45 protein-coding genes, 1 pseudogene and 1 riboswitch are annotated in these 57,671 nt (G+C 72.7%); of the genes and pseudogenes, 29 read left to right on the forward strand and 17 right to left on the reverse strand.

Going from position 1 to position 57,671, the window contains the following annotated elements; translation table 11 throughout:
* Nucleotides 1-101 precede the first annotated feature (101 nt).
* The 3 genes from ABZZ20_RS07205 to ABZZ20_RS07215 all read left to right on the forward strand — a co-directional run bounded on the left by ABZZ20_RS07205 (nt 102) and on the right by ABZZ20_RS07215 (nt 4,225).
* The gene (locus ABZZ20_RS07205) at nt 102-1,253 is read left to right on the forward strand and encodes an XdhC/CoxI family protein (RefSeq protein ID WP_356867662.1); all 1,152 of its coding nucleotides are present in this window, start codon (nt 102-104) and stop codon (nt 1,251-1,253) included.
* A gap of 172 nt (nt 1,254-1,425) precedes the next feature.
* On the forward strand, nt 1,426-2,736 hold the full coding sequence (locus tag ABZZ20_RS07210) for a YncE family protein (RefSeq protein WP_356867664.1): 1,311 nt from the start codon (nt 1,426-1,428) through the stop codon (nt 2,734-2,736).
* A 256-nt stretch (nt 2,737-2,992) separates the two neighbouring features.
* The gene (locus tag ABZZ20_RS07215; protein WP_356867666.1) at nt 2,993-4,225 is read left to right on the forward strand and encodes a GNAT family N-acetyltransferase; all 1,233 of its coding nucleotides are present in this window, start codon (nt 2,993-2,995) and stop codon (nt 4,223-4,225) included.
* Between the two features lie 66 nt (nt 4,226-4,291).
* On the opposite strand, the gene ABZZ20_RS07220 is transcribed toward ABZZ20_RS07215, so the two are convergent.
* The gene (locus tag ABZZ20_RS07220) at nt 4,292-6,508 is read right to left on the reverse strand and encodes a germacradienol/geosmin synthase (RefSeq protein WP_356867668.1); all 2,217 of its coding nucleotides are present in this window, start codon (nt 6,506-6,508) and stop codon (nt 4,292-4,294) included.
* A 259-nt stretch (nt 6,509-6,767) separates the two neighbouring features.
* On the opposite strand from ABZZ20_RS07220, the gene ABZZ20_RS07225 reads away from it, so the two are divergent.
* A complete protein-coding gene (locus ABZZ20_RS07225; protein WP_356867670.1) occupies nt 6,768-7,307 on the forward strand; it encodes a hypothetical protein in 540 nt (179 codons plus the stop codon).
* Nucleotides 7,308-7,342: 35 nt separating this feature from the next.
* Here ABZZ20_RS07225 and cobN read toward each other — a convergent pair whose 3' ends face one another.
* On the reverse strand, nt 7,343-10,954 hold the full coding sequence (cobN, locus tag ABZZ20_RS07230) for a cobaltochelatase subunit CobN (RefSeq protein WP_356867672.1): 3,612 nt from the start codon (nt 10,952-10,954) through the stop codon (nt 7,343-7,345).
* A 46-nt stretch (nt 10,955-11,000) separates the two neighbouring features.
* Nucleotides 11,001-11,119: riboswitch (cobalamin riboswitch) on the reverse strand.
* Nucleotides 11,120-11,574: 455 nt separating this feature from the next.
* Here cobN and cobG point away from each other — a divergent pair.
* The 3 genes from cobG to ABZZ20_RS07245 are packed head-to-tail and all read left to right on the forward strand — an operon-like array spanning nt 11,575 to nt 15,022.
* Entirely contained in the window at nt 11,575-12,879 is a 1,305-nt protein-coding gene (cobG, locus tag ABZZ20_RS07235) for a precorrin-3B synthase (RefSeq protein ID WP_356867674.1), read from the forward strand.
* On the forward strand, nt 12,876-13,523 hold the full coding sequence (locus ABZZ20_RS07240) for a precorrin-8X methylmutase (protein WP_356867676.1): 648 nt from the start codon (nt 12,876-12,878) through the stop codon (nt 13,521-13,523). Before cobG ends, ABZZ20_RS07240 begins: the two co-directional genes overlap by 4 nt.
* Nucleotides 13,520-15,022, forward strand: a complete 1,503-nt coding sequence (locus tag ABZZ20_RS07245) for a precorrin-2 C(20)-methyltransferase (protein ID WP_356867678.1) — start codon at nt 13,520-13,522, stop codon at nt 15,020-15,022. The genes ABZZ20_RS07240 and ABZZ20_RS07245 overlap by 4 nt, the downstream gene beginning before the upstream one ends.
* Before the next feature lie 235 nt (nt 15,023-15,257).
* Here ABZZ20_RS07245 and ABZZ20_RS07250 read toward each other — a convergent pair whose 3' ends face one another.
* From ABZZ20_RS07250 to cbiE, 3 genes are read right to left on the reverse strand one after another with little or no spacing between them, the layout of a single operon-like run.
* Nucleotides 15,258-16,109 carry a cobalt-precorrin-6A reductase gene (locus tag ABZZ20_RS07250; protein ID WP_356867680.1) on the reverse strand — a complete coding sequence of 284 codons (852 nt, stop codon included), beginning with the start codon at nt 16,107-16,109 and terminating at the stop codon, nt 15,258-15,260.
* Nucleotides 16,099-16,848 carry a precorrin-4 C(11)-methyltransferase gene (gene cobM / locus ABZZ20_RS07255; RefSeq protein ID WP_356867682.1) on the reverse strand — a complete coding sequence of 250 codons (750 nt, stop codon included), beginning with the start codon at nt 16,846-16,848 and terminating at the stop codon, nt 16,099-16,101. Before cobM ends, ABZZ20_RS07250 begins: the two co-directional genes overlap by 11 nt.
* Entirely contained in the window at nt 16,845-18,200 is a 1,356-nt protein-coding gene (gene cbiE, locus ABZZ20_RS07260; RefSeq protein WP_356867984.1) for a precorrin-6y C5,15-methyltransferase (decarboxylating) subunit CbiE, read from the reverse strand. Before cbiE ends, cobM begins: the two co-directional genes overlap by 4 nt.
* Nucleotides 18,201-18,354: 154 nt before the next feature.
* On the opposite strand from cbiE, the gene ABZZ20_RS07265 reads away from it, so the two are divergent.
* The 8 genes from ABZZ20_RS07265 (at nt 18,355) to ABZZ20_RS07300 (ending at nt 26,473) form a co-directional block, all read left to right on the forward strand.
* The gene (locus ABZZ20_RS07265; RefSeq protein WP_356867684.1) at nt 18,355-19,284 is read left to right on the forward strand and encodes an oxidoreductase; all 930 of its coding nucleotides are present in this window, start codon (nt 18,355-18,357) and stop codon (nt 19,282-19,284) included.
* Nucleotides 19,285-19,490: 206 nt separating this feature from the next.
* On the forward strand, nt 19,491-21,077 hold the full coding sequence (locus ABZZ20_RS07270) for an ATP-binding protein (protein WP_356867686.1): 1,587 nt from the start codon (nt 19,491-19,493) through the stop codon (nt 21,075-21,077).
* A complete protein-coding gene (locus tag ABZZ20_RS07275; protein WP_356867688.1) occupies nt 21,074-21,475 on the forward strand; it encodes a roadblock/LC7 domain-containing protein in 402 nt (133 codons plus the stop codon). The genes ABZZ20_RS07270 and ABZZ20_RS07275 overlap by 4 nt, the downstream gene beginning before the upstream one ends.
* Nucleotides 21,472-21,825 carry a DUF742 domain-containing protein gene (locus ABZZ20_RS07280; RefSeq protein WP_356867690.1) on the forward strand — a complete coding sequence of 118 codons (354 nt, stop codon included), beginning with the start codon at nt 21,472-21,474 and terminating at the stop codon, nt 21,823-21,825. Before ABZZ20_RS07275 ends, ABZZ20_RS07280 begins: the two co-directional genes overlap by 4 nt.
* Nucleotides 21,806-22,429 (forward strand): ATP/GTP-binding protein, encoded by a 624-nt coding sequence (locus ABZZ20_RS07285; RefSeq protein ID WP_356867692.1) that lies wholly within the window; start codon nt 21,806-21,808, stop codon nt 22,427-22,429. The genes ABZZ20_RS07280 and ABZZ20_RS07285 overlap by 20 nt, the downstream gene beginning before the upstream one ends.
* A complete protein-coding gene (locus ABZZ20_RS07290; RefSeq protein ID WP_356867694.1) occupies nt 22,426-23,655 on the forward strand; it encodes a cytochrome P450 in 1,230 nt (409 codons plus the stop codon). The genes ABZZ20_RS07285 and ABZZ20_RS07290 overlap by 4 nt, the downstream gene beginning before the upstream one ends.
* Nucleotides 23,652-24,887: a cytochrome P450 gene (locus ABZZ20_RS07295; RefSeq protein ID WP_356867696.1), complete on the forward strand. Its 1,236-nt coding sequence runs from the start codon at nt 23,652-23,654 to the stop codon at nt 24,885-24,887. The genes ABZZ20_RS07290 and ABZZ20_RS07295 overlap by 4 nt, the downstream gene beginning before the upstream one ends.
* A 128-nt stretch (nt 24,888-25,015) precedes the next feature.
* Nucleotides 25,016-26,473: an NAD(P)-binding protein gene (locus tag ABZZ20_RS07300; RefSeq protein ID WP_356867698.1), complete on the forward strand. Its 1,458-nt coding sequence runs from the start codon at nt 25,016-25,018 to the stop codon at nt 26,471-26,473.
* A gap of 49 nt (nt 26,474-26,522) precedes the next feature.
* Here ABZZ20_RS07300 and ABZZ20_RS07305 read toward each other — a convergent pair whose 3' ends face one another.
* Both ABZZ20_RS07305 and ABZZ20_RS07310 read right to left on the reverse strand, forming a co-directional pair.
* Entirely contained in the window at nt 26,523-26,975 is a 453-nt protein-coding gene (locus ABZZ20_RS07305; RefSeq protein ID WP_356867700.1) for a DUF1801 domain-containing protein, read from the reverse strand.
* A 190-nt stretch (nt 26,976-27,165) separates the two neighbouring features.
* A complete protein-coding gene (locus ABZZ20_RS07310) occupies nt 27,166-28,224 on the reverse strand; it encodes a trypsin-like peptidase domain-containing protein (protein WP_356867702.1) in 1,059 nt (352 codons plus the stop codon).
* Nucleotides 28,225-28,425: 201 nt separating this feature from the next.
* On the opposite strand from ABZZ20_RS07310, the gene ABZZ20_RS07315 reads away from it, so the two are divergent.
* From ABZZ20_RS07315 to ABZZ20_RS07360, 10 genes and pseudogenes are all read left to right on the forward strand, one after another.
* A complete protein-coding gene (locus ABZZ20_RS07315; RefSeq protein WP_356867704.1) occupies nt 28,426-29,463 on the forward strand; it encodes a phosphatidylinositol-specific phospholipase C domain-containing protein in 1,038 nt (345 codons plus the stop codon).
* Between the two features lie 251 nt (nt 29,464-29,714).
* A pseudogene (locus ABZZ20_RS07320) lies at nt 29,715-30,284 on the forward strand (tRNA (adenosine(37)-N6)-threonylcarbamoyltransferase complex transferase subunit TsaD); the annotation flags it as partial.
* Between the two features lie 101 nt (nt 30,285-30,385).
* Nucleotides 30,386-30,592, forward strand: coding sequence for a hypothetical protein (locus tag ABZZ20_RS07325; protein WP_356867706.1), 207 nt, complete (start codon nt 30,386-30,388; stop codon nt 30,590-30,592).
* Between the two features lie 24 nt (nt 30,593-30,616).
* Nucleotides 30,617-31,360, forward strand: a complete 744-nt coding sequence (locus tag ABZZ20_RS07330; protein WP_356867708.1) for a tyrosine-protein phosphatase — start codon at nt 30,617-30,619, stop codon at nt 31,358-31,360.
* 125 nt (nt 31,361-31,485) lie between these two features.
* Complete coding sequence (locus tag ABZZ20_RS07335; protein WP_356867710.1) at nt 31,486-32,322, forward strand: serine protease; 837 nt, start codon at nt 31,486-31,488, stop codon at nt 32,320-32,322.
* A 125-nt stretch (nt 32,323-32,447) separates the two neighbouring features.
* Entirely contained in the window at nt 32,448-33,038 is a 591-nt protein-coding gene (locus tag ABZZ20_RS07340) for a YetF domain-containing protein (protein ID WP_356867712.1), read from the forward strand.
* 67 nt (nt 33,039-33,105) lie between these two features.
* Nucleotides 33,106-33,246, forward strand: coding sequence for a hypothetical protein (locus ABZZ20_RS07345; RefSeq protein ID WP_356867714.1), 141 nt, complete (start codon nt 33,106-33,108; stop codon nt 33,244-33,246).
* Between the two features lie 338 nt (nt 33,247-33,584).
* Nucleotides 33,585-34,796, forward strand: coding sequence for a lycopene cyclase family protein (locus tag ABZZ20_RS07350; protein WP_356867715.1), 1,212 nt, complete (start codon nt 33,585-33,587; stop codon nt 34,794-34,796).
* A gap of 9 nt (nt 34,797-34,805) precedes the next feature.
* Complete coding sequence (locus tag ABZZ20_RS07355) at nt 34,806-35,516, forward strand: class I SAM-dependent methyltransferase (protein ID WP_356867717.1); 711 nt, start codon at nt 34,806-34,808, stop codon at nt 35,514-35,516.
* Nucleotides 35,513-37,066, forward strand: coding sequence for an FAD-dependent oxidoreductase (locus ABZZ20_RS07360; RefSeq protein WP_356867719.1), 1,554 nt, complete (start codon nt 35,513-35,515; stop codon nt 37,064-37,066). Before ABZZ20_RS07355 ends, ABZZ20_RS07360 begins: the two co-directional genes overlap by 4 nt.
* Nucleotides 37,067-37,135: 69 nt before the next feature.
* Here the strand turns inward: ABZZ20_RS07360 and ABZZ20_RS07365 are convergent, their stop codons facing one another.
* The 7 genes from ABZZ20_RS07365 to ABZZ20_RS07395 form a co-directional block, all read right to left on the reverse strand.
* Nucleotides 37,136-38,131 carry a DUF5914 domain-containing protein gene (locus ABZZ20_RS07365; protein WP_356867721.1) on the reverse strand — a complete coding sequence of 332 codons (996 nt, stop codon included), beginning with the start codon at nt 38,129-38,131 and terminating at the stop codon, nt 37,136-37,138.
* Nucleotides 38,128-39,093: a phytoene/squalene synthase family protein gene (locus ABZZ20_RS07370; protein ID WP_356867723.1), complete on the reverse strand. Its 966-nt coding sequence runs from the start codon at nt 39,091-39,093 to the stop codon at nt 38,128-38,130. The genes ABZZ20_RS07365 and ABZZ20_RS07370 overlap by 4 nt, the downstream gene beginning before the upstream one ends.
* Entirely contained in the window at nt 39,090-40,622 is a 1,533-nt protein-coding gene (locus tag ABZZ20_RS07375; RefSeq protein ID WP_356867725.1) for a phytoene desaturase, read from the reverse strand. The genes ABZZ20_RS07370 and ABZZ20_RS07375 overlap by 4 nt, the downstream gene beginning before the upstream one ends.
* Nucleotides 40,619-41,788 (reverse strand): polyprenyl synthetase family protein, encoded by a 1,170-nt coding sequence (locus ABZZ20_RS07380; protein ID WP_356867727.1) that lies wholly within the window; start codon nt 41,786-41,788, stop codon nt 40,619-40,621. The genes ABZZ20_RS07375 and ABZZ20_RS07380 overlap by 4 nt, the downstream gene beginning before the upstream one ends.
* Before the next feature lie 555 nt (nt 41,789-42,343).
* The gene (locus tag ABZZ20_RS07385; protein ID WP_356867986.1) at nt 42,344-42,595 is read right to left on the reverse strand and encodes a UBP-type zinc finger domain-containing protein; all 252 of its coding nucleotides are present in this window, start codon (nt 42,593-42,595) and stop codon (nt 42,344-42,346) included.
* A 534-nt stretch (nt 42,596-43,129) separates the two neighbouring features.
* Nucleotides 43,130-43,837, reverse strand: a complete 708-nt coding sequence (locus tag ABZZ20_RS07390; protein WP_356867729.1) for a response regulator transcription factor — start codon at nt 43,835-43,837, stop codon at nt 43,130-43,132.
* Complete coding sequence (locus ABZZ20_RS07395; protein WP_356867731.1) at nt 43,834-45,075, reverse strand: histidine kinase; 1,242 nt, start codon at nt 45,073-45,075, stop codon at nt 43,834-43,836. The genes ABZZ20_RS07390 and ABZZ20_RS07395 overlap by 4 nt, the downstream gene beginning before the upstream one ends.
* A gap of 139 nt (nt 45,076-45,214) precedes the next feature.
* On the opposite strand from ABZZ20_RS07395, the gene ABZZ20_RS07400 reads away from it, so the two are divergent.
* Nucleotides 45,215-46,426, forward strand: coding sequence for a serine hydrolase domain-containing protein (locus tag ABZZ20_RS07400; RefSeq protein WP_356867733.1), 1,212 nt, complete (start codon nt 45,215-45,217; stop codon nt 46,424-46,426).
* Between the two features lie 83 nt (nt 46,427-46,509).
* Nucleotides 46,510-47,715, forward strand: coding sequence for a serine hydrolase domain-containing protein (locus ABZZ20_RS07405; RefSeq protein WP_356867735.1), 1,206 nt, complete (start codon nt 46,510-46,512; stop codon nt 47,713-47,715).
* 437 nt (nt 47,716-48,152) lie between these two features.
* Here ABZZ20_RS07405 and ABZZ20_RS07410 read toward each other — a convergent pair whose 3' ends face one another.
* From ABZZ20_RS07410 to ABZZ20_RS07420, 3 genes are all read right to left on the reverse strand, one after another.
* A complete protein-coding gene (locus ABZZ20_RS07410; protein ID WP_356867737.1) occupies nt 48,153-50,591 on the reverse strand; it encodes a tetratricopeptide repeat protein in 2,439 nt (812 codons plus the stop codon).
* A 38-nt stretch (nt 50,592-50,629) separates the two neighbouring features.
* The gene (locus ABZZ20_RS07415) at nt 50,630-51,046 is read right to left on the reverse strand and encodes a hypothetical protein (protein WP_356867739.1); all 417 of its coding nucleotides are present in this window, start codon (nt 51,044-51,046) and stop codon (nt 50,630-50,632) included.
* Between the two features lie 169 nt (nt 51,047-51,215).
* Nucleotides 51,216-54,107: a BTAD domain-containing putative transcriptional regulator gene (locus tag ABZZ20_RS07420; RefSeq protein WP_356867741.1), complete on the reverse strand. Its 2,892-nt coding sequence runs from the start codon at nt 54,105-54,107 to the stop codon at nt 51,216-51,218.
* 118 nt (nt 54,108-54,225) lie between these two features.
* Between ABZZ20_RS07420 and ABZZ20_RS07425 the strand changes: the two genes are divergently transcribed.
* Together ABZZ20_RS07425 and ABZZ20_RS07430 are read left to right on the forward strand one after the other, a co-directional pair.
* Nucleotides 54,226-54,525, forward strand: coding sequence for a trypco2 family protein (locus tag ABZZ20_RS07425; RefSeq protein ID WP_356867743.1), 300 nt, complete (start codon nt 54,226-54,228; stop codon nt 54,523-54,525).
* Nucleotides 54,522-57,467 carry a trypsin-like peptidase domain-containing protein gene (locus ABZZ20_RS07430; protein WP_356867745.1) on the forward strand — a complete coding sequence of 982 codons (2,946 nt, stop codon included), beginning with the start codon at nt 54,522-54,524 and terminating at the stop codon, nt 57,465-57,467. Before ABZZ20_RS07425 ends, ABZZ20_RS07430 begins: the two co-directional genes overlap by 4 nt.
* The last annotated feature ends 204 nt before the right edge of the window (nt 57,468-57,671 follow it).

Here is a 57,671-nt window from a genome sequence, read left to right on the forward strand (position 1 = left end):
CGGCGCCTGACCCACGACGCTAGACCCACGACGCCTGACGCACGGCGCGTGACCCTCCACGCATCCGATACTGGAAACCGAACCCCTCCGAGGAGGCCGCAGTGCTGGACATCGCCGAAGAACTGAACCGGTGGGTCGAGCAGGGACGTGACTTCGCCGTCGCCACCGTGGTGGCGGTCGGCGGGAGCGCGCCCCGGCAGCCCGGAGCCGCACTCGCCGTCGACGGCGAGGGCACGGCCATCGGCTCGGTTTCCGGCGGATGCGTGGAGGGCGCGGTGTACGAGCTGTGCCGGCAGGCGCTGGAGGACGGCGAGACCGTTCGGGAGCGCTTCGGCTACAGCGACGATGACGCCTTCGCCGTCGGGCTGACCTGCGGCGGGATCATCGACGTCCTCGTCACCCCGGTCCCCGTGGGATCTCCGGCTCGGGAGGGGTTCGCAGCCGCTCTGGCCGCGGCTGCGCGCGGCGAGGCCGCGGCGGTGGCCCGGATCGCGGAGGGGCCGGCCGATCTGTTGGGCCGCGCCGTACTCGTCCGGGGCGAGGGCGCCCACGAGGGCGGGTTCGGCGGTCACCCCGAGCTGGACCGCACCGTCGCGGAGGAGGCCCGCGCCATGCTCGACGCGGGGCGGACCGGGGTGCTGGAGATCGGCGCCGACGGCAGGCTCTGCGGAGAACCGCTCAAGGTACTGGTCGAGTCCAGCGTCCCACCGCCGCGGATGATCGTCTTCGGTGCGATCGACTTCGCCTCCGCCCTGGTGCGGATCGGCAAGTTCCTCGGCTACCACGTGACCTTGTGCGACGCGCGGCCGGTGTTCGCCACGAAGGACCGTTTCCCCGAAGCGGACGAGATCGTCGTCGCATGGCCGCACCGCTACCTCGAAGCCACCGAGGTGGACGGCCGGACCGTCCTGTGCGTGCTCACCCACGACGCCAAGTTCGACGTCCCGCTCCTCGAACTGGCCCTCAGGCTCCCCGTCGCCTACGTCGGCGCCATGGGCTCCCGCCGCACCCATGAGGACCGCAACGCGCGGCTCCGTGCGGTCGGCGTGACCGAGCTGGAGCTGGCCCGCCTGCGCTCCCCGATCGGCTTGGACCTCGGCGCCCGCTCTCCGGAGGAGACCGCGCTGTCCATCGCCGCCGAGATCGTCGCCAACCGGCGCGGCGGCTCCGGTGTCGCCCTCACCGGCGCGCACATCCCGATCCACCCCGACGGCTCGCACACGGTGATCGGCAGGATCGGCTCCGTCGCTTGAAGGGACGGCACGGTGCCGGTGCGGTAGTGGGGGGTGGTGGGGCGACGGTGAGGCCCTGGTGGAGCCGTGGTGGGGCGGTATCGGAGCGCAGCTCCGTGAGGGTTGCGTCCTTTCGCCGTACCCCCTATTTTACCGGCCGGTAACAGCGCCTTCCTGCAACGGAGTTGAGCGGATGTCCCGGACCGTACGCACCGCCCGCACTGCACGCACCGCCCGCACCCCCGTACGTACGCTCCTCGCCGTGTGCGCGGTGGCCACGGCCGCGCTCGCGGCGGGCCCCGCATCGGCCTCCGCCCCGGCTGCTGCCCCTGTCTCCGCCCCCGCGCCGGCCTCCGGCACGGGCCTGCGCGAGGTGTTGTTCGTCGGGAACAACTGGGAGGGCACCGCCGACGTGCTCGCCTCCACCGGGGACCTCGGCAAGATCGGCCGGATCAACGTGATCCCCGACAAGGAGGAGCGGCTCCGGGAGATCTACCTCAACCCGATCAAGCTCGGCTTCTTCCTGGGCGTGCGCAACACCGCCGGCGAGGGCCACGACCAGTTCGTGGACGACATGTACACCACCCCGGACGGCTCTGCCGTGGTCGCCTCCCGGCCCAGCTTCGCCGACGTCGTCTCGATCGACGTGCGGACCGGGCGGATCAACTGGCGCTTCCCCGTCGCAGGCTACCGCTCTGACCACATGGCGGTCTCGCCGGACGGCACCAGGGTCGCCGTCTCCGCCTCCACGGCCAACACGGTGCACGTCCTGGACATCGCCACCGGGCGGCAGGTCGGCTCCTTCTCCACCGGCGACAAACCGCACGAGAACACCTTCACCCACGACGGCCGCTACCTCTGGAACAGTTCCATCGGTGACGTGACCTCCGCCCTCGACGCGTCCTGGCTGGACTGGACGAAGGGCGACCGGAAGATCACCGTCGTCGACGCGCAGACCTTCCGCACGGTCCGCGTGATCGACATGCGCGAACGGCTGGACGCCTTCGGCCGCTCGGACCTGTCCGACGCCGTCCGACCGATGTCCTTCAGCCCCGACGAATCCAAGCTCTACTTCCAGGTGTCCTTCTTCAACGGGGTGGTGGAGTACGACGTCGCAACCGACCGGATCACCCGGATCAAGAACCTCCCGCAGAACCCGGCCACCAACGCGGACCGCACCACCTGGGTCAACGACTCCCGTCACCACGGCATGTCCATGAGCCCGGACGGCGCCAAGCTCTGCATCGCGGGCACCATGGACGACTACGCCACCGTCCTGGACCGGTCCACCCTCGCCGAAGGCCCGCTGGTGCCCGCCGACAAGCCGTACTGGGCCACGGTCGACGGGGACGGTACGGCCTGCGTGATCTCCGAGAGCGGCGCCGACCGGGTCACCGCCATCGACTTCGCCACCGGCACCAAGCGGGTCTCCGTCCCGGTCGGTGACCACCCCCAGCGGGTCCGGCTCGGCCACGTGCCCGCCGGCTGGGCCGGCCCTCAGTAGCAGCGCGGACGGCGCGGACGGCGCGGACCGGGGCCCAACCCCCAGCGGCAGCCGGGGTTGTGCCCGCCCGGCTGCGCCGTCCGCCCGCTCGGGCAGCGGCACATGACCGGCCCGGCCCGCTGCGCGGTCGCCGGGGACACGCGCCGTTCCCGGAGGGACACGCGCCCTGCCAGGCGCAGGCGCGGGAACTGGCCAGACCGGCAGATCCAGCCATTATGGGGTGGCCGGTCCTCGATGACCGATTAGTCTCCGGATCATGGTGGACATCCGTGACGTGCCCGAAGCCCACATCGACCGAGCCCTGGAGCTCGCGTACCTGGCCTTCCACGACCGCCCGGAGAAGGAGGGGCGCGAACGGCACCACACCCTCCTGCGCCACTGCGCGCGCCTCGGCGCCTACGACGGGGACGCGTTGGTCGGGTTCATGGCCGCGCATGACTTCCGCCTCTCGGTGCCCGGAGCCGATCTGCCCTGCCCCGGGCTCACCTTCGTCTGCGTCGCCCCCACCCACCGCCGGCGCGGCGTGCTCACCGCACTGATGGGCGAGCAGTTGCGGCGCACCGCGGACGCCGGCAGCCCGATCGCCGCCCTGTGGGCGTCCGAGTCCGCCATCTACGGCCGCTTCGGCTACGGTGCGGCAACCCAGGGCACCACGATCGAGATCGACTCCAGCCGGCCGTTGGCCCTGCGCATCGACCCCGACCCGCGCCCACTGCGGCTGGTCGACCCGCAGGACGCCCTCGCCGTGATCGGGCCGTACCACGAGGCGGCCCGCGCCGTGCGCTCCGGTCGCCCGACCCGTGACGCGGACCGCTGGAGCGAGTCATGGCTCAGCGAACAGGACGACACGGACGAGGAGTTGGGGCCGCCCCGAGTCATCGTCCTGGGGAACCGGGGCGAGCGGATCGCGGGATACGTGCTGTACCGCACCAAACACGAGAACGACGGCGGGCCCGCCCGCAGTCCTGGACTGGTTCGCGTCGACGAACTGGAGGCGGACACCCCCGCGGTCGCCGCCGCCCTGTGGAACTGCATGGCCGCCCTCGACCTCACCGGCAAGGTCTCCGCCTGGGGCCGTCCGCAGGACGACCCGCTGCTCCAGTTCGCCGCGGACCGCGACCAGGTCCGGGTCACCTCCCAGTTCCCGGCGCTCTGGCTGCGCCTGGTCGACGTACGGGCGGCGCTGACCCGGCGGTCCTGGGCCGCACCGGTGGAGGTGGTGCTGGAGGTGGCCGACGTACGACTGCCGGCGAACGCCGGGCGGTTCCGACTGAAGGCGGGGCCGGGCGGGGCGACGTACGAGCGCGCCGCGGCGGCAGCGGACCTGGAGCTGGACGTGCGGGACCTCGCGGCCTGCTACCTGGGCGGAACGCGGATCGCGGAGCTCGTCGCCGCAGGGCTGGCGGCGGAGCGCACGCCCGGTGCGGCGGCGGCACTGGACGCGGCCCTGCTCACCCCGCTGCTGCCGCACACCGCGGACGAGTTCTGAACCGTACGGACGGTGGCGGCGGGGGTGGGCGAGCAGCGCACGCCCCCGCCGCCCCTGCCGAGGGCGTCAGGCGGGCAGGGAGATCTGCGCCGCCGACATACCGAAGGAGGAGCTCCACACGCCGGTGGACAGCCCGTCGGGCAGCCGGTGGAGGTCCTCCTCGCGGTAACGCCGCACCTTCTGGTGCCAGTTGAGGATGCCGGCGAGCCAGTCCTGGAGCTCGCCGACGTACGCGTCGATCCCGGCCCGGGCCTTGTCCTCCAGCTTCCAGTCGTCGTAGAGCAGCGGGAGTTGCTCGGAGACGATGTGCTCGAACTCCTCGATGCGCTGGGTCATCAGCGCATGGCAGATGTGCAGTGCCTCCGGGTAGGCGATGTCGAAGAAGTTCCGGGTGACGAGGACGTAGTTGTGCACCTCGCCCTCGACCTCGACCTCCTTCTGGTACGAGAAGATGTCGTTGATCAGGCAGGCGGCGTCGGCAGCGGCGTTCTCCAGCGACCGGATGGTTCCCGAAGCGTAGATCTCCTCGGGGATGCCCCGCCCTGCCTGGCCGAGCCGGCACAGGTACATCGTGAGGTAAGAGCCGAAGGTGCGGCGGCGCATCTCGGCGTAGTCCACCGGGTCCGGGATGCGGTTCTGGATCTGGTTCTCCACCTCCCACAGCCAGCTCTCCAGCATGTCCACCAGCGTCGCCCGGAACTCCGCGCGGATTTCCGGCGCCATGCCCTCCGACGTACGCACCCACAGATCACCGAGAGCCCGCTCCATGGCGGTCACCGGCACCCCCTGCTCGGCGTGGTCGACCGGGACCATGGAGATCAGCCGGGCCGTGGTCGCCTTGGCCGCGGGCAGGTTCTTGGCCTGCGCGAAGACGACCGGGTAGTAGTCGTCGCCGTACGTTCCCCACGTCAGCCAGCACGCGTTGAGGAGCAGTTCCTCCGGCGCGGCGTCGGGGTCGATGCCCGCCGAGCACAGGGCGAAGTCGTAGCCGCGCAGCTTGGATTCGGACCAGATCGCGGAGCCGGGGTCGCCCGGCTGCGGGTCGAGCAGACCCATCGCCTTGGCCCAGGCCACCGATCCCTCGCGCGCGTGCGCGTGGTGCGGGCTGAGTGAGAGGGGGAACGGCATGTAGAGGTCCGGGATCACGGACGGGCCGGTGCGCTCGAAGGGGGTGTGGGTGAAGGACCGGCGGCGCAGCTCCAGCGCGCGCGGCGCCAGGATCGACCGGAGGTCCAGGGCCGTGGAGCCGAGCCCGCTCGGGAGGAAGGGCAGCGAGACGGGAGCGGTGGGGCGGGCCTCCTTGTTCATGTAGCGGCTGGAGACCATGTGCCACTCGTGGCCGCCGGACTGCCAGTCCTGTAGGCCCTTGGCGTAGGCGAGGACGGCCGCGATCTCGGCCGGATTCATGGCGTGGTCGGCGAAGAGCTGGGGGAGTTCGGCGAGGGCCGTCTGCTCGAACTGCTGGAGCCGGGAGGTGAGGAGGTCGTTGGAGGCCTCGGCGGCTTCCTGGGTGGTGCAGCCGAGGAAAGTCTCCAGCACCAGGATCGCGTTGGAGAGTTCGCCCTCGTCGGCGACCTCGCGCTGGTAGGAGAAGATGTCGTTCCTGATGTGCACGGCGTCGGAGAACGCGTCGCGCAGCACGCCGAGCGGTCGCGAGTGCGCGACCCGGGCCGGGACTTCGGCGGACACGTACTCGATCAGCCCGGCCGACCAGGGGGCCCCGCCCACCTTGCGGCGCATCTCGATGTATTCGAGGGGGTTCGCGATCCGCCCGATGTTGATGTTGGCGAGCTCCCACATCGACTCGTTGAGCAGGTTCTCGGTGCTCAAGGAGAACCGTTCCCGCCAGTCCATCGACATGGCCGGGACGGTCCGCCGCCACAGGTCGGCCAGCCCGGCCTCGACGGGGTTGGTGGCCTCGGGGAAGCCGTCGGCGAGGTCCATCGGCATGAAGGCCGCGAGCCCGTCGAGGTAGGCCTTGGCCCCCGCGCGGTCCTGGGAGCGCTTGTACATCTCCAGGAAGTGGTCGTCGAAGAAGAACACCCACACGTACCAGTCGGTCACCAGGTTCAGCGCGTCACTGTCACAGTCGGGGTGGGTGTACGCGCACAGCAGCGCGTAGTCGTGCGAGTCGAGGTCCTCCTCCTCCCAGACGCCGGACCCCTCCAACATCCCGAGGTCGCGGGCCCACTGCTTCGTGTGCGTCCTCGCGGCCTCCAGGTGGGGGTTCAGTCGTGCCGGATAGGGCACGTAGAAATCCGGCAGTTGAAACGGCTGTGTCACGGCGGGCTGGACCTTTCCGTCCGAGGGCGCGGGGGCCCTGGGCTGCGGCCCCCCGCACAGATCAGCAGGGCCCTACCCCTGTTGCCGTGGGGATAAGGGGCAGTTCACCGCTTCAGGTGACGCACCCGCCGTTCCCCGGCGCCGCGCCCCGACGGGGGATAGGGGACCCCTTGGGTGGGGAGCCGGTCGGTGAGCCGCAACCCGCGGACTTCCCGTACGGCCGATGGGGGATGTCCGGCCGGTGCCGCATAATCCCGCCATGAACATGACGCGCGGGCTGGTCGGCCTGGCCTTGCTGGCGGTGCCCCTGTGCGGCTGCTCGATGTTCCCGCCGTTCGCGACCTGCGGGGGAAGGGAAGGGGCGCTGACGGCCCTGGCGGGTCTGCCCGTCCTGTCCGCCCGCCCGGACGGCGCGACCGTACCGCCCGGCTTCGAGGCGGCCGACACGGGCTGCCTCGACGACAGCGGGGAGCCCTGGCTGTACGCGGGCCGGCTCTACGTGACCGCGCAGGGCCAGGACGCGGTGGTCCGCTTCTACCGCGAGGCGGCGCAGGCGGACGCCTGGCGAGAGCAGCCGCCCCCCTCGCCGGTCCCCGCGAAGGTGGCCGGATTGTGCTTCGAGCGGACCGACGCGGGGAAGTCCCGCACCCTCGACCTCCGCTTCCTGGGCCCCGACGAGGCCCGCGAGGTGTACGGGTACACCCCGGAGCCTTCCGCCCCGCCCCGCACGGTGTACTACCTGGAAGCCGACGCCCCGGCGGACGGCTCCAGCACCGCCTGCTTCCGCGGAGAGCACTGAGGACCACAGCGCCGGCGACGGGAAACCGGCGGCTGCTATTCCGCGTCGCCCTCCAGGTTGCCTTCCGTGTCCAGGTAGACCTGGCGGAGGGATTCGAGGATCTGGGGGTCCGGCTTCTCCCACATGCCGCGGGACTCGGCCTCCAGGAGGCGTTCCGCGATGCCGTGCAGGGCCCAGGGGTTGGCCTCCTCCAGGAAGGCACGGTTCTCCGGGTCCAGGACGTACGTCTCGGTCAGCTTGTCGTACATCCAGTCCGCGACCACACCCGTCGTGGCGTCGTAACCGAAGAGGTAGTCCACCGTCGCGGCCAGCTCGAAGGCGCCCTTGTAGCCGTGGCGGCGCATCGCCTCGATCCACTTGGGGTTGACCACGCGGGCGCGGAAGACGCGCGACGTCTCCTCGACCAAGGTGCGGGTCTTGACCGTCTCCGGGCGGGTGGAGTCGCCGATGTACGCCTCCGGGGCCGTGCCGCGCAGGGCGCGGACCGTGGCCACCATGCCGCCGTGGTACTGGAAGTAGTCGTCCGAGTCGGCGATGTCGTGCTCACGGGTGTCCGTGTTCTTCGCCGCCACCGTGATGCGCTTGTACGCCGTTTCCATTTCCGTGCGCGCCGGGCGGCCCTCCAGGCCGCGGCCGTACGCGTAGCCGCCCCACACCGTGTACACCTCCGCGAGGTCGGCGTCCGTACGCCAGTCGCGCGAGTCGATCAGCTGGAGGATGCCCGCGCCGTACGTACCCGGGCGCGAGCCGAAGATACGGGTGGTGGCGCGGCGCTCGTCACCGTGTTCGGCGAGGTCCGCCTGGGCGTGGGCCCGGACGAAGTTCTGGTCCGCGGGCTCGTCCAGCGACGCCGCCAGCCGGACCGCGTCGTCCAGCAGGCCGATCACGTGCGGGAACGCGTCCCGGAAGAAGCCCGAGATGCGGAGCGTCACGTCGATCCGGGGGCGGCCCAGTTCGGTGAGCGGGATTGCTTCGAGGCCCGTCACGCGGCGCGAGGCCTCGTCCCAGACCGGACGGACGCCCAGCAGCGAGAGGGCTTCGGCCACATCGTCGCCCGAGGTGCGCATCGCGCTGGTGCCCCAGAGGGACAGCCCGACGGAGGCGGGCCACTCGCCGTTGTCCGTGCGGTAGCGGGTGAGGAGCGACTCGGCCAGCGCCTGCCCGGTCTCCCAGGCGAGGCGGGAGGGGACGGCCTTCGGGTCCACCGAGTAGAAGTTGCGGCCGGTGGGGAGCACGTTGACGAGGCCGCGCAGCGGGGAGCCGGAGGGGCCGGCCGGGACGAACGCGCCGTCGAGCGCGCTCACCACGTGGGCGATCTCGTCGGTCGTGCCGGCCAGGCGCGGGACGACCTCGCGGGCCGCGAAGTCCAGCACGGCCGCCACGTCCGGGGCGTACCCGGCGGCGACCGAAACCACCGCCTCCGGGGCCCAGTTCGCGTCCTCCATCGCCCGTACCAGCGTGCGCGCCGTCTCCTCCGTCTCGTCGGCGGTGGTCCGGGTGGCCGCCGACTCGTCCAGTCCGAGCGCCTCGCGCAGGCCCGGCAGGGCCGTCGTGCCGCCCCAGATCTGGCGGGCGCGCAGGATGGCGAGGACCAGGTTGATCCGGGCCTCCCCGGTCGGGGCGCCGCCCAGGACGTGCAGGCCGTCGCGGATCTGCGCGTCCTTGACCTCGCACAGCCAGCCGTCGACGTGCAGCAGGAAGTCGTCGAAGCCGTCGTCGTCCGGGCGTTCCGCCAGCCCCAGGTCGTGGTCGAGCTTGGCCGCCTGGATCAGTGTCCAGATCTGCGCGCGGATGGCCGGCAGCTTGGCCGGGTCCATGGCGCTGATCTGGGCGTACTCGTCGAGGTGCTGCTCCAGGCGGGCGATGTCGCCGTACGACTCGGCGCGTGCCATCGGCGGCACCAGGTGGTCGACCAGGGTGGCGTGCACGCGGCGCTTGGCCTGGGTGCCCTCGCCCGGGTCGTTGACCAGGAACGGGTAGATGAGGGGCAGGTCGCCGAGCGCGGCGTCCGGGGCGCAGGCCGCCGAGAGACCGGCGTTCTTGCCCGGCAGCCACTCCAGGTTGCCGTGCTTGCCCAGGTGGATCATCGCGTCGGCGCCGAAGCCGCCGTCCTCCGCGCGGGCCTGGATCCAGCGGTACGCGGCCAGGTAGTGGTGCGAGGGCGGGAGGTCCGGGTCGTGGTAGATCGCGATCGGGTTCTCGCCGAAGCCGCGCGGCGGCTGGATCAGGATGAGGAGGTTCCCGCGGCGCAGGGCCGCGAGGACGATGTCACCGTCGGGGTTGGCCGAGCGGTCCACGAACATGTTGCCCGGTGCCTCGCCCCAGTGCTGCTCGACGCTCTCGCGCAGCTCGGCCGGCAGCTCGGCGTACCACCGCTTGTAGTCGGCGGCCGGGATGCGGACCGGGTTGCGGGCCAGCTGCTCCTCGGTCAGCCAGTCCTGGTCGTGGCCGCCGGCCTCGATCAGGGCGCGGATCAACTCGTCGCCGTCACCGGACACCAGGCCCGGGATCTCCTCGACGGGACCGAAGTCGTAGCCGCCCGCGATGAGGGTGCGCAGCAGCTCCACGGCGCTGGCCGGGGTGTCGAGACCGACCGCGTTGCCGATGCGGGAGTGCTTGGTGGGGTAGGCGGACAGGACGAGCGCGACCTTCTTGTCGCGGCGCTCGATGTGCCGCAGCCGGGCGTGGCGCACTGCGATCCCGGCGACCCGGGCGGCCCGTTCGGGGTCGGCCACGTACGCCGGCAGGCCGTCCTCGTCGAACTCCTTGAAGGAGAACGGGACGGTGATCAGCCGGCCGTCGAACTCGGGCACGGCGACCTGGGTCGCGGCGTCGAGCGGCGACAGGCCCTCGTCGTTCTCCTCCCAGGCGCTGCGCGAGCCGGTCAGGCACAGTGCCTGGAGGATCGGGACACCGAGCGAAGCGAGCGCGCCCGCGTCCCAGGACTCGTCCTCACCGCCGGCCGAAGCGGTCGCGGGACGGGTGCCGCCGGCCGCGAGGACGGTGGTGATGACGGCGTCGACGCCCTCCAGCGCGCTCAGCAGCTCCGGTTCCGGGGTGCGCAGGGAGGACACGTACAGCGGGACGGGCGTGCCGCCCGTCTCCACGATCGCGTCGCACAGGGCGTGCACGAAGGCGGTGTTGCCGCTCATCTGGTGGGCGCGGTAGTAGAGCACGGCGATGCGCGGGCCGTACGGGCGCACCGGAGTGCGCTCCAGCGGACCCCAGGTGGGCGCTGCGGCGGGCGGCTCGAAGCCGTGGCCGGTGAGTAGCACGGTGTCCGAGAGGAACCGGGCCAGCTGGTCGAGGTTGCCGGGGCCGCCGTGCGCGAGGTAGGCGTGCGCCTCGGCCGCGATGCCGATCGGGACCGTGGAGGCCTCCATCAGCTGGGCGTCCGGAGCCTGTTCGCCGGTGAGGACGACCACCGGGCGGGTCTGGTCGGGGGCCAGGAGCAGGTCGAGGCCGTCCTGCCAGGCGCGCAGGCCGCCGAGGAGGCGTACGACGACCAGGTCGACGCCGTCGAGCAGTCCGGGGAGGTCGTCGAGGGGAAGGCGGGAGGGGTTCGCGAACCGGTACGGCACGGGGCCGTCCGCGGCGGCGCGGGCGCTGAGCAGATCGGTGTCGGACGTCGACAGCAGCAGGATCATGCGGCGGCAGGCCTTCCTCGGGGTTTCCGCGCCCCGGGCAGTGAGGACGGCGGGAGTTCCTGACTCACCCGGCGGATTGCTCTGCGGGGTTCACAGTGGCGGGACCGCGCCGGAATCGCACCGGGCTTCCTCCCATGTCGCCGTCCTCGGCGATGGCGGGGCCGTGTGGCTCCGCCGGTGGTCATCTTAGGTGGCGCCGCCCCTGGCCGGGAGTGGGGGTGGGCGGAGCGCGGGCCCACTGCGCGGGCGCACCCCGAGCCCCGCGCCGGCCCCTCGCGCCGGTCGCGCGCCCGCACCCCGCCGTGGTGGGGGTGTTGTGCGGGCGGGGCCCGGGTTCGGCGGTGGGGCGTCGGGGCGGCGCGCGCTCGCGTTGCTGGTCGGTTTGTTGGCCGGGTGAGCCCGGGGTCCGGTGGTGGGGGGCGTTGTTCGGGCGGGGCCCGTGCCTCGGCCAGCAGTTGCGCGGGGTGTGGGCCGTGGCGCGGCGCGGTAGAGGTGCCCGCAGGAGCGGGCGGCCGGGTCGGGCGGGGCTCGCGGGGAGTATCCGGCCAGGTCGGGCCCGAAGAGGCGGGGTGGTGACGGCCACAGGTCGGGGCGCCGCAATCGTGGGTATGCTCGCCGCCATGCCGCCCCAGTCCCCTTCCGCCGCAGCGCGGGACGAACCCGTCATACGCGACCGCGGTGACGCCTGCCCCGGTGCGCTGCGGTTGCACGCGGCCGACGACGGTTTCCTGGCCCGGGTCCGGATACCCGCAGGGATGCTCGACGGGCACGCGGCCCACCTGCTGGCCGATGCCGCCGACCGGCTCGGCGACGGGCACATCGACCTCACCTCGCGCGGCAATGCGCAACTGCGCGGACTGGGCGCAAGCTGCGGCGGCGAGCTGCAAGCCGTGCTCGTCCGTGCCGGACTGCTGCCCGCGCCCACCCACGAGCGCGTCCGCAACATCGTCGCCTCGCCGCTGACCGGACTGGACCGGCGGGCGCTGCCCGACGTGGCGCCCTGGGTCGCGGAACTCGACCGGCTGTTGTGCGCGAGCGAGCCCGCGGCCGGGCTGTCCGGACGCTTCCTGTTCGCCCTCGATGACGGGCGCGGCGACGTGACCTCCCTCGCGGCGGACGTGAACCTCGTCGCCCGGGATGCCGACCGGGCCCTGCTGTGGACCGGTGACCCGGCGGACGCGGTCCTCGTGGCCGCGACCGACGGACCCCGCGCCGCCCTCACGGCCGCCGCCCAGTTCCTCGACGCGGTCCGGGAAGCCGGCACCCGGGCCTGGCGGGTCGCCGAGCTGCCCCCCGAACACGTCCCGGATTCCGCGGGGTTGGTGGCCCGGCTGGCCGCTTCCGGCATCGAGGCCGTCGTCGTACGGGGCTTCGCGTCCCCCCGCAGCCACGCGCCCGAGCCGGGCGTGGTCGAGGGCCCCGACGGGACCGCCGCGCTGTCCGTACTCGCCCCGCTGGGCCGCCTGACCACCGTGCAGTGGCGCCGGCTGGCCGGTGTCACGGGCCGGCTGCGCCTGACGCCCTGGCGCGGGATCGTCGTCCCCGGCCTGGCCGCGCACGCCGCCGAGCGGGCCCTCGCCGACCTGGCGGACGCCGGCCTGGTCACCACCCCCGACGATCCGTGGCGGTCCGTCAGCGCCTGTACCGGGCGCCCCGGTTGCGCCAAGTCCCTCGCGGACGTGCGCGCCGACGCCCGCACCGTCGCGGCGCACGCGACCGGGCCGCTGCCCGTGCACTGGTCCGGGTGCGAACGGCGGTGCGGACACCCGCGCGGCACCGCGTGGGTGGATGTGGTCGCCACCGGCGCGGGGTACGACCTCGGCGCCGCGGGCGGCTCCCCGCGCCGCGGGGTGCAGACTTCCGAACTTCCCGCGGCCCTTGTGGACGCACGCCGCACCACCTCCCACGACGCAGCGAAGAAATGAGCGAGTACACGGTGTTTGAGTACGAGAAGGACGGCGCGGCGATCTACCGCCAGTCCTTTGCCACGATCCGCGCCGAGGCGGACCTCTCCGGGCTGCCCGCCTCCGTCGCCCAGGTCGCGGTGCGCATGATTCACGCCTGCGGAATGACCGACCTGCCCCAGGACCTCGGCTACACCCCGGACGTCGTACTGCGGGCGCGCGCCGCCCTGCACGCCGGCGCGCCGATCCTGTGCGACGTACAGATGGTCGCCAGCGGTGTCACCCGCAAGCGGCTGCCCGCCGACAACGAGGTGGTCTGCACCCTCTCCGACCCGGCCGTACCCGCCCTCGCCGCGAAGATGGGCACCACGCGCAGCGCCGCCGCCCTCGAAGTGTGGCGGGACCGGGGCCTGTTGGAGGGTTCCGTGATCGCCGTCGGCAACGCGCCGACCGCGCTCTTCCGGCTGCTCGAAATGATCGAGGAGGGCGCCCCGCGCCCGGCCGCCGTCATCGGCGTCCCCGTCGGCTTCATCGGCGCGGCCGAGTCCAAGGACGCGCTCGCCGCGCACCCCTCCGGGCTCGACCACCTGATCGTGCGCGGCCGGCGCGGTGGCAGCGCCATCGCCGCCGCCGCCGTCAACGCGATCGCGAGCGAGGAAGAATGAGCACCACGCAAGCAGCCAAGGGCCGTCTGTACGGCGTCGGGCTCGGGCCCGGCGACCCCTCCCTGATGACCCTGCGCGCCGTCGAGGTGATCGGTGAGGCGCACGTCGTCGCGTACCACAGCGCCCGCCACGGTCGCTCCATCGCCCGCTCCATCGCCGCCGGGCACCTGCGCGCGGACCACATCGAGGAGCCGTTGGTCTACCCGGTCACCACCGAGACCACCGACCACCCCGGGGGCTACCAGGGGGCGATGGAGGAGTTCTACGAGGCGTCCGCCGCCCGACTGGCCGCGCACCTGGACGCCGGTCGGACCGTCGCGGTGCTCGCCGAGGGCGACCCGCTCTTCTACGGCTCGTACATGCACATGCACAAGCGGCTCGCCGACCGCTACGAGGCCGAGGTGATCCCCGGTGTGACCTCGGTGAGCGCCGCCGCCGCCCGGCTCGGCACCCCGCTCGTCGAGGGCGAGGAGGTGCTGACGATCCTGCCCGGCACCCTGCCGGAGGAGGAGCTGACCGCACGCCTCGCCGCCACCGACTCCGCCGTCGTGATGAAACTCGGCCGTACCTTCCCCGCCGTGCGGCGGGCCATGGAGGACAGCGGCCGGCTCGCCGAGGCGCGCTACGTCGAGCGCGCCACCATGGAGGGGGAGCGCACCGGCGTCCTCGCGGACACCGACCCCGAGTCCGTCCCGTACTTCGCCGTCGCCGTCGTACCCAGCCGGATCGGCAATCCGGGCAGCGTGCCGTCCGGGCCCGGCGAGGTCGCCGTGGTCGGCACCGGGCCGGCCGGACCGCTGTGGCTCACCGCCGAGACCCGGCGGGCGTTGGCCGACGCCGAGGTGCTCGTCGGGTACACCACGTACCTGGACCGCGTACCCGTGAAGCCGGGTCAGGTACGGCACGGCTCCGACAACAAGGTCGAGTCGGAGCGCGCCGAGTTCGCGCTCGACCTCGCCCGCCGCGGCAAGCGGGTGGCCGTGGTCTCCGGCGGCGACCCGGGCGTCTTCGCCATGGCCACCGCCGTCCTGGAGGTCGCCGCGCAGCCGGAGTACAAGGACGTTCCCGTACGGGTCCTGCCGGGCGTGACCGCCGCCAACGCGGCGGCCGCCGCGGCCGGCGCCCCGCTCGGCCACGACTACGCCACGATCTCGCTGTCGGACCGGCTCAAGCCGTGGGAGGTCATCGCGGAGCGGCTGCGCGCCGCGGCGGCGGCGGACCTGGTGCTCGCGCTGTACAACCCGGGCTCGCGCAGCCGGACCTGGCAGGTCGCCCAGGCCCGGGAGCTGCTGCTGGAACTGCGTTCCCCGCAGACCCCGGTGGTCGTCGCGCGGGACGTGGGCGGCCCGCAGCAGTCGGTGCGCATCCTCACGCTCGGCGAACTGGAGCCGGCCGAGGTGGACATGCGCACGATCCTGCTGATCGGGTCCTCGCAGACCCAGGTCACGGAGCGGCCCGACGGGTCGAGGGTCACCTGGACCCCGCGGCGGTACCCGTGACCGGGTGAGGAAGTGACGGGAGGCCCGGGGTGCAGCGCCACCGCCCCGGGCCTTCGCGTGCTGTGGCCGATCGTGCGTCGGAGCGTGTGGCCGTCCTGTGCCGGGGCGTACGGGAGCGCATCCGGGCGTACGGCAGCGCACGGGGCGGGGAGCGGGCGCGAGCAGGGCGGTGAAGCCGGCCGTTCAGGGCCGTGCAGGCCGCCGTCGTCTTCGGGCACGACGGCGTACCGTGTGCTCAGCCGTGCAGCAGCCAGTGTCGGACGGCCTCGACAGAGGCGGTCTCCCGTACGCCGTGCGGAACCGGGGGGCGGCGGACGACGACCACCGGGATGGCGGCCCCGCGGGCAGCGGTGAGCTTGGGGGCGGTGGCGGAGCCTCCGCTGTCCTTGGTGACCAGGACGTCGATCCGGTGCCGGGCCAGCAGCTCCCGCTCGTCGTCCAGACCGAACGGGCCGCGGGCGAGCAGGACTTCGAGGCGCGGCGGCACCGGCGGCTGCGGAGGGTCCACCGACCGCACCAGGAACCAGGTATCGGCCAGGTGTGCGAACGCGTGCAGGCCCGTCCGGCCGGTGGTCAGGAAGGCCCGGCTGCCGAGCTCCGGCAGCACCGTGGCCGCCCCGGCGAGGGAGTCGACGAAATGCCAGTCGTCCCCGGGGCCGGGGCTCCACCCGGGGCGGCGCAGCGCGATCAGCGGGACCCCCGCGAGCGCCGCCGCCTCGGCCGCGTTGAAGCTCATCCGCTCCGCGAACGGGTGTGTGGCGTCGACCAGGTGGGTCACCCGGTGGGCGGCGATCCAGGCCGCCAGGCCCGCCGGGCCGCCGAAACCGCCGATCCGCGTCTCGCCCGGCGGCAGCACCGGTGCCGAGACGCGCCCGGCGAGCGAGGTCGTCACCCGCAGGGGGGCGTGCGTCGCCGTAGCGGAGCCCGGCTCGACTTCCGGCACGGGGTTCGGGGCGGTGCCCCGGTCGGTGCCGGCACCGACCTCCGTCCCCGCGACGGCCAGCGCGCCGGCGAGGCGGCGGGCCTCCGTCGTGCCGCCCAGGATCAGGACGTGGGCGGCGGCTGCGCAGCTCGGATCAGCAGACATGCCGGTCGCGCTCGGGCGAGTACAGGTGGCTGTCGCGGAACTGCTCGGCACCGAGCGTGCGGCCGACCACGATGACCGCGGTGCGGACCAGGCCCGCCGCCTTCACCTGGGCGGCGATGTCCGACAGCGTGCCGCGCAGGATCAGCTCGTCGGGGCGGCTGGCCATCGCCACCACCGCGACCGGGCACTCGGCCCCGTAGTGCGGCAGCAGTTCGTCGACGACCCGGTCCACGTAGCGGGTGGCCAGGTGCAGGACCAGCAGCGCGCCGCTGCGGCCCAGGGTGTCCAGGTCCTCGCCCGGCGGCATCGGGGTGGCCTGCTGGGCGATGCGGGTGAGGATCACGGTCTGGCCGACGGTGGGGACCGTCAGTTCCCGCTTCAGCGCAGCCGCCGCCGCAGCGAACGCCGGTACGCCCGGGACCACTTCGTACGGGATGCCGGCCGCGTCGAGCCGCCGCATCTGCTCCGCGACCGCGCTGAAGATGGACGGGTCGCCGGAGTGGAGCCGCGCCACGTCCTGGCCCGCGGCGTGGGCCCGTACGCACTCGGCGACGATCTCGTCCAGGTTGAGTTGGGAGGTGTCGACCAGCCGGGCGTTCGGCGGGCACTCGGCCAGCAGTTCGCGCGGCACCAAGCTGCCCGCGTACAGGCAGACCGGGGCGGCGGCCAGCGTCCGGGCACCGCGCACCGTGATCAGGTCGGCGGCGCCGGGGCCCGCACCGATGAAGTACACGGTCATGTCGTCTGATCCTTCTCGTTCTCTACGGTCGCTCGGGCGGCCGGGACTTCCGGGACTTCTGGGACTTCCGGGGCGTCCGGGACACCTGCGGTCTGGGTGGTGACGGTGCTGTCTTCGGCGTCGCGGATCGGCTGCGGCCAGGGCTTGGTCACGGACCACTGGGTGACCGCCATCGCCTGCCGCCAGCCCGTGAACCCGCCGACCGGTACCGCGTGCGCGACGGAGAGCTTGACCAGATCGCCGCCGTGGCACCGGTAGCGTTCGGTGAGGACCGCCTCCGACTCCAGGGTCACGGTGTTGACCACCAGCCGGCCGCCCGGGGCCAGGGCCGCCCAGGCCGCGTCCAGCAGGCCCGGCGCGGTCAGTCCGCCCCCGATGAACACCGCGTCGGGGGCCGGGAGTCCGGTGAGGGCCCCGGGCGCGGCGCCGGTGACCACGCGCAGGCCCGGTACGCCGAGCGCCGACGCGTTGCGGGTGATGCGGTCGGCCCGCTCCGGGACACGCTCCACGGCCACCGCCCGGCAGGAGGGGTGCGTGCGCATCCACTCGATGCCGATGGAGCCGGAGCCGCCGCCGATGTCCCACAACAGCTCCCCGGGGGCCGGGGCGAGGGCGCACAGGGTCGCGGCCCGGACATGGCGCTTGGTGAGCTGGCCGTCGTGCTCGTAGGCGGTGTCGGGCAGGCCGGGGGTGGCGCCGAGCCGCGGAACGTCGGCGGCAGGGTCCCGGCGGCAGTCCACGGCCACCACGTTGAGGGGGTCGCCCGGCGCATGGTCCCAGCCGTCGGCCCGGCCCTCGTACGTGTCCTCGCGCTCGGAGCCGAGTTGCTCCAGCACCCGCATCCGGCTCGGGCCGAAGCCCCGCTCGCGGAGCAGCGCGGCGATCTCGTTCGGGGACGCCGCTCCGGCGCTGAGCACCAGCACCCGCCGCCCCTCGTACAGTGCGGCCGCGAGCCGGGCCACCGGCCGGCCGACCACGGTGACCACCTCGGTCTCCTCCACCGGCCAGCCGAGGCGGGCGCAGGCGTAGGACACCGAGGAGGGGTGCGGGTGGACCCGTAGGGCGTCCGGCCCCAGTTCCTGCGAGAGGGCCCGGCCGATCCCGTAGAACATGGGGTCGCCGCTGGCCAGCACCGCGATCCGGCGTCCCGCGTGCTCCGCCATCAGCTTCGGCACGGCCGGGCGTAGCGGGGTCGGCCACGCCACCCGTTCACCGGCGCAGTCCCGGGCGGGCAGCAGGTCCAGCTGGCGGGGACCGCCGATCAGCACCTCGGCCCCGGTCAGCGCGGAGCGCGCGGCGGCGGTGAGCCCGGCCCAGCCGTCGGCGCCGAGGCCGACGACCGAGACGGGCATGGGGGGCGGTGCGGAGCTCACTGCGCGGTACCTCGGGAACGGGAAGGGGGAAGCGGGTGGACCGCAGCCTACTGGCCGGGGTACCGGACCCCGGCTGCACCCCCGAACAGGCGGCGGGCTACCCTCGGTAACCCATCGTCGCGAGGGAGCTCACATGCCTGGCTGGAACGCCGAGAACGTCCCCGACCAGAGCGGCCGGACCGCCGTCGTCACCGGCGCCAACAGCGGTATCGGCTACGTGGCCGCCCGGGAGCTCGCGCGGCGCGGTGCGGACGTGGTGCTGGCCTGCCGCAGTGCGGCGCGCGGCCGGGCCGCCTTGCTGCGGTTGCGCGCGGAAGTCCCGCGCGCAGAAGTGGACTTCATGCCGCTGGACCTGGCCGACCTCGGCTCCGTGCGGGAGTTCGCGCAGGCCTACGGGCAGCGCCACCGCTCGCTCGACCTGTTGGTCAACAACGCGGGTGTGATGGCCCTGCCGTACGGACGGACGGCCGACGGGTTCGAGATGCAGTTCGGGGTCAACCACCTCGGCCACTTCGCGCTGACCGGACTGCTCATGCCGCAGCTGCTGGCGGCGGCCCCCGGGGCCCGGATCGTCACCGTCTCCAGCGGGTTCCACGCACTCGGTGACGTCGACCACGACGACCTCAACAGCGAGCAGGGCTACCGGCGCTGGATCGCGTACGGCCGGTCCAAGACCGCCAACCTGCTCTTCACCCACGAACTCGCCCGACGCCTGCGGGCCGCCGGCTCCACGGTCGTCGCAGCCGCCGCGCACCCGGGGTACGCCTCCACCAACCTGCACGCCGGGGGTGCGCACGTGGAGGGCCTGCGGCCCATGGCGCGGCTGCTGGCCCTCGGGAACGCGGTCATCGCCCAGTCCGCCGCGTCCGGTGCGCTGCCCACCCTGTACGCGGCCACCGGGCCCGGGGTGCGACCCGATGCGTTCTTCGGGCCGCGGCTCGGCTGGCGCGGGGCACCCGTCGGCTCCTGGCGGGCGAAGTGGACGCTGGACGACGCCTCCGGCGAACGGCTGTGGGCGGCCTCGGAAGAGTTGACCTCCGTCTCCTACCCGAAGGGTTCTTGACGGTCCGTCCACCCGTAGGCCTCCGACGGCCGGTGCGTGCTCCCGGGCCGGGTCCGCCGAAGAGTCGCATACCGCCCCCAATCTGACGTTACCAAGGGTAAAGTTGAGAGAGAACTTCCCAAAGTGATCAACTCGTCTCCTATAGTTGTCATTCGTTGCCGCAGGAACCCTCTCCTCCATTTCGCCCCGTACAGAGGCCTTGATTGATGACGGCGTCGTCCTCCCCCCTTCGCCCCTCCGCGCTTGCCCTGCTGGTCACGGCACTCGTCTACGGCGCGCTCTGCACGGCGGCGGTGGCCGCGGCCCCGACGTCCGTCCGCACGCCGCTTGCCTGGTTCGCCGGCTCGGGCGCGCTGCTGCTCGCCCTCGCCGCGTTCGCCGTGACCTGGTCCACCCGCACGGCGCGGATGCTGCGCACCCGGATCTCCACGCTCAGCGCCGAACTCGCCGCCCGTGACGCGGAACTCGCCCGCCGCACGGCCGATGCGGCCCGCGAGGCCGCCGCGCACACCCACGAGCGCAACCGGACGGCCGCGACGCACGCCGCCACGATCGCCCAGCTCACCAGCGCACACACCGCCGAGCTCGACCACCTCGCCACCGCCCAGCAGGCCACCCGCGAACAGCTGGGCCGGGAACTGCGCCGGGCCGAGTCCGGGCGGGCCGCCGCCATGGCCGCCGCGGCCAATGCCGCCGGCCGGATGCAGGCCCTGGCGACCGGCATGCTCGCCGACCTGCGGGACATGGAGCACCGGCACGCCGACGAGGACGTCCTCGGCGACCTCCTCCACCTCGACCACCGCACCGCCCAGGCGGGCCGGCTCGCCGACTCCATCGCCGTGCTCACGGGCGCCCGTTCGGGCCGCCGCTGGGCCAAACCGATCGTGATGGAGTCGATCCTGCGCGGCGCCATGGGCCGGATCGGCGGCTACCAGCGCGTGCGGCTGCACTGCACCAGTGACGCCGCGGTCGCCGGGCACGCAGCCGAGGGCGTGATGCACGCCCTCGCCGAACTCCTCGACAACGCGGCCAACTTCTCCCCGCCGAACGCCGAGGTCCACGTGTACGTGGAGGAGGTACCGGCGGGCGTCGTCATCACCGTCGAGGACAGCGGCCTGGTCATGAGCGAGCTGCAGCTGCGGCGCGCCGAGGCGGCCGTCTGCGGCGAGTCCCACGACCTGGCCGGGCTCTCCGGTACCCGCCTCGGCCTCGCGGTGGTCGGCCGACTGGCCCGCAAGCACGGTCTGACGGTCTCCTTCCGACCCTCGGCACGCGGCGGTACGGGGGCGCTGATGATGCTCCCGCACGAGCTGATCACCCGTACGCCGCACCCGGCCGCCAGCCCGGCCGCCACCCGCACCGCCATCCCGGCGGCCCGGGAGCCGCGGGTCGCCCTCGACTTCCCGGCCCGACCCACCCCCTCCGGGGCGGGCGCCCCGGCCGCGGCAGACGCCTCCCACCGGCCCGCCGCCGACGCAGCGGACACCGGCTCCCACACCCGCGCGGACGCAGGCCACGGATCGCCCGCCGACACCACCGGCCAGTCGCCCCAGTTCGGCGAGAGCGGCCTCCCCAAGCGGCGACGCGGCCGTACCCTCGCCGCCGCACACCCCGACGGACCCGACACCCCCGGCCCGGTCCGCACCTCCCCGCCCCCCTCGGACGCCTCCCGCTCGGCGGCCCGATTCAGCAGCTTCCGCCAGGCCGTGCGCGGTACTTCTGCGCAGCCCCCCGTACCCGGCGAGCCCGCTCCGTCCCAGAACCCCCCGCACCTGGAAGGCAATACGGAATGACCGGCACCACCACCGACGAGAAGCTCAGCTGGCTCCTGGAAGGCCTCCTCTCCCGCACCCCCGGAGCCCGGCACGCCCTGGTCCTGTCCCGGGACGGCCTCAAGCTGTGCCGCACGCCCGAGCTCTCCGTCGACCAGGCCGACCAGCTCGCGGCCATATCCGCCGGCATCCAGAGCCTCTCGCACGGAGCGTCCATCGAGTTCGGCGACGGGACCGGCGGTGTCCGGTCCGCGATGGCCGAGTTCTACGGTGGCATCCTCTTCATCGTCGAGGCGGGCGAAGGCGCGCACCTCGCGCTCGTCGCCGCCGAGGACGCGGACGCCGGCCTGGTGGGCCACAACATGTCCGAACTGGTCGAGCAGCTCGGCGAACACCTCGTAGCCGAGCCGCGGGGATGAGCCGGAGCAGGCCGGGGCGGGACGACTCCCCGGACCGCCTCTACACCCTCACCGGCGGACGCAGCCGGTCCGGCTCCGACGCCTTCGACCTGGTCACCCTGATCGTCGCCGAGTGCGACCCGGTGGCGGGCATGCAGTCAGAACACGCGGCGATCCTGCGGATGTGCCCGTACCCGACGGCCGTCGTGGAGATCGCCGCAGAACTGCGACTGCCCGTGTCCATCGTGCGGATCCTGCTCGCGGACCTGCTCGACACCGGCCGGATCAGCGCACGGCATCCGCGTACGGCGCACCGTCTTCCCGATCCCGACATCCTGGAGCAGGTGCTCGTTGGACTCCGCAATCTCTGACGCGTCCTCCGGACGGCGTCTCCCGGCCCTGCGCCGCACCGCAGACAACGGCCTGAAGATCGTCATCGTCGGCGGCTTCGGCGTCGGCAAGACCACCATGGTCCGCTCGGTCAGCGAAATACGCCCGCTGAACACCGAGGAAACGATGACGAGGGCCGGCGAAGCGGTCGACGACACCGACGGTGTCGCCGCGAAGACCGCCACCACCGTCGCCTTCGACTTCGGCCGGATCAGCCTCGACGCCCAGAACGTGCTCTACCTCTTCGGTGCCCCGGGCCAGGAACGGTTCTGGTTCCTGTGGGACCGGCTCTTCTCCGGCACCCTCGGCGCGGTCGTCCTCCTCGACACGCGCCGCCTCGCGGACTCCTGGTACGCCATCGACAGGCTCGAACACCACGGCACCCCCTTCGTCGTGGCCTGCAACGACTTCGGCGGGCCCGCCCACACCGCCGAGCAGGTGCGCGAGGCACTCGACCTCCCGGCCACCGTCCCCCTGGTCTTCTGCGACGCCCGGTCCCGCGAGTCCAGCAAGAACGTCCTGATCTCCCTCGTCCAGCACCTCCAGACGACCGTCCTGCCACAGACCCCGGAGTCCACCCCGTGACCACCCCCGAGCCTCAGCCCGTCTACCTGGGCGGTCCCCGGTTCCAGACCGACCCCGCCGAGCTGTACCGGGAGATGCGCCGCGACCACGGCGCCGTCGCCCCGGTCGTCCTCGACGGCGACGTACCGGCCTGGTTGGTCCTCGGCTACCGCGAGCTCCACCAGGTCACCAGCGACCCGGCACTCTTCTCGCGCGACTCCGACCTGTGGAACCAGTGGGACAACATCCCCGCCGACTGGCCGCTGCTGCCGATGATCGGCCGCAAACAGCCGTCCATCCTCTATACGGTCGGCGCACGGCACGGCGAGCGTGCCGCGATGATCTCCGAAGCGCTGGAGTCCGTCGATCCCTTCGAACTGAAGGGATACGCGGAACAGATCGCGGACGAACTGATCGACGCCCTCTGCGGCAAGGGCGCGTGCGACCTCATCGCGCAGTACGCGATGCTGCTGCCGCTGCGGGTCCTCGCCCGCATCTACGGCTTCGCGGACGCGCAGGGCCCCGGCCTCGTCTCAGCCATGAACGACATGATCAACGGGCGGGAGGGGGCCCTGGAGGGGCAGCGCCACCTCGGCGGGTCGATGTTCGCGCTGCTCGCCGCCAAGCAGGCCGCGCCCGGCCCGGACGTCGTCTCTCACATGCTCGCCAACCGGGCCGGATTCACCCTGGAAGAAGTCGCCCAGGACCTGATGGTCATGATGGCGGCCGGCCACCAGCCCACCGCCGACTGGATCGGGAACTCGCTGCGCCTCATGCTCACCGACGACCGGTTCGCGGCCTCCCTGGCAGGCGGCCGGCACAGTGTCGGCGAGGCCATGAACGAGGTGCTGTGGGAGGACACCCCCACCCAGAACGTCGCGGGCCGCTGGACCTCCCGCGACACCAAACTGGGCGGACGTCACATCGCCGCCGGCGACCTCGTGCTCCTCGGTCTCGCCGCGGCCAACTCCGATCCTCACGTGCGCGCCGACACCGGCGCCCTCACCGGAGGGAACAACGCCTTCTTCTCGTTCGGCCACGGCGAACACCGCTGTCCCTTCCCCGCCCAGGAGGTCGCCGAGGTCATCGCACGGACCGGCATCGAGGTGCTGCTCGATCGGCTGCCCGACGTGGACCTCGCCGTACCCGCCCACGCGCTGTCGCGCCGCCCCTCACCGTGGCTGCGCGGTCTCACCGAACTCCCTGTGACGTACACCCCGACCCCCGCCCTTGGAGCCACCCGATGACGTGCCCGATCGATCACACCAGCGCCGCCGCCATCACCCTGGACCCGTACGTCACCGACCTGGACGCCGAGAGCGCCGCGCTGCGCGAAGCCGGCCCGCTGGCCCGCGTCGTCCTGCCCGGCGGGGTCGCGTGCTACGCCGTCACCCACCACGCCGAGGCACGCCGGCTCCTCACCGACCCGCGGTTGGTCAAGGACATCAACGTGTGGGGTGCCTGGCAGCGCGGCGAAATACCCCTGGACTGGCCCCTGATCGGCCTGGCCAACCCGGGTCGTTCGATGCTGACGGTCGACGGCGACGAGCACCGCCGGCTGCGCACCCTGGTCGCCCAGGCGCTGACGGTGCGCCGGGTGGAGCGGCTGCGGGCCGGCATCGAGGCGCTGACCGCCGGCATGCTGGACCGGCTGGCCGAGGTGCCGGCCGGTGAAACGGTGGACCTGAAGGCGGAGTTCGCGTACCCGCTGCCGATGAATGTGATCAGCGGACTGATGGGCGTGGACGCCGAGGAGCTCCCGCGGCTGAAGGCCCTGTTCGAGAAGTTCTTCTCGACGCAGACGCCGCCCGAGGAGGTACCGCAGATGATGGCGGACCTCGGAGGCCTCTTCTCCCGCATCGTCGAGTCCAAGCGCGCCGAACCGGGCGACGACCTCACCAGCGCGCTCCTCGCGGCCTCGGAGGACGGCGACCAGCTCACGACGGAGGAGATCACCAATACCCTCCAGCTGATGGTGGCCGCCGGCCACGAGACGACGATCAGCCTGATCGTCAACGCCGTCGTGGCACTGGAGACCCACCCCGAGCAGCGCGCCCTCGTCCTCAAGGGCGAGGTGCCCTGGGAGAACGTCATCGAGGAGACGCTGCGCTGGTCCACCCCCACCTCGCACGTCCTGATCCGCTTCGCCTCCGAGGACATCGAGGTCGGCGACCGGGTCCTGCCGCAGGGCGAGGGCCTGATCGTGTCCTTCGGTGCCCTGGGCCGGGACGAGGCGCAGTACGGCCCCACGGCCGGCGAGTTCGACATCACCCGCACCCCCAACCGCCACATCGCTTTCGGTCACGGCCCCCACGTCTGCCCGGGCGCCGCGCTGTCCCGGCTGGAGGCCCTGGTCGCCCTCCCCGCGCTGTACGCCCGCTTCCCGAACCTGCATCTGGCCGTGGACCGGGCGGAGTTGCGCAACAAGCCGATCCTGACCCAGAACGACCTGTACGACCTGCCGGTGCGCCTGGCGTGACGCGGCCTGCGGCGCCCGGCGTGACCGGCCAGGCGCCCCGGCCGTGAATCCGTCCGCCCCCGGGGTGCCCCGGGGCGCCCCGGGCGGAACCTGACCCGGGGCGCGGGCGGGCCGTAAGACTCGGCGCCATGGACGACGACACGGACAACCACCCAGAGACCGAGGACCACGCGGTGGTCCTCGGTGCGGGCCTGGCGGGACTGCTGGCGGCACGGGTGCTCGCCCGGCGGTTCGCGCGCGTGACCGTGGTGGAGCGGGACGAACTCTCCGATGCCGGACCGGCTTTCCGGCCCGGCGTGCCGCAGTCCCGGCACGTGCACGTACTGTGGGCGCGGGGCCTGGAGCTGATGGAGGGGCTGCTGCCCGGGGTCACCCGGGAGCTGCTGGCGGCGGGCGCCGCCCTGATGGAGTCCCCGCGCGACTTCCTGTGGCTGAGCCCGGCCGACTGGTTCCATCCGGTTCCGGGGTCCCGGATCCTGGTGGGCAGCCGAGAGCTGATCGACTGGACGGTCCGCCGCGAGGTGCTCCGCGACGATCGCATCCGGGTCCGCTCCGGTTCCCTGGTGATCGGGCTCGTCCCCGGGCCGGACGGCCGCTCGGTCGTCGGGGTGCGGCTGCGCGAGGGCGGCCCGTTGCCGGCCCGCTTCGTGGTGGACGCGACCGGACGGACCTCCCGGACTCCCGCCTGGCTGTCCGCGCTCGGTCATGCGGCCCCGGCGACGACCCGCTACGACTCCCGTCTGGGCTACACCAGCCGCTACTACGAGATCCCGTCGGACCCGAGCCGTCGCTGGCAGGGGATGTACGTCCAGGGCCGCCCCGACAGCCCGCGCGGGGGAGTGCTCGTACCCCTCGACGACGGCCGGTGGTTGGCGACCCTGATCGGCAACGGCGAGCACGCGCCGCCGACCGGGGACGAGGAGTTCCTGGAGTTCGCCCGCAGCCTGCGCAGCCCTGCCCTGTACGACGCCCTGCGCGACGCCGAGCCGCTGTCCTCGGCAACGGGCTTCCGGAACACGGCGAACGAACGGCGCCACTACGAGCGCCTCGACCGCTGGCCGACCGGGTTCGTCGTCCTCGGCGACGCCGCCTGCCGGTTCAACCCCGTGTACGGGCACGGGATGACCGTGGCCGCGCTGGCGGCGGACGCCCTGGCCGCCGCCACCCGGGGCCTGGCCCCCCGGGAGATAGCCGTGGCCGCCCGCCGCATCCAGCGCCGTACGGCCGCCGCCGCCGACGTTGCCTGGCAGATCGCCACCAGCGAGGACATGCGCTACCCGGAGACGGAGGGGCCGCCGCCCGACCGGGCGACCAAGGCTCTCCAGCGCTACATGTCCCGCGTGATCGTGGGAGCCAACACGGACCCGGCGATCTCCCGCCCCTTCTTCGGGGTGCTGTCGCTGTCGGCCTCGCCGAACACCCTGCTCCACCCGGCGACGGTGATCCGTGTCCTGTCCAAATGGCGTCTGCCGACCGCACCGGTGGCGTCCGACTACCCAGCGCACCACCACGGACCGCCGGATTCCCGGGCCCTGCCGGAACGGTCTGCGCGCGCCCACGAAGACCGCCCGGACGGGAACCGGTGACCCGATGACCCGGGTCGCGGCTCTCCCGTCCGTGCGCCGGATGCGCCCGTCAGCTCACCGCCTGCTTCACGAGTGCACTGATCCGCGCCTCGACCTCGGCCGTCACCTCGGTCAGCGCGAAACCGGCCGCCCACATCGTGCCCTCGTCCAGCTTCGCCTGGTCGCTGAACCCGAGGGTCGCGTAGCGCGCCTTGAACTTCTCCGCGCTCTGGAAGAAGCAGACGACCTTGCCGTCCAGCGCGTAGGCGGGCATCCCGTACCAGAGCTTCGGCTCCAGGACCGGGGCGCTGGCGGTGACCACGGCATGGACGCGCTCGGCCATGATCCGGTCAGAGTCCTGCATCTCGGCGATCTTCGCGAGCACGTCCCGCTCCGCCTCAGCAGCCTTGTCCGCGCGCGATCTGCGGCGCGCTGCGGCCTTCAACTCCTGGGCGTGGTCCTTCATCGCGGCTCGCTCCTCGGCCGTGAAACCCTCGTGCGTGCCGCTGTTGCTGCTGCCCATCGCAGATTCCCCTTGAGACGGTGTGCGCGTGATCGTGAGGGGACCTTATCGCGGCCCACTGACACCGGGCTCGTCAACGACCGCCCCGTGCAACGGCCGAGAGATCGGGGCCACCACCAGCGTTGATCCGTAGGAATCGCCGTGGTGCTGTCATCGCGGGGGTTCACCGGCGAACCCGTCCGTCACAGCGCTAGCCGGCCGTGACGGCCCTCTCGTACACGCCGCGGACGCCGTCGCCGAACCGGCTGCTGTACGAGGTCACCTCGTCCCCGCCCCCGTCGAGACCGCCGACCACCCCGATCAGGGTGTGCGCGTCGGTCAGTACCGGACCACCGCTCGTGCCGTTGGGCACGTCCGCGCAGTCCAGCCGCAGCTGCGTGGGCCCCGCGGCGCGGGCGGTGTTGAAGCACTCGACCGGGTACTCGCTGTCGTTCGGGTAACCCACGACCCGTGCGGGGGCGGGCAGTTCGGGTCGGAAGCGGATCGTCACGGCCCCGGTGACCTCCTCCAGTCGCTGGCCGGGACGGTCGGGCCGACGCATCCGGAGGAAGGCCACGTCGTGGTCGGGGTCCTGGTCCTCGGTCCAGCGGGGGTCCACGTCGATCCGGGTGGGCACCCAGATCCCGTACGGGGCCCGGCCGTCCCGGTAGCCCGGAGCGAAGGCGAGGTTGGTGCGGAAGCCCAGGTTCCCGCGATACACGCAGTGGGCGGCGGTGACGATGAGGTCGCCGCCGGGGGAGTGGACCACGCCGGCCGAACAGTGGTGGTCGGGGTCCCCGTCGTCGCCGGGTGAGAAGAGCGCCCCGATCGCGGGATCCGCGGCGGCGGGCCGGGCCACCAGGGGCTCGGAGGGCCGCCAGCCGCCCGTCCGCCAGTCCACGCCGGCCGGCGGGCCGCCCGTACTGCCCGGCCCGGCCAACTCCGTATGGTTCGGGCCCGTGGGTTTCGGTTCCGGCGGGTTCGGGCCCGTGGGGTTGTGCCCCGTTGGTGTCGGGGCCGCCGTGGTCGGCCCCGCCGGGTCCTGCTGCGCGGGTACCTCCCGGGCCAGGCCGGCCAGCACGGCCGATGCCGTGCGGTCGGCCAGTTCGGGGTCCTGGTCGTAGCTCCCCCGCACGGGATCCCCGTCCGCGGAGTACATCGCGATGCCGCGCAGCTCCCCGAGGCACCCGGCGCCCCCGACCAGCACCGCGCAACACACGCCGACGAGCAGGCAGACCCGTACGGCCCTCCCCTGGACCCTGGTGAACACGTGACGCTCCCGCCTGACCGGACACTCGCTCGGCCCCCCGTTCGACGGACGGTGCGGCGACGAGAGTTCCGGAATCGGAATGTGTCCGTCCTCACAGCCGGATGGCAGTCATCCCCCGTCCTTCCGTACGTCACTCAACTCACCTACTCTCCACGCGAGTTGACAGACGATGCTGCGGTAGGACGAACAGGAGTCGAAAGTATGAGATTGCGGAACCGGATGGCGGCTGCGGTAACGGCGGGGCTCGCAACGCTGGCGCTCGTACTGGGTACGGCGCCCGCGGGAGCCGCCGCCGACCTCCCGTACGCGGGCTCGACCGGCGTCGGCGTGCACAACGCCTACGACAAGGCCAAGTACCCGTACTTCGCGGACGCGCTCGACTCGGGCGCCGCGATGCTGGAACTCGACGTGTGGACCAACTTCTTCGGCAGCTCCTGGCGGGTCTCCCACGACAACCCCTTCGGCAACGACAGCAACTGCGAGAACGCCACCAGCGCCGCCCAGCTGCGCACCAAGTCCCGCAACCAGAACCTCGCGGGATGCCTCACCGACATCCGCAGCTGGCACGACGCCCACCCCGGCCACCGCCCCGTCGTCCTCAAGCTGGAACTCAAGGACGGCTTCGCCGCCAACCTCGGGCGCGGCCCGGCCGAGCTCGACGCGCTCCTGGTCTCGAAGCTCGGTGACGCCGTCTACCGACCCGGACAGCTCGCCGCCGGTCACCCCGACCTGGACACCGCCGCCCGTGCCGGCGCCTGGCCGAGTCGCGCCGCGATGGCCGGGAAGTTCCTCGTGGAGCTGATCCCCGGCACGCTGGAGGAGGGCAACAGCTCCGACACGCTGTGGACCGACCAGGAGTACGCCACCCACCTGCGCTCCCTCGCCGCCGCGGGCCGGCTCGGTCAGGCCGCCGCCTTCCCCGCCGTGCACCGGGCCGAAGCCGGCGATCCGCGCGCCCGGTACGCCGACGCCTCGCTGCGCCCCTGGTTCGTGGTCTTCGACGGTGACGCGAGCGCGTACGCGGGCGGCTCCATCGACACCGCCTGGTACGACCGCAACCACTACCTGCTGATCGCCACCGACGCCCACAACGTGGCGCCCGCCATCGACGCGGTGCACCCGACCGAGACCCAGGCCCGGGACCGGGTCGCCCTGATGGCCGCACACCACGCGACCATCGCCTCGGCGGACTGGTACCCGCTGCCCTCGGTGCTCGCCACGGTCGTCCCGCGCGGCTAGTGCTGTGACCGGAAGGGTTCACCGGCCCGCAACGCCCGGCACGGTGCCTCCCCGCGTTGTCGGACCACGCAAGTACGCCGGCAGCGACGCAGCGGGCGAGCGTTCTTGTACTGGGAACGGCGGCGTCGGCGGTGACGACGGACCCGCGTATCCTTGTTGCGAACCATTCGCAACAAGGGTGAGGGTGTCGGGGTGGGGTCTGCGGTGGTGCTCGGCATCGAGTCGTCCTGCGACGAGACGGGCGCGGGCACGCCGCCGGGGAGTGCTTCGACAAGGTGGCCCGGGTGTTCGGCCTGCCGTACCCCGGCGGGCCGGCCATCGACCGGGCCGCGCGGGGCGGGAACCCGAGGGCCGTCCCCTTCCCCCGCCCGCTGACCGGCGGGCCGCGCGCGCAGGACCCGTACGCCCACTCCTTCTCCTTCTCGGGACTGAAGACGGCCGCGGCCCGCTGGGCCGAGGGCTACCGGCAGCGAGGGGAGCAGCCGCCGGTCGCCGACGGCGCGGCCTCGCTCCAGGAGGCGGTGGCCGACGTACTCACCCGCAAGGCGGTCGCGGCCTGTAGGGAGTACGACGTGAAGACGCTCGTGGTGGTCGGGGGCGTGGCGGCCAACTCGCGCGTCCGGGCGTTGGCGGAGCGGCGCTGCGCCTCGGCGGGGATCGAGTTGAGGGTGCCGCCGATGACGTTGTGCACCGACAACGGGGCGATGATCGCGGCGATCGGCGAGCTGCTGGTCCGCTCGGGCGCGCAGCCCGCCCCGTACGGGCTCACGGTGGACCCGTCGGCGCCGCTGGAGTACGCGGCGCTCCATCCGGTCGCCTGACGGTCAACCGGCGACGGCGGCGGGGACGGGCGGAGTCCGCATCGGCGCGTTGCCGGTGCCCGGTGGCGCCTTCGGGCGGGCGGGGACTTCCCCCGGACCCGGTGATCGACCTGGTCGTCCTTGACGCCGACGAGCCGGGTTACCGGGAGTTCAACGCACCCGTGCGCGCCGACGAGCGGGTCGAGTCGGTGATGCTCCCGGTTGCGGACGCTCTCGCGCTCGCGCGCAGCGCTGAGCCGGTCCCCCTCCCGGGGCCGATCCCGATGGCTGGGGACGGGGCGCGCGGGGGCTGGGGCATTCTGAGGTGACAACCGCACTGCGAGGAGCGCCAGTTGACCACCACCCAGCCGTCCGGCCGCCACATCGACTTCGAGCGCCTGCACAACTTCCGAGACCTGGGCGGCTACCGCTCCGCAGACGGCCGCACGGTCGCCTGGGGCGTGCTCTACCGCGCGGATTCCCTTGGCAAGCTCGCGGGCGCAGACTGGGAGCGCTTCCTCGGCCTTGGCATACGCACCGTCATCGACCTGCGCTACCCGTGGGAGATCGAGGCGAAGGGCCGGGTCCCGGAGGTCGAGCGGTTCACGTACGCCAACCTGAGCATCGAACACCGGCCGTACGACCAGGCCGCGATCGACCCCGCCGTCGACCCCTGGCGGTATCTGGCCGACCGGTTCGCCGAGGTGGCCGAGGACGGTGTCGAGGAGATCCGCCGGGCCGTCGAGCTGATCGCCGCCGGCCCGGGCCCGACGGTGTTCCACTGCACCTCCGGCAAGGACCGCACCGGCCTGATCGCCGCGTTCGTCCTGACGCTCCTCGACGTGCCCGAGGAGGAGATCCTGGCCGATTTCGCGCTCACCGAGCGGGCCACCGCCCGCCTCACGGCCGACTGGCACGCGGCCAACCCGGGTCGCACCATGCGCTGGCCCGCGTACGGCCGTGCCCCGGCGACGATCCTCTCCCTCTTCCTCGCCGACCTGACCACGCGCTACGGCTCCGTGGCGAACTATCTCGCCACCCGGGTCGGCATCACGTCCGCTACGGCGGCCGGACTGCGGGAGCGCCTGTTGCGCTGATCATGGCCGGAACGTGACGCACGCCAACGGGGCGGGCGGCCTTGCCAGTTGAGGCGACTATCCCAACAATGCGCATGACAACCGGAGGATCTTCGGTTGCATCGTCATCAGAGGGGAACCCCCACATGAACAAGCCTCTCGTCGGCGCCCTGCTCTCGCTGCTCCTGATAGGAGCGGCGGCAGCCCCGGCCGTGGCCTCGGCACCCCAGGACAAGGCCGCGGCGGCCGTCACCGTGAACTTCGCCGGGACGGTCGCGCTCAGCAACTGTTCCGGCTCCGTCGTCCGGACGCCCAACTCCCAGCCGAACGACCCCGCACTCGTCCTCTCCAACGGCCACTGCCTGGAGACGGGTTTCCCGGCACCCGGTGAGGTCGTCAAGGATCAGCCGTCCAGCCGCTCGTTCACGCTGCTCAACGGGGCGGGTTCGAGGGTCGGGACGCTGCGGGCCAGCAAGATCGCGTACGCGACGATGACCGACACGGACATCTCGATCTACCAGCTCACCAAGACGTACGCACAGATCCAGAGCCAGTACGGCATCGGCGCGCTCACCCTCAACGACGCCCACCCGGTACAGGGCTCGGCCATCAAGGTCGTGTCCGGTTACTGGAAGCGGACCTACAGCTGCAACGTGGACGGGTTCGCGTACCGCCTCAAGGAGGGCGAGTGGACCTGGAAGGACTCGGTCCGCTACACCTCGTCCTGCAACACCATCGGCGGCACCTCGGGCTCCCCGGTGATCGACACGACGACCGGCAAGGTCGTCGCCGTCAACAACACGGGCAACGAGGACGGTGAGCGCTGCACCGACAACAACCCGTGCGAGGTGGACGAGAGCGGCAACGTCACCGTCCGTCAGGGCATCAACTACGCCCAGGAGACGTACATCATCGTCCCGTGCATCGGCGCGGGCAACAAGATCGACCTGAACCGCGCGGGCTGCGTCCTGCCGAAGCCGTAACGCCGGCCGGCCGGCCGCGTCGTCGTACCGCCCGCCCGCCGTGGTCCTCGCGCGGTGGGCGGGTGCGGCGGGTGCGGCGGGTCGGTGGGCGCGGTCCGTGTCCCGATGTGCCAGCGTGGACCTCGATGGAATCGGCCCACAGCGTGTTCACGCCCCTGCTGCACAACGAGATCCAATACCTGGAGAAGGCGCTGCGGACCGTCGCGGTCTACGTGCTGATCCTCGTACTGCTCCGGATCACCGGCAAGCGCCAACTGGCGCAGCTCAACACCTTCGACCTGGTGGTCATGCTGCTGCTGGCCAACGTCATGCAGAACGCCATCATCGGCCCGGACAACTCGGTCGTCGGAGCAGCCTTCGGGGCCGCCGTACTGCTGGCGGTCAACACCGTCGTGGTCCGTGCGGCGGCCCGCTACGAATGGCTGGGCCGCCTGCTGGAAGGCACCCCCACCACCCTGGCCCGCGACGGCCACTGGCTCACTGCGGTCATCGAGCGCTACGGCCTGCGCCGCGCCGACCTCGACGCGGCGGTCCGCCACCAGGGCGGCGACGACGTCACGGAAACCACGGAGGTCGTCCTCGAACCGGGCGGAGCCCTGGTGGTGCAACTGGCGGAACCGGAACAATCGGCGGACAAATCAGACATCACTGCTCTGAAGGCGTCCATCGCCACCCTGGAACGCAAGATCGACAGCCTGGCATCCGGCAAGGGCTGACCCCGCGCCGCCGGGCGACCGCCCCGACCGGGGGCCGGGCCCCCGGCATGGGGAGCGGAAACCGGCGGTGTCATCCTGGGACGAGGTTCGTGGCCGCCCCCGGGTGAGCCTCGGCGAGTTCACCCGCCTCGGCCTGCTGGCCACCCCGGCCGCCCTCTGCGCCGCAGTGGCCGCACTGTGGGCTTCCCTACGGGTCCTGGGCACCTGACATCTGACACCGGACGCCGCGCGGGTCGCGGTGCGTGCAGACGGCGAGGCCGAAGCCCGTGGAGAGTTCGAAGCGGGCGAGGGCGTGGGTCGGGCGTGGGACGGTGGGCGCGTCGGTTGGTGCGCGTGATGCGGCCAGCGTGCACTATGGCGGATCACTCTGTCGCTCACTTCGAACGAGGAGGTCGGGTCTGCCGGGGAGCGCGGCTTGCGTCCGTCGACGGTCTGCGGCGCGTGCCGCGGCATCCCCGCCCGGGCCGTGCCGGGCGGCAATGCCGCATCCGCCGGGGTGACCGGCGCAGAAGAGGAGTCGCTGGCGCACAGGGCGGGAGTCCGAAGGTGAGATGGGACGCTGATGTGACCGTCGTCGGGGCGGGGGCGGCCGGGTTGTCCCTGGCGGCCGGGCTCGCGAAGCCACTCCCCGGCGGCAGACCGGCGCCGCGCGTGGTCGTGGTCGAGCCCCCACCGGGGCCGCTGCGTTCGCCCGCCCGGACCTGGTGCTATTGGGAGGCCGACGCCGGTCCGTACGATGCCCTGCTGACGGCGAGTTGGGGCCGGCTGCGCGTGTACGCCCCGGACGGCGAGGTGATCGACCGGCCGTTGGGACCGCTGAGGTACAAGATGCTCAGGTCTGACCGGTTCGAGGCGGCCATGGCGGAGCGGCTCGACGCGTACGGGGTCGACGTGCGGCGGGTATCGGTGGAGTCGGCCCACGACGCCGGGGGAGGGGCGGTGGTCCGTGGCCGCGACGCGTCGGGGGCGCCCTCGGTGCTCCGGTCGGGGCTGGTCTTCGACTCGCGGCCGCCGCGGCGGCTGCCGGCCGCGCGGACCACGCTGCTTCAGCATTTCCTGGGGTGGTTCGTGCGTACGGCCGACCCTGCTTTCGATCCCGACGCGGTGACCCTGATGGACTTCCGTCTCCCCCAGCCGGCCCAGGGGCTCGCCTTCGGCTACGTGTTGCCAATCAGCCGGTACGAGGCACTGGTCGAGTACACGGAGTTCTCCCGAGCCGCCCTGTGCGAGGCGGCCTATGAACGCGCCCTGCGCCACTACTGCGCGTCGGTCCTCGGCCTCGGCGACTACACGGTGCAGGAGCGTGAGCACGGGGTGATCCCGATGAGCGACGGCCGCTTCCCCCGCCGCGCCGGGCGCCGGGTCTTCCTCGTCGGAGCCGCCGGCGGGGCAACCCGGCCGTCCACCGGTTACACCTTCGCAGCGATCCAGCGCCAGAGTCGCCACCTCGCCGCGGCGGTGCGCGCGGGCCGCTCCCCTGCCCGGGTGCCGGCCGTGCACGGGCGCCGGGCCCGTGTGATGGACGCGGTGCTGCTGCGCGCGCTGGACACCGGCCGGGTCGCCGGCGGCCCCTTCTTCACCCACCTCTTCTCGTCCGTGCCGGCCGAGCGGGTGCTGCGGTTCCTGGACGGCGCGACCACGCCGTGGGAGGACTTCGGCATCGGTCTGCGCACGCCCGTCGTTCCCATGCTGCGCTCGCTGCTGGAACTGCCGTCGCTTCCCCGAACCGTCCCGGCCGCGGGGCCGGGGCGCCGCTGAAAGGCTGTCATGTCACTGCTGCGCGAAGACGCCCTGTCGGTTGCCTTCGACCACGCCGCGGCACGCTACGACCTGCTGGTCGCGGCGAGCCCCGGCTACCACGGACATCTGCGTCGCTCAGCCCGCCGGCTGCGTCTGCCCGACGAGGGCCGCGGCGCCCGCGTCCTGGACCTGGGCTGCGGTACCGGCGCCTCGACGGCCGCGCTGCTGTCGGCCGCGGAACAGGCCGAGATCATCGGGGTGGACGCCTCGCGGGGCATGCTGGAGCGGGCCGCGGCCAAGAAGTGGCCCGCCGGGGTCCGTTTCGTGCAGGCGTCGGCCGACCGGCTCACCGAGGCTGGCGTCTACGGGCCCTTCGACGCCGTGTTCGCCGCCTACCTCATGCGCAACGTACCCGATCCCGATCTGACGCTCGCCGCCGTGCGCGCCGCGATGGCGCCGGGCGCGCGGATCGCCGTACACGAGTACGCGCTCAGCGGGAAGCCGGTGCACCGGGCGCTGTGGACGGCCGTGTGCCGGACGGTGATCATGCCACTGGGCCGGGCAGGCGGGGATGCGGGGCTGTACGACCACCTGTGGCGCAGCGTGCTCGGCTTCGACACGGCGCAGGAGTTCGCCGCGCGGATGCGCGCCGCCGGTTTCACGGACGTACGGGTGCTGCCGTTGCCGGGGTGGCAGACGGGCATCACCCACACCTTCGTCGGGCGGGTCGCCGGGTGAGCGGGGCCTACCCGGGACGGGACCGGCTGGCCCGGCGCCTCGACGCCCGGGGCGGGCGGGTGCGCGTCGAGCGGGACGGGCCGCGTGTGGCCGTGGTGGGCGGGGGCATCGCCGGCCTGTCGGCGGCGACGGGGCTCGCCGAACGCGGCGTGCGCGTCACCTTGTACGAGCGGGACGAGCAGCTCGGTGGCCGGCTGGCGGGGTGGCGGACGCGGCTGGCGGACGGGTCGCAGGTGACGATGAGCCGTGGTTTCCACGCCTTCTTCCGGCAGTACTACAACCTGCGGGCACTGTTGCGTCGTACCGATCCCGGACTACACGGTCTGACGGGACTGGCGGACTATCCGCTGCGGCACCGCGACGGCGGGCAGGACGGCTTCGCGCGCGTGCCGCGCACTCCGCCGCTCAGCGTCCTGGGATTTGTGGCGCAGAGTCCGTCCTTCGGCTGGCGGGATCTGGCGCGGATGAATCCGCGCGCCGCCCTGCCTCTGCTGGACGTCGGCGTTCCGGGTGTGTACGACGCTTTGGACGGGGTGAGCGCCACGGAGTTCCTGGCAGCGATCCGCTTCCCGGAGGCGGCCCACCACCTGGCCTTCGAAGTCTTCTCACGGAGTTTCTTCGCCGATCCGGCGACGTTGTCGGCGGCGGAGCTCGTGCTGATGTTCCACATCTACTTCCTCGGCTCCAGCGAGGGGCTGCTGTTCGACGTGCCGCGCGAACCGTTCCCGCAGGCCCTGTGGGACCCTCTGGCCCGGTATCTGGGCGGGCTCGGCGTAGAGATCCGAACGGGCACGGCGGTGCGCGAGGTGGCCCCCCTCCCCGAGGACCGGGTGGAGGTCGTCGCGGGAGCGAGGGGCGAGCGGTACGACGGAGTGGTGCTGGCCCTGGACCCCGGCGGGCTGCGCGAGTTGGTCGGCGCCTCACCGGATCTGGTGAACCGGGAGTGGCGGGCCCAGATCGCCGGGGTGCGGACGGCGCCGCCGTTCCTGGTGTCGAGGCTGTGGCTGTCGCGCCCGGTGGCGGGCGAGCGGCACGGCTTCCTCGGCACCAGTGGTTTCGGCGGCCTCGACAACGTGAGCGTCCTGGACCGCTGGGAGGGCGAAGCGCACCGCTGGGCGTTGCGGACCGGCGGGTCGGTGGTGGAACTGCACGCGTATGCCGTCGATCCGGCGGAACGGCGCCCGGAGGTGGAGGAGCGGCTGGAGCGCCGGCTACGCGAGGTGTACCCGGAGACGGCGCGCGCCGAGATCGTCGACTCCCGCCACGAGTGGCGCGAGGACTGTCCCCTGTTCGCCGTCGGCGGCTACCAGGACCGGCCCGCCGTACGCACGGGCGATGCCCGTGTCGTCGTCGCCGGTGACCTGGTGCGTACGGGGCTGCCGGTCGCGCTGATGGAACGGGCGGCCACCAGCGGCTTCCTGGCGGCGAACGCCCTGCTGGAACGGTGGGGGGTGCGGGGCGAGACGCTGTGGACGGTGCCGGAACGGGGCCGGTCCGCCGTGGGCCGGGCGCTGGCGGGTCTCGGGCAGCGGCCGGCCCGGATGCCGTGACCATCCGGCACGCCACGCCACGCCACGCCACGCCACGCCACCGTCCGGCACGGCACCGCACGGATCAGTTCAGCCCGGGAAGCGTCCGGTGCTGCGCAGTTCCCAGCGGCGCTCAGCGTAGGCGAGGTCGTCCTGCCACAGGCGACCCGCCGCCCGCCGCATGAGCGGGCGCAGCAGGGGTGCCGCGGTGCGGGCGAGGGTGAAGCCGGGGCGGTGGGAGGCGGCGATGACCGCTTCGGTGACAAGGGTGCGGGGGCGGCCGTCGCGGCCGGTTCCCAGCGGGGTGGCGTGGGTCTCGACGACGGAGCCCTCGCCTTCGCCCTCGGTGATGCGCATGACGACCGTGCGGGGGCCGGGGGCGGTGAACTCGGCGGTCACGGGCACGACAACACGCCGGGCCACTTTGAAGGAGACGCGCACGGTGAGGACGTCGGTTTCGGCGCCGTCGTCGAGGACGGTCAGGTCGACGAAGGAGTACGGGTGTAACCACGCGCCGTGCCAGGGATCGAGCCTGTTGGCGACGATGTCTTCGGGTTCGCAGACGCCGGTTGCGGTGTAGACGGCGGTCAGGGAGACGGCTGCGGGCGGACGGAGCGGCACGGCAGGGCTGGCGAGGGGTTCCTCGCCCCCGTGGTCGTCCAGCCGTACCCAGGCGAGGACGCCGTCGTCGTGTGCGGGGTAGGGATTCCAGCCGGCGAAGGGGGCACCCCGGAGGGCGAGTCCGTGCCAGGGGCAGACCAGGGTGCCACAACGGACCGGGGCCTGTGCCAGCGGGGCGCCCAGGTGCGGGCAGGCGCCCGGGCCGGCGACGAGGGCGCCGTCGCCGGCGCGCCATGCCACGATCTCCGTGCCTTCGACGGTACGCCCGTAGCCGGCGTCCGGGCGGACGGCGGCGCTGGGGCCGAGGACGTACCAGTTGCCACCGGGCCGGGCCTGCGCCCGTTTGAGGGCGGCGTCGACGAGCCGGGGGGAGGCGTCCCGCCAGGTCGGCTCCTGCCGGTGCCAGGCCACCGGGTCGCGGCGCAGGGTGACCGGGAGGCGGCGGCGGGGCGCTCGCGGGCTCATCGGGAGGGCTCCTTGAGGGCGAGGGCGGTGGGGGTCCTCAGGCGGACTGCCGCGATCTTGGCCAGTCCGGCCGCCGCGACGGCCGCCCGCCGGGTGAGGGGGACTGCGGAGCGGCGGTGGACGCTGGCGTACCCGTCACGGGCGACGGCGTCGAGGATCTCCCCGTAGAGGACGAAGGCGGTGCGCACGCAGGGCCGGGAGACGGGTTCGAGCATTTCCAGTCCCGGTCGCGCCGTCGCGTAGAACCGCCGGGTGAGGGCGGCCGCCGAGTGCAGGGCGCGGGTGATGCGGGGGTCGCGGCGGCCGGTGCGTCTGCTCCAAGCCAGCAGGTCCCGGTCCACGCCCTCGGCGGCGAGGAGGTCGGCGGGCAGGTAGACGCGGTCGCGGTCGAGGTCCTCGCCGACGTCGCGGATGAAGTTGGTGAGCTGGAACGCCTCCCCGAGCGCGGCGGCGTGCGGAGCGGCTTCCTCCCTGGGGGTGGTGTGGCCCAGTACGGGGAGCATCTGGAGGCCGATGACGGCGGCGGATCCGTGCATGTAGCAGCGCAGGGCGTCCAGGGTGGCGTAGTCGGTGACGGTGAGGTCGCTGCGCATGGAGGTGAGGAAGTCGTCGAAGTGGCTGTGGGGAATGCGGTAGCGGTGCGCGGTGTGGGCCACGGCGGTGACGACGGGGTGGTTACCGGGGCCGCCTTCCATCGCCGTGCGGAGGTCGTGCGAGAGGGCCTGGAGGCGTCGGGCACGGTCGCCGGGCGCCGCGGGGGCGGACAGGTCGTCCACGATGTCGTCGGCGAGCCGGGCGAAGCCGTACAGGGCGTGCACGGCGGGGCGGCGGGAGGCGGGCAGCAGCCGCGTGGCGAGGAAGTACGTCTTGCCGTGACGGGCGTTGAGGCGGCGGCAGCGGTCGAAGGCCGCCCGTAGGGCGGGGTCGGTGATGGCGGCGGCGTCGAGTTCGCGTCGCGTCATGCGGGGTCGCCTTTCGTCGCTGCGGGAAGGGGCGCCGCGGTCACGTGGCCCGGCAGGCCGGTGATGCGGGCTGCGGCGAGGCGCCCGGAGATCAGGACGGTGGGGACGCCGACCCCCGGGGTGGTGCCGCAGCCGGCGAGTACCGCGTTGGCGGCGCCGCGTACGAGGTTGCGGGGACGGAAGGGGCCGGTCTGGGGGAAGGTGTGCGCGACGGAGAAGGGGGTGCCGGCCGCGTGGCCCTGGGCGGTCCAGTCGGCGGGGGTGACCAGGATCTCGGTGTCGATGGAGTCCTCGAAGCCGGTCAGGCCGCGGCGCTCCAGCTCGCGCAGCAGGCTGTCGCGGTAGCGGGGCCCGAGGTCCCTCCAGGAGGCGGCCGACGGGCCGACGGCGGTGTTGGGGCAGGGAGCGAGTACGTAGTGGGTGTGTCTTCCCGGCGGGGCGAGGCCCGGGTCGGTGGCGGTGGGCCGGGTGATGAGAAGGGAGGGGTCGCTCATCAGGCGGCCGGTGCGGGTGAGTTCGTGGAAGGTCTGCTTCCAGGCGGCGCCGAAGGAGATGGTGTGGTGGGCCAGTTCGGGCCAGGTGCGGTCGGTGCCGGTGTGCAGGACGACGGCCGACGGGGAGTGGCGCAGGGCGAGCGGACGGCGGGGGCGGTCGCCGAGCAGCCGGTAGGCGACGGGCAGGTCCGGGGTGAGGACGACCGCGTCGCAGGGGATGCGCTGCCGGTCGGTGACGACGGCGGTGATCCGGTCACCGGTGCGCTCCAGGCGGGTGACGGTCTGCCCGTACACAAGGGTGGCGCCTGCTCCGGCGGCGGCCTCGGACAGGGCGGTCGGTACGGCATGCATGCCGCCTTCGGGGAAGTACACCCCGGCGACGGTGTCCATGTAGGCGATGACGGCGTAGGCGGCCAGCGCGCGGGCCGGAGGGACGCCCGCGTAGAGGGCCTGGAAGGAGAAGACGCGCTGCAGCCGCTCGTCCTTGATGAACTGGCCGATCTTCGACTGGAGACGGCCGAATCCGCCCAGCGCGGCGAGCCGGGCCAGGTCCGGGTGCAGGAGTGAGAGGGGCGAGTCGAAGTTGGCTTCGATGAAGCGGCCCATCTGCGCTCGGTAGAGGTCGTGCAGCCACTGGCGCAGGCGCTGGTAGCCGGCTGCTTCCCGGCCGCCGGCGAAGCGTTCGACCTCTGCCTCCATGGCCTCGGCTCCGGTGTGGACGTTGAGGTCGCTGCCGTCCGCGAACCGGGCGCGGTAGGCGGGGTGGAGGGGGTGAAGGGTCAGTCGGTCGGACATCTTCTGGCCCACCGCGGCGAAGGCCTCCTCCAGGATGTGCGGCATGGTGAGCACGGTGGGGCCGGTGTCGAAGCGGTGGCCGCCGCTTTCGATGAGGCCGGCCCGGCCGCCGGGGAGCAGGTCGCGTTCGACGACGGTGACGCGGCGGTTCGCGCCGAGGAGATGGAGGGTGGCGGAGAGGCCCGCGAGTCCGGCGCCGACGACCACCACGTGATCGGTGCGCCCGGTGATCGTTCTCATCGGGCACCCCCGTGGCCGTCGGCCGCTGCAGTTGCGGCGGCGGTGGCAGCCTGTCGCGGAGGGGACGCGACCTGTCTGAGGAGTCCGGCGAGGTGCCGGGTGGCGGGGCCGTGCAGGCGCGCCGCGGCGAGGTGCCGCTCGGATGCGCGCACCAGGCGCTCGATGCGCCGTTCGACCTGTGCCGGAGCTCCGGTGGATTGCAGGGCCTCGCGGACCGAGGACAAGGCAGGCCCGGAGAGGGGGGAGTTCCCCCGGCAGTCCTGGAGGAGGTTGATGACGTCGGTGGCACCGGTGGCCCGGGCCCGAGCATGGGCCAGGGCCAGCAGGTACGTCGCCTTGCCGGAGCTGATGTCGTCACCCGAGGGCTTGCCAGTCACCTCGGGGTCGCCGAAAACGCTCAACAGGTCGTCGCGGAGTTGGAAGGCGATGCCGGCGCACCGGCCGGCGGCGTTCAGGGCCTGGGCGGTGGCGTCGTCGGCGCTGGCCCGCGCCGCGCCCAGGGCCAGGGGCCGTTCCACGGTATAGCGGGCCGTCTTCAGGCAGACGGTACGGATGGCCTGGACGGCGGAGCGGGAGGAGGTGGCCTGACCGAGCAGGTCGAGGTACTGCCCGGCCACCATCTCCGTCCGCATGGCCCGCCAGATCCGCAGGACGTCCGTCCGTACGGGCGGGCCGAGGTCGACCCCTGCGACCAGGTCGTCCGCCCAGGACAGTGCGAGGTCGCCGGCGAGAACCGCGGCCGACAGCGCGAAGGGCGACGCGCCGGGCTCCGGCAGGGGCACCGCCGCCGGGTACTGGAGCGCGATCTGCGCGTGGAAGGAGGGCCGGCCGCGGCGCAGGGCCGACTGGTCCATCACGTCGTCGTGGATGAGGGCGCAGCTCTGTACGAGTTCGAGCGCCGCGCCGATGCGCAGGGCCACGGGCACGTGGAGGTCCGTACCGCCGCAGGCTCGCATGGCCCACCAGAGGAACCGGGGCCGGGTCCGCGAGCCGCCGTCGAGGGTGAAGGCGGCCAGTCGCTCCGCGACGTCGCTGGCGAAGACACCGTCGAGCGACCGGCTGTACGCGACGAACTCGGAAAAGACGCGTTCCAGTTCCCGGGTGACGGCAGCGGCCACGTCCCGATCGACGGTGTCCGTGGACACCTCGACGCCGGCCGTCGCCATGGACGCAGACGCAGGTGCATCCTGCAGTTGGGGGGTTGTGGCCGAGTATCGAGCAACCGACTTCGCGTGCATCCAGTCCTCCGTGTCGTGAAGTGGTGCTGTCACCCTTTCCGCGTGCACCGGGCCGACGGATGCGCTCGACTGCGTTCCAGTGACCGCCAGGGCCATCCGTCCCCGTCGGGCGATCGGCTCAGGCAGCACGGCCCGCCGATCCACCCAATGGGCGCATCGCGCGCGGGGCGAACGGCGTGAGGGGGCCGCAAGGATCTCTCGCTGCCTGCGGTGCGCCGGAAGCCGGTCTCCTCGCAGCTGGCCCTGGCCCTGGCTCGGCCCGTACCGGCACGGGGACGGGTGCGGGGCCGACCGTGCCGCAGCCGGGGCGTGCCAGCCCGGGTGGTTGCGGGAGCGGGAACGGTACGAGACGTCCCCACCCGTGATGCGCGCACTCGGGCACCAGCCGGACCCAGCACGGCGCGACCGCCCGCGCGGCCGGACTGGGGCAGTTGCTGGAAGCGGCGGACGTCCTGGCGAGCGCGCCGGGGGAATGGAGGGCGTTCAGCGGGGCGGCCGGCCGCCGTCCGAGCGCCGGACCGGGACCAGGAACAGCTCGTCCACGTAGCACCACGCCCAGTCCTCGCCGTCCTCGGCGGAGCTGGCCAGAGGGTGGCCGGTCGTCTCGGCGTGGACCCAGGCGTGCTGACCGCGCGAGCTGTCGCAGCAGCCCACGTGCCCGCAGCTCAGACAGAACCGCAGATGTACCCACCGCTGCCCCACGGCCCGGCACTGAGCGCATCCGGAATCCGGGATGCCGCCGGTGCGCAAGGTCTCGGCGGTCGCGGTCCCGGCCCTTTCGGCGACCTCGGCGAGATGAAGGCAGGACCGGCCCTCCGGCCGTCCCGCGTCGGGGGCGACGACCCACTCCGACCTGATATCGGGCATGCCTTCACCGTTCCTCTCGGCTGTGTCCCGGGCCCGGTTGCCCTGGTCTGGAACGCGTCGGTTGTTGCGGATGCTGTGGGAGTCGTGCGAGCGGAGATAACACCTCCCTTCAGCCGAGACCTCTCGTGCCCCGGCCCTGTTCCGATCCTCCCCCCGGCGGGGGAGACGAGGTGGGCTCCTCAGTGCGTCCACGCTACGAGCGTGGTGCGGGAGCGCACATCCCGTAGCGAAAGTGCATCGACCCGCCGAGGGCGTCTCACTCCTGCTCACGGACGAGGAACGGTCGTCATTGGCAGCGATATGCGTAGTGACCGTGGACATTCGCGTCGTGGAGGGCGATCAGGAGATCGCGCCAGCGTGGACCGCAAGGCGGAGCTACGGCGTGGCCCGTACTGAAGCCGGTCAGCCGGCGAAGCCCGGGACCACCAGGCCGGACTCGTACGCGATCACCACCGCATGGGTCCGGTTCTGCGCGCCGAGCTTGGTCAGCACATTTCCAACGTGGGTCTTGACCGTCTCCAGGCTCACCGTGAGGGACTCCGCGATCTCCGGATTGGAGAGCCCGGTGGCCATCAGGCGCAGCACCTCCTCCTCCCGGCCGGTCAGGGCGGCCTGCGGCAGGGCTTCGGCGGAGCCCAGCGGGCGGGGGGTGACCATGCGGCCCAGTGCGGCCGGGAAGAGGACCGCTTCGCCCGCCGCCACCACCCGGACCGCCTCGGCGATCCGACGGACCGGGAGGCGTTTGAGGACGAAGCCGCTGGCGCCCGCGCTGAGGGCGGCGGTGACGTAACCGTCGTTCTCGAAGGTGGTGATCACCACGACCTTCGACGGTCCGGCCGCTTCGGCGACGAGTTGGCGGGTGGCCTCGATCCCGTTGAGACGCGGCATCCGGACGTCCATCAGGACCACGTCCGGTCGCAGGATCCTCGCCCGTTCGACCGCCTCGACGCCGTCGGCGGCCTCGCCGACCACCGTGATCCCCGGCTGTGCGGCGAGCAGCATGCGCAGGCCGCTGCGGGTGACCTCGTCGTCGTCCGCGATCAGGAGGGTGACGGAGGGGCTGGTGACGGCAGGCAGGGCCGTGCTCTCGCCCGCGTCGGATCCGCTCACGCCGACGCCCGTGCCGGCAGCCGGCAGGACAGCCGCCAGTGCTGCGTCCCGTCCGGGCCGGCCTGGAACTCACCGTGCAGCAGCCGCACGCGCTCGGCCAGGCCGGGCAGGCCGTGGCCCGAGGTCGGGAAGGTGCCCGGGCCCGGGCCCGTCCGTGCCCCGGTTCGGTTGACCACCGTGAGGTCCAGTCCGTCCGGCCCGGCCGCCACCCGGACCCCGATCGGGCCGCCCGCCCCGTGGCGCAGCGCGTTCGTCAGCCCCTCCTGGAGGATCCGGTACGCCGCGCGCGAGAGCGTCCCCTGCACCTGTGTCAGCTCGCCCGACAGCTCCGGTTCCACCACCGCGCCCGCGTGCCGCAGGCGGTCCAACAGCTCGGGGAGGTCGGCCAGGGTCCGGGTGGGCGCCGTCCCCGACTGTTCCTCGCGCAGCACTCCGAGTACGTAGTCCAGGTCCTCCAGCGCGGCCCGCGTCGACTCCTCGATGCTGCGCATGGCGGCCCGCGCCGCCGCCGGGTCGGCGGAGAGCACCTCGCCCGCCACCGCCGCCTGGATGGTGGCCGCCGTCAGCGTGTGCCCGATCGAGTCGTGCAACTCGTGGGCGATCCGGTTGCGTTCGGCCAGTAGCAGTTCCCGCTCGGCGGCCAGCGCGAGCCGTTCGGCCGCCGACGGCCCCAGCAGCCGTGGTGCCGACCACCGCAGGGACTTCGTCACCAGTACGCAGACGGCCACCGCCAGCAGGATGCACACGGCCGCCACCACCCAGCTCCACCCGCCCGACACCCGGACCGACGTGCCGAACAGACTCGCTCGCGCCTCGCCGCCGAGCCAGTTCCCCGGCAGGGAGAGGCCCATGATGAACAGCACCCCGCTCGCCAGCGCCCCCGTCCACCCGACGGCCACGTGCAGCACCAGCCAGAGCGGGGTCCGCCAGCGGTCGAGGCCGGGGGAGCCGGAGTTCCGGCGGCCGGCCACCGGGTTCGGCAGTGGCACCCGCAGCAGTCGGCGGGCGGACACCACCAGCGCCCGCCGGACCGGGCGCGCCAGTCCGACCGCGCCGACCAGTACCGCCCAGACCAGCAGGACCAGGGCGAGCTGCACGCCCTCGGGTGCGGATCGCCACGAGAGCGCCGGCAACAGGGCGAGGGGCAGCAGCGGAAGGCTCGCCAGAGCGCCGCAATAGGCGAACAGCACACCCGAATACGTGGAGCCGCGCAGCAGCGGCCGGAGTCCCCTGATCATGGTCGCCAGTATCGCCGGGCAGTCCACCGGCAGCCTCCCCCGATCGGGGGAGCGATTTCTCCCACCTTCCCGCGATGCGTTCAGGGAGCCCTGGAAACCAGGATCGTGCCACGACCAAACGATTCCCCAGGAGTTGACCATGCGTACTCGAACCCGGCAGGGCCTCCGTTCCTCCACCCGGCAACAGGGCGGCAGGCGGCGACGAGCCGTGTCGGCCGCGGCTGCGGTGGCCATCGGCGTCATGACGCTGGGCGCCCTCGCCCCGCCCGCCGCCTCCGATGCCGCCCCCGCCTCCGATTCCGCCGCCCCCGCTGCTGCTGCCGCCAGGCCGGACGCCGTCCAGCAGTCCCTGAACACGCTGGTGCGCGACGACGGGATACCCGCCGCGCTGGCGAGCGTCCAGGACCGTGACGGCCGCACCCGCACCTACACCGCAGGAGTCGGCGACCTGACCACCGGCTCGAAGGTGCCCACGGACGGCCAGGTACGGATCGGCAGCAACACCAAGGCGTTCACGGCGGTCGTGGTCCTCCAGCTGGTCGGCGAAGGGAAGATCGGACTCGACGCCACCGTCGACACCTACCTGCCCGGCCTCGTCCGCGGCGAGGGGATCGACGGACGGCGCATCACCGTCCGCCAGCTCCTCCAGCACACCAGCGGACTCCCCGAGTACGGCATCCACGTCGACGACGACGAGATCAGGAACCGGTACTTCGAGCCCCGCGAGCTGCTCGACATCGCCCTCCGGTACAAGGCCGACGCGGCTCCGGGGACGACGTGGGGGTACAGCAACACCAACTACGTCCTGGCCGGCCTGATCGTCCAGAAGGTCACCGGCCGTCCCCTCGCCGAGGAGATGGACCGGCGCATCATCAAGCGCATCGGGCTGCGCCACACCTATTTCCCCGCCCCCGGAGAGATGACCGTCCGTGAGCCGCACCCCCAGGGCTACCACCGCAACCCGGCGGACGGACCGCTGCGCGACTTCACGGAGATGGACCCCTCCGCGGGCTGGGCCGCAGGCCAGCTGATCTCCACCAACTCCGACCTCAACCGCTTCTTCACCGCACTCCTCGCCGGCCGCCTCCTCCCGGCGGCCCAGCTCGCCGAGATGCGCACGACCGTCCCCGCCGGGACCTCCGGCCTCCGTTACGGGCTGGGGCTCACGAGCAGGCCGCTGTCGTGCGGCGGCGTCTACTGGGGCCACGGCGGCGACATCGCGGGGTACGAGACCCGGGGCGGTGCCACCGACGACGGTCGCGCCGTGAACGTCGCGGTCACCACCATCCCGACGGCCGAGGCGGCCACGCAGCACGTGAAGGACGCCGTGGACAGGGCGCTGTGCGGATGAAGCAGACATCCGGCCGCCCGGCCCGGCGACCCGGCCGCCCGGCCCCTCGAACGACGAACCAGCGATTCCCCAGGAGTTGACTCATGCGTGCACGGACAAGGCAAAGGCTCCGCTCGGTTGGCCGGCAGCAGGACCCGCGGCGAAGGGCCCGGCCCGCCGCAGCCGCGATGGCCATCGGCGTCATGACACTGGGCGCCCTCGCCCCGCCCGCCGCCGCCTCCTCCTTCTCCTCCGCCTCCTCCTCCGCCTCTGCCTCCGCCGCCGGGCCGGACGCCGTCCAGCAGTCCCTGAACACGCTGGTGCGCGACGACGGGATACCCGCCGCGCTGGCGAGCGTCCAGGACCGTGACGGCCGCACCCGCACCTACACCGCGGGGCTCGGCGACCTGGCCACCGGTGCCCCGGTACCCGTCGACGGGCAGGTGCGGATCGGCAGCAACACCAAGACCTTCGTCGCGGTCGTCGTCCTCCAGCTCGTCGCCGAACGGAGGATGGACCTGGACGCCACCGTCGACACCTACCTGCCCGGCCTCGTCCGCGGCGAGGGGATCGACGGACGGCGCATCACCGTCCGCCAGCTCCTCCAGCACACCAGCGGTCTCCCCAACTACAGCAACCACCTCGGTGTCGACGTCCGCTACTACACCCCCCACGAACTGCTGGCCACAGCCCTCCGACACCCGGCCGACTTCGCCCCCGGGACCCGCTGGAAGTACAGCAACACCAACTACGTCCTCGCCGGCCTGATCGTCCAGAAGGTCACCGGCCGCCCCCTGGCCGAGCAGATCGACCGGCGCATCATCAAGCGCATCGGGCTGCGCCACACCTATTTCCCCGCCCCCGGTGACGCGAGCATCCGGGAGCCCCACCCCCACGGCTACTACCAGGAATCGGCGGACGCCCCGCTGCGCGACATCACGGAGATCGATCCCTCCTGGGGCTGGGCGGCAGGCCAGATGATCTCCACCAGTTCCGACCTCAACCGCTTCTTCAGCGCACTCCTGGCTGGCCGCCTCCTGCCCGCGGCCCAACTCGCCCAGATGCGCTCGACCGTCCCCGCCGAAGCGACCTTCGGCCCCGGCGCCCGCTACGGACTTGGACTCGTCAGCAGGCCGCTGCCGTGCGGCGGCCTCTCCTGGGGCCACGGCGGCAGCTTCCCGGGGTACGAGACCCGGGGCGGCGCCACCGACGACGGCCGCGCCACCAACGTCGCGGTCACCATGCAGCTCACCGACGAGGCGGGCCGGATGAACCTCGACCGCGCCGTGGACACCGCCCTGTGCCGCTGAACCCCGCCGAGGGTGCTCCGTGAAACTACCGATGGGCCCGACACGACGTCGGGCCCATCGGCCACATGCGGGCGCACAGTCGCCCCATCGTCACCGTCCTGGACGTCGGCCGGGCCGATCGGGCGGGCCTCCCGGTCGCCCACCTCGTGAGGGAACTCCTTGACGGCCGGCGCCTGGATCACCGATCGGCGATGCCCCACCCGGCCTCGGCGACGTACTCACCCGGCCCGCGCAGATCTGCGCCGCCCGCACTGCGGCCCACGACCTCGGGGTGCTACCCCGCGACGCCCTGGTCGCCAACGCGGCCCTCACCACGGACCTTTCTCGACAGCCGGGCGATCGAGGACCAGACGGGTGCCCGATCCGCTCCGCCTGGCTGCTCACCGGGCGTCATGGTGGACAGCTACGAGCCCCACAGCCCGAAGTCCGGAAGCGTCTTACAGGGATGTCAGGTACGCCCCGGCCGAGGGCGCCTCGGCAGCGCCGATGCGCTGGTAGATGCCTACGGCCTCGCGGAGCTCGGCACGTGCAGCCGGCAGCGCGCCGGTGCGTGCCGCGCACCGGGCAGCGCCTTCGAGCGCGCGTGCCTCTTCCAACGGGCTGTGCACCTGGCGCGCGATCCGCAGGGCCTGGCGATGTTGGTCGAGGGCCTCGTACGCCGTGGAGGTCTCCGCCAGGAGCGCCCCCTTGCTGTTCAGCACCTCAGCCTCGCCGAGCCGGTCGCCCAGGGACCGGAACAGCGTCAGCGCCTGCTCGGTCATCTCGGCCGCCGCCTGGAAGTCGCCGGTCAGACGCCGCAGCCGGCCCAGGTCCCGCAGCGTGTGGGCTTCGCCCAGCCGAACATCGAGGGCGCGGTAGAGCTCCAGGGCCCGTTCCTCCAGCTCGACCGCTGCTTGATGATCCCCCGTCAGACGCTTGGCCTCTCCCAGACTCCAGAGGGCGTTGGCCTCTCCGAGCCGGTCACTCAGGGAGCGGTACAGCGTCAGCGCCTGCTCCGTCAGGTCCACCGCCGCTGGACCGTCACCGGTCAGACGCCGGACCCACCCCAGATCCCACAGGGCGTTGGCCTCGCCCAGACGTGCGCCGAGGGAGCGATACAGCGCCAGTGCCTGTTCCGCCCGGGCCGCCGACTCCTCGTACTCCCCGGTCATCCGCCGCGCCCAGGCCAGATCCCACAGGGTGTTGGCTTCACCCAGGCGGTCGCCCAGCGACTGGTAGTGGGCGAGTGCCCGCTCCGCCAGATCGGCCGCTGCGGGATAGTCCCCCGTCATCCGCCGGACCCGGCCCAGATCGCGCAACGTGTTGGCCTCGCCGAGGGGTTCCCCGAGGGACTGGTAGTGCGCGAGCGCCTGCCCCGCCAGATCGGCCGCTGCGGGATAGTCCCCCGTCACGCGCTGCATCCACCCCAGACTCCACAGGGCATTGGCCTCGCTCAGACGGTCGCCGAGGAGGCGTGCGGCCGAGATGCCGGTTCCGAGCAGGGAGATGCCCTGGTGCCAGGGGCCCTCCAGCCGGAGGAAGACGTTCACGGCGAGGGTGAAGCGGACGACGTCCGAGTGCCGTGCGTGCGCGACGGCGTACTGGGTGCAGGCCAGGAGGTTGACCCGTTCGGCGCGCATCCAGGCCAGCGCCTGCTCGCGGCCCGCCAGGCCCGGTGCGGCCGGTGGGGGCTCGGCCACGGCCGGGGTGTCGGGCCGACGTGCGTCGGCGTACTGACGGTCTGCGGCTTCGGCGGTGTGCTGGTAGTAGGCGAACAGCCGACCGACGGCCTGGGCACGGTCCTCGGCTGGGTCCTGCTCCGCCAGTGAGCGTGCGTATTCCCGGATGAGGTCGTGCAGTCGGTAGCGGCCGCGGGTGGGCTCGTCGACAAGATGGTTCGCGTACAGGGCGCTGAGGTGCCGACGGGCCTGGGCGATCGGCACGCCGTCGAGGGCGGCGGCGGCGTAGACGTCGATGTCATGTCCGGGGTGCAGGCCCAGGCGGCGCAGGAAGCACTGCCGATCGGCCGGCAGTTCACGATAGGAGAGGTCGAAGGCGGCGGCCACGGCCCGGTCACCGGCCTCCAGTTCGCCGAGCCGGTCCTGAGCAGCCGCGAAGTCCGCGGTGTACTCGGCGATGCTCCAGGTGGGATGCTGGGCGAGGCGCGCGGCGAGCAGGGCGATGGCCAGCGGCAGAAAGCCGCACAGCCGGACCGCTTCGTCGACTGCGTCACGCTCGGGCCCGGGACCTGGTGGGGTTCGGTGAGTGAGCCGAATGAACAGCGACGCCGCATCGTCGGGCGGCATCACGCTTAAGGACAGTGGCACCGCGCCGTCCAAGGCGGCCAGGCGCCGGCGGCTGGTGATGATGGCCAGGCACCCTTCGGAACCCGGCAGGAGAGGCTCGACTTGGTTGGTGTTCTCCGCGTCGTCCATGACTATGACCATACGCCGGCCGGCAAGACGGTCTCGCCATAACGCGGCGCGCGCCTCCAGGCCGTCCGGCAGCTGTTGCGGCCTGACACCGATGCTCGTCAGCAGAGCGGCCAGAACGTCGGCGGGGTCGGCGGAGCGCTGGCCGGGAGTGTGGGCGTGCAGTCGGATGTACAGCTGTCCGTCGGGGTAGCGGTCGGCGAGCAGGTGGGCCGCATGGGTGGCCAGAGTGGTCTTGCCCACCCCGGGCATGCCGTCGACGGTGTGGATAGCCACTGTCCTTCCGGGCGTTGCCGTCTGGAGGAGCTGGCGCAGCTCGTCCTCCCGCCCGGTGAACAGCGCCACATCCCGCGGCAACGTGCGCAGCGCGGTGATCGCCTCCGGCGCGGGGCTGGTGTGGACCGTCTGGTAGAGGTCCCGCCCGGCCATGAACACCCGGGACTCGCCGTGAGCATGCCCCTCCAACCGGGCTCCGGATGCATCGGGATCACCCGCCCCGGCGCTCACGAGCCGGTGATGTGCTGGTCCCGTCCGGCCATGAACACCCGGGAGCTGTCGTGGGCCTCCGCCTTCATGGTGATCGGCCGGCCTGGGGCCGCCTCGCCATCCGACAGCACCGGAGTCAGGTGTTCGTCCAGCAACCGCCGCAGTTCGCCGGCGAGCGCGGGATCCTCGTTGAGTAGCTGCTGCAACCGCAGGCGCCAGGCGCCGGTCAGGGCCTGCTCAGTGTCCTCGTCGCTCTGCTCCCGCGCACCCAGCACTTGAGTACGCAGTGTCTCCAGTTCGGATCCGACGTCGTCGGCCGCGTCCGGGCGTCGCCTCCGCCACCAGTCCACGACGGCAGCCCGAGCTTGTTGCCAGCCATCGGTCGCCATCGCGCCGACCAGCGCGCTCCCTGCCGTCACGACGATCGGATCCATGCCACCCCCGCGTTGAAAGGGTCCTCGTAGGCACGGTAGCCGCCGGACTTCGAGACTCTGAAGTGTCTTGCATGAAATCGCGTCAGAAACTGGCCGCCGCCGCCGCAGCCGCCGACGACGATCGTGAAACTCTGCTTCCGGCGCCGGGCGGGGTCTATCCGACCCGCCGTCAGCGCGGCCCACGGGCGCCCGGCACCTTGAGTACGGCCTGGAACTGCCCGAGCGCCTCTTGGATGCGGCCCGTCGCCAGGTAGGCGTGGCCCAGCCGCGAGCGGATGTCCATCTCCAGCCATTCGTATGCGGGTTCGGTGAGCGGGGACAGCAGCTGGTGCCGGATCAGGGCCTGGTGGTGGAGGGCCACGGCCGCGCCCGGATCACCCTCGCCCTGCTCTGCCGTGCCCAGCCTGGTCAGGCCGCGCGCGCAGAGGAAGACGTCCCCGGCCTCCTCGACCAGGTGGACTGCCTGGCGGAGCAGGCTCTTGGCCTCGGCGTACTGGCCGAGGCGGAGGTGGATGTCGGCGGCGAAGCTCAGGACCCTGCCGAGCAGGCGCGGTCTGCGGCTCCTGTCGGCGTGGGTACGGGCCTCGGCGAAGCAGGCCAGCGCCTCCTCGTTCCGTCGCTGCAACTGGTGGGCGAGGCCTTGGATGACGAATGCGATCGAGGCAACCCACTCGTTGTGCGGCGGCCGGGACAGGCCCAGCCCCTCGGTGACACGGGAGATCGCCTGGTCGGCCTCGCCCACACTCACCTCGACGGACGCCAGCCCGATGAGGGCCCGGACCTCCTCGGCCTGGTCGCGGTCGCGCCGGCTGAGGTGGAGCGCCTCGGTGAACAGGGCCCGCGACTGCGCGTACCGGCGTTGGTACACGCCGGTGTAGGCGAGGCAGTTCCGCAGGGCGAGGGCCATCCGCGGGTCGGTGGACTCGTCCACGCGGGTGAGTGCGATCTCGAGAGCGGTCTGACACTCGTGGTAGCGGCCCTGCCGCGTGAAGTAGTCGACCAGCGCCTCGGCGATCCAGCACGCGTAGTCGACCTCGCCGAGACCTACGGCGTGCCCGACGACGTCGGCGAGCTCTCCACCGGCCGCGTCCAGCCAGATCTCCGCGTCCTTCCAGTTCGCGAACGGTGCTCCGGAGGGTTGGGGTCCAGTGGGGAAACCGGTGGCGAGGCCCCAGTCACTGGCGATCCGGGCGGCGTCCAGGTAGAGGCGCAGGGCGGCCGTGCGTGTGTCGGCGGCCTCGGCGGGAAGGGCTTCCGCGAGGCGCCGTGCGTGCACGCGCACCAGATCGTGCAATCGGTAGCGGCCCGGACGCGGCTGTTGCAGAAGGTTCGCGTCGACCAGGCTTTCCAGGACCTGCTCGGTGTCATGGGGCGGCCGGCCGAGCATGGCCGCCGGCGCCAGCACATCGAACTCGACCGTCGGTGCCTGGCCCAGGGCGCGGAATCCGAGCTGCTGGTCGGGTGCGAGCTGGTCGTACGACAGCCGGAAGGCCGCCTCGACGCTGCGGTCCCCGATGCTCAGTTCACCGAGTCGGCGTTCGTCGCCCGTCATGCGGCCCACCAGGTACTCCACCGTCCAGGTGCCGCGGTTCTGCAGCCGCGACCCGGCGATGCGCAGTGCCAGCGGCAGCCCGTCGCACAGCGCGACCAGCTGACGCGTCGCCTCCGGCTCGCGGCTCGCGCGCTCCTCTCCGATGATGTGCGTGAGCAGCAGCACCGCACCCCCGCTCCTCAGCGGCTCCAGGGTGACCCGCCGGTCCGCGTCCAGTTCGGGCAGCCGTCGGCGGCCGGCCACCAGCACCCTGCTTCCCGCTCCTGCGGGCAGCAGCGGTCGCACCTGGTCGGCGTCCAGGACGTCGTCCAGTACCAGGAGCAGCCGCAGCGGGCTGGTCGCCGCGCGCCATGCGGCGGTGAGTTCTTCGAGGTCGCTCGGCAACTCGCCTTTGGCTGCGCCCAGGGAGCGCAGCAGGCGCTGCAGTGCCTGCTCGGGGGTCTGCCGCCGCTGCGTGCTGTGCGCGCGCAGGTCAGCGAACAGGCTGCCGTCCGGGTACCGGTCGCTGAGCTCACGGGCCGCGCGTACGACGAGCGCGGTCTTGCCGACACCGGCCGTACCGTCCACCGTCACGATCGACACGGATCCGGGTGCGTAAGCCTCGGTCAGCTGAGCGAGCTCGGCCTCCCGGCCGACGAGTTGCCCGGCGTCGCCCGGCAGTTCATTGACGGTGCGGCGGGTCCGGGGCCGGGCGGGATGCGCGGCGGAGTGCGCAGCGACCGGACCGAGCAGGTGTTCGTCGTCGCGGCGCAGCACCGCTTCGTACAGCCGGTGGAGCTCTCCCCCCGGATCGACGCCGAGCTCGTCACGCAGTCGTACGCGCATGCCCTGATAGGCGTTCAGCGCTTCCGCCTGGCGTTCACAGCCGTACAGGGCCCGCATCCGCAGTGCCAGGAGCGACTCGTCGTACCGGTCGGAGGGGGAGAGGACCGTGAGGTCGTCCAGGGCATCACCGAACCGGCCGAGCAGGACCAGGCACTCGAGTTTGTCCAGCCGGAGCCCTCGCTGGCGCTCCAACAGCCGCTCCCGCTCGGCCTGCGCGAACACACCCGGCAGGCCGGCCAGGGGCTCGCCCCGGAACAGTGCGAGGGCCGAGGACAGTTGGTCGACAGCCCTGGCCAGCTCGCCGGACGCCTTCGTGCGCCGCGCCTCAACGCCCCGCTCGGTCAGGTCCGCCACATCGAGCCGGACCCCGTCGACGGCGAAGCGGTACCAGCCCTTTCCACTGCGGATCACCGACTCCGTATGGCGGGTGCCGTCTGCGTCGAGCGCCCGGCGCAGCGGGTTGACGTGACTGGCCAGCACTTTGTGGCCGGATGCGGGTGGCTCCGCCCCCCACACTCCGTACATCAGCTGCTCATGGCTCACCACGGCCCCCCGTCGGAGCAGCAACGCGGCCAGCACGGCCTGCCGTTTGACGGGCCCCAGATCCAGCGGTGCTCCGGCCCGGCACGCCCGTAACGGCCCGAGCACCGCGATCCGGAGCTGCTCGGGAGGTTCGCTGTCCATGGAGGAGCCCCGCTTTCGCACATCATCGGAATTTCATCTGCTCTGCAGCGTGTCCGGTCATGGTTGCAGAGATGCGACGGAGAACGGCTGAGAAGCCAGGGAGCGCAAGGGGCACGGTGTGATCGAGTTGACGAGCGTGATCAGGGATCTACGGGAGGAGCTGGGCCGGGCGGTCGCCGCGGCGGAGGGCGAGGCGCTGCGCTTCGAGCTGGGACCGATCGAGTTGGAGCTGTCGGTCGCGCTGGAGCGGTCCGGGCAGGCGGGGGCGAAAGTGCGGTTCTGGGTGGTGGAGTCCGGTGCGGAGGCGGCGGTGAGCGCCGTCTCGGCCCAGCGCATCTCACTGGCGCTGCAGCCGGCCTTGGCGGGGGCGGACACACCGCCGTTCATCTCCGGCCGCGCTGACGCACACGAGCAGTGAGCGTCGTTGTGGGCGGGGCGGCGGAGCCGGACGGGCTCGACCGGCGGCGGGCGGTCCAGGTCATCACCACGTGCGGCGCGGGCGCCGGAGGGCGCGGGTCGGGTTACCAGGTGGCCGGGAACGTGGTGCTCACGGCCGCGCACGTGGTGTGCGGCGCGGCGACGGTGCAGGTGCGTTTTCTCACCGAGGACGGCGGTACGCGGGAGTTGCAGGGCAAGCCGTTCTGGGTGAACTCCGCCTCGGACGTCGCGCTGATCGCCATCGAGGACCCAGCCGTCCGCGGCTCGGGCGCGGGCAGCCCGGCCGCTGCTGAGGTTCCGCCGGTGCGGTTCGCCCGTGTATCGAAGCCGGTGGAGTGCGAAGCGCTGGGGTTCCCGAGGTTCAGACTGCGTGCCGGGCCCGCGTCGCCGGACGGCGGTGCGGCCGTGTCGTACCGGGATTCCCACCACGCGCGCGGTGAGACCACCCCGTTGTCGAACCAGCGTGAGGGCAGTTTGGAGATAACCCTGAAGTCTTCCCCGGAGCACGACCCCGAGCGGGGCCGTTCGCCTTGGGAGGGCATGTCGGGCGCCCCGGTGTGGAGTGGCGGGTACGTGATCGGCGTCATCACCAAGCACTACCGCTCCGACGGGCTCAGCACCCTCGCGGCGAGCCCGGTGGACCGCTGGTACCGACAGGTGACTCCGCAGGAGATCGGCGAACTGAGCTCGTTGATCGGGTTGCCGTCGCATCCTGGCCGACTGGAGGAGCTTCCCCGCACGACGCCGCTCCCCGGTGCGCCGGAGCTGCGGGAGGCGGCCGGGCTGCTCGCCTCCAGGGTGGCCGGACAATGGCGGAAGGAGGAGCGGAGGCGGCGTGTGCACGACCCGTTCCCGCTGCCGGTGCGCTTCCGGAATGCCGACCCGCGCCTGCTCGATCACTGGGCCAAGATCCGCAACGCACCACCCGGGGCGGATCCGGCGCCGCTCGCACTGGCCGGCCGCATCGACCGGATCGTGGAGGTGTACCGGTGCATCCCGTCCCGTCGGCTGGTGGTGCTCGGTGCAGCCGGGGCGGGCAAGACGATCCTGACCCTGCGCTTCGTCCTCGACTGGCTGGGCGCCCGTACGCCGGACGAGCCGGTACCGGTGATCTTCAGCCTGGGATCATGGGACCCGACCACCGTCTCCCTGCGCGACTGGATGTGCCACCAACTGGTGCGCGACCACGGCCTCGCCGGTCCTGCCGCACACGGAGGGAATCTGGCCGGCGCGCTGGTCGACACCGGCTGGATCCTGCCCGTCATGGACGGGTTCGACGAGATCGCCGGCGGCCTGCAGCGTGCAGCACTCAAAGAGCTCGACCGCACCACCATCCCGCTGCTCCTCACCAGCCGGCCCCGGGAGTACGCCGAGGCCGTGGAGGCCCGCCCGTTCCCGAAGGCCGCCGTGGTCGAGCTGGACGACCTGACCTTGGACGACGTCGCCCGCTACCTGCCCCTCACCAGCCGTCCGGGTACGGACGGCGGTATGCGCAGCACCGTATGGGAACCCGTCCTGGACGAGCTGCGCAGGCAACGGCGCAGCCCGGGCGCGGAGAACGTGGCCAAGGTGCTCATCACCCCGCTGATGGTCGCCATGGCCCGTGCCGTCTACAGCGACGCCCCCGGGTCCGACCCCGTACGGCTCCTGGACACCGCCACGTTCGCTTCCCCGGAGGCGCTGCAGAGGCATCTCCTGGCCGCGTTCACCCCGGCCGCCTACGAGCCCTCGCCAACCGACGGCGGCAGCGTCCGTCGTCGGCGGCAGGACTGGAACCCCGACCGTGCGCAGCAGTGGCTCGGCTACCTTGCCGCGCACCTGGACCGTCTCGGCAGGGCGGGCACGGGCGTCCCGGCACGTGACCTCGCCTGGTGGCAGCTGGGCACCACGATGAGCCGTTCCTCGCGCATGCTCGTGATCGGATTCCTGGCCGCACTGGCCCTCGGGGTGACGACCGCCGTCGGGAACGTTCCCGCGGACTTGATCGCGACATCGTTCGGGCTCAGGTTCGCGCTCGTGCGGGGGCTCGTGGTCGGGCTCCTGCACGCGCTCGTGAACGGACTGTTCTTCGGGCTCGTGTACGGATTCGTGTCGCAGGGCGCGGCAGAGCCGTCGCGCGTCCGCATCCAGGTCTTCGGCAGGACCGGGCGCAGGCGTACGGGGGTCCTCCCCAGGTTCCGGCTGGGGCTCGCGTGCGGGGTCCTGGCCGCGCTCGTGCTCTTGTTCCTGGACAGGGTCGTGGTCGAGTCCCTGGGGCTCGGGGACGGCCTGGACGGCGGGCTCGTTGGGGGCCTCGTGTTCGTACCCGGGCTCGGGCTCGGGGTCGGGTCGGTGTTCGGGCTCATGGCCTGGCTGGAAGTTCCCGTCGACATCAGATCCGGTGTCAGTTCCTCGGAGCTGCTCGGCCAAGACCGCAGGAACGTGGTCTTCCATTTGCTGGTGTGGGCGCTCGTGTTCGGGGCGGGAGCCGGATGCGCCAACGCATTCACGGCCGGGCCCGTGTGGGGACTCCTGGAGGGGCTCGCGTTCGGGGCCGAAGCTGCCTTCGCGGGCGGACTCGCGTACGGACTCGCCTTCACCGCTTGGGGCCAGTGGGTGGCCCTCGCGCGCATCTGGCTGCCGCTCACGGGGCAGTTGCCCTGGCGGCTGGTCGCCTTCCTCGACGACGCGTGCGAGCGGGATGTACTGCGCCAGGCCGGCGCGGTCTATCAGTTCCGGCACGCTCAACTCCAAGATCACCTGACCCGGGACTTTCTGGCGAGCCGCAACAGCGGCCCGCCGACTCCCGCTGCGTCGTGTACCGCGGGCGACGCAGACCCGACAGCGGCCGGTCCTGTGCCCACCGGCGTCGGCATCGGCTCGCCGGGCCGGCATCGGCGGACCCGGCCGGGCCGGGCCGGTGACGGGCCGGACCGGCCGTGACCGGCACATCACTGCACTGCGTATTCCTCCGAGAGATCAAAACACCCTGATGGGGGTCAGCATGAGAACTGGCAAGCACACCCAGCACCCGCACGAAGGGCGCCGGACGGCCCGTGCCGTCCGGCGCGTTCCGGTGCCACGCAGCCCGCTTCGACTGGCGACGGTTGCAGCGGTTGCGGGCGGGGTGCTGGGACTCTCAGGAAC

Source organism: Streptomyces sp. NPDC006430 (assembly GCF_040612395.1).
Taxonomy (GTDB): domain Bacteria; phylum Actinomycetota; class Actinomycetes; order Streptomycetales; family Streptomycetaceae; genus Streptomyces.

Coding starts and splice junctions, on each gene's coding strand:
- ABZZ20_RS07210 (WP_356867664.1), top strand. CDS start 1,426: ATGTCCCGGACCGTACGCACCGCCCGCACTGCACGCACCGCCCGCACC.
- ABZZ20_RS07215 (WP_356867666.1), top strand. CDS start 2,993: ATGGTGGACATCCGTGACGTGCCCGAAGCCCACATCGACCGAGCCCTG.
- ABZZ20_RS07225 (WP_356867670.1), top strand. CDS start 6,768: ATGAACATGACGCGCGGGCTGGTCGGCCTGGCCTTGCTGGCGGTGCCC.
- cobN (WP_356867672.1), bottom strand. CDS start 10,954: ATGATCCTGCTGCTGTCGACGTCCGACACCGATCTGCTCAGCGCCCGC.
- cobG (WP_356867674.1), top strand. CDS start 11,575: ATGCCGCCCCAGTCCCCTTCCGCCGCAGCGCGGGACGAACCCGTCATA.
- ABZZ20_RS07240 (WP_356867676.1), top strand. CDS start 12,876: ATGAGCGAGTACACGGTGTTTGAGTACGAGAAGGACGGCGCGGCGATC.
- ABZZ20_RS07245 (WP_356867678.1), top strand. CDS start 13,520: ATGAGCACCACGCAAGCAGCCAAGGGCCGTCTGTACGGCGTCGGGCTC.
- ABZZ20_RS07250 (WP_356867680.1), bottom strand. CDS start 16,109: ATGTCTGCTGATCCGAGCTGCGCAGCCGCCGCCCACGTCCTGATCCTG.
- cobM (WP_356867682.1), bottom strand. CDS start 16,848: ATGACCGTGTACTTCATCGGTGCGGGCCCCGGCGCCGCCGACCTGATC.
- cbiE (WP_356867984.1), bottom strand. CDS start 18,200: ATGCCCGTCTCGGTCGTCGGCCTCGGCGCCGACGGCTGGGCCGGGCTC.
- ABZZ20_RS07265 (WP_356867684.1), top strand. CDS start 18,355: ATGCCTGGCTGGAACGCCGAGAACGTCCCCGACCAGAGCGGCCGGACC.
- ABZZ20_RS07270 (WP_356867686.1), top strand. CDS start 19,491: ATGACGGCGTCGTCCTCCCCCCTTCGCCCCTCCGCGCTTGCCCTGCTG.
- ABZZ20_RS07275 (WP_356867688.1), top strand. CDS start 21,074: ATGACCGGCACCACCACCGACGAGAAGCTCAGCTGGCTCCTGGAAGGC.
- ABZZ20_RS07280 (WP_356867690.1), top strand. CDS start 21,472: ATGAGCCGGAGCAGGCCGGGGCGGGACGACTCCCCGGACCGCCTCTAC.
- ABZZ20_RS07295 (WP_356867696.1), top strand. CDS start 23,652: ATGACGTGCCCGATCGATCACACCAGCGCCGCCGCCATCACCCTGGAC.
- ABZZ20_RS07300 (WP_356867698.1), top strand. CDS start 25,016: ATGGACGACGACACGGACAACCACCCAGAGACCGAGGACCACGCGGTG.
- ABZZ20_RS07305 (WP_356867700.1), bottom strand. CDS start 26,975: ATGGGCAGCAGCAACAGCGGCACGCACGAGGGTTTCACGGCCGAGGAG.
- ABZZ20_RS07315 (WP_356867704.1), top strand. CDS start 28,426: ATGAGATTGCGGAACCGGATGGCGGCTGCGGTAACGGCGGGGCTCGCA.
- ABZZ20_RS07335 (WP_356867710.1), top strand. CDS start 31,486: ATGAACAAGCCTCTCGTCGGCGCCCTGCTCTCGCTGCTCCTGATAGGA.
- ABZZ20_RS07340 (WP_356867712.1), top strand. CDS start 32,448: ATGGAATCGGCCCACAGCGTGTTCACGCCCCTGCTGCACAACGAGATC.
- ABZZ20_RS07355 (WP_356867717.1), top strand. CDS start 34,806: ATGTCACTGCTGCGCGAAGACGCCCTGTCGGTTGCCTTCGACCACGCC.
- ABZZ20_RS07365 (WP_356867721.1), bottom strand. CDS start 38,131: ATGAGCCCGCGAGCGCCCCGCCGCCGCCTCCCGGTCACCCTGCGCCGC.
- ABZZ20_RS07370 (WP_356867723.1), bottom strand. CDS start 39,093: ATGACGCGACGCGAACTCGACGCCGCCGCCATCACCGACCCCGCCCTA.
- ABZZ20_RS07375 (WP_356867725.1), bottom strand. CDS start 40,622: ATGAGAACGATCACCGGGCGCACCGATCACGTGGTGGTCGTCGGCGCC.
- ABZZ20_RS07380 (WP_356867727.1), bottom strand. CDS start 41,788: ATGGCGACGGCCGGCGTCGAGGTGTCCACGGACACCGTCGATCGGGAC.
- ABZZ20_RS07395 (WP_356867731.1), bottom strand. CDS start 45,075: ATGATCAGGGGACTCCGGCCGCTGCTGCGCGGCTCCACGTATTCGGGT.
- ABZZ20_RS07400 (WP_356867733.1), top strand. CDS start 45,215: ATGCGTACTCGAACCCGGCAGGGCCTCCGTTCCTCCACCCGGCAACAG.
- ABZZ20_RS07405 (WP_356867735.1), top strand. CDS start 46,510: ATGCGTGCACGGACAAGGCAAAGGCTCCGCTCGGTTGGCCGGCAGCAG.
- ABZZ20_RS07415 (WP_356867739.1), bottom strand. CDS start 51,046: ATGGATCCGATCGTCGTGACGGCAGGGAGCGCGCTGGTCGGCGCGATG.
- ABZZ20_RS07420 (WP_356867741.1), bottom strand. CDS start 54,107: ATGGACAGCGAACCTCCCGAGCAGCTCCGGATCGCGGTGCTCGGGCCG.